Raw genomic sequence first — 45,617 nt, 5'->3', positions numbered from 1 at the left:
ATATCAGGTGTCTACCAAACAGGGGTCAGGTCCCATCCCCGTCCCTGCCAGACCGCTACCTTGCGTGATGAGCAAATCCAGACCGCGTTCCTCGCCGCGCTAAACCAGCTGGCTGAACAATATCGCGGACAAAGCCACCTACCACAGGTCATCGACGCCATGTTTAATACAGACCAGCTCGAAGCGGAGTCCAAGCGCCTAGACGAGAAAATCCGCGCTCTTGCCAGCGAGATTGAATCATTGGTTGCAGAAAATCAGCGGGTAGCGCAAGACCAGGACCAATACCTCGCCCGCTACACCCAGCTAGAAGCGCGATACCAGAAAACCCTGGGCCGCAAACAAGCCATCGAGGCCGAGATTGCTGCCAAGAGTGCCAAGGCCACTGCGATCAAAACCGCCTACACCCAGTTGGCCGACAAGCCCATCCAGCATTTTCAACCATCCCAGTGGACAGCGCTTATCGACCATGCCGTTATCGGAGCCAACGAGATCCAGTTCGTCTTCAGAATCGGCACTGAAATCACCGTGCCTATTGCTAGCAGGCTGCCAGTTTCTTCCACTTCCTGATTTTGGTGCGAAACGTCGTAAATGGCGCGACGGTGTTGATATGCACCCATTTCCACACCGGCCACGCCGACGGGGTGGAAGAAGCCCACGCACGCTGACCCGAACTAAACAATTCTGATTCGGTTAGACCGCCCACCATTTTGACTATCTCACCAAGCAGGATCTTGAACCTGTCGATCAAATCCTCAGTAGATACCTGCTCCCAGCGTTGGTAGAACGATTCATACAATCCGCCCAGTTGATTCCACTTAAAACCAGGTGCCGGAGTCACCACGTCAAGACCGGCTTGTTCGTCACGTTCCCAGCCGAGCAGTAATTCCATCCAGCCAAGCTGGTAGGCGATCATCTGCCGGGGCGTGCGGTCAACACCGTCAACCAGCCGGTCCCAACCATCGCCAGGAACGCCTACGAACTCGCCGATAAAAAGTTCGCCACGCTTAGTAATCTCTGCGGCTAGTTCATCGCCGGACGCATACGATCTCACCACACACCTCCTCGTGAAACGGCCTTAGGTTTAACGCTTCGTTAGCGCGTTAAACCCTGAATACGCATTTTACTAGGGCAAACAAGATACCCGCTAACGCAAAACCCAAACCCGCTAACGCAAGCGATTTTTCACACCCCCTAAGCGATACTCGCTAACGCAAAAGGGTACTTATCAAATCCGACGTCTAAGTGGAGCCGCCTGCGAGAATCGAACTCGCGACCTTCTCATTACGAGTGAGATGCTCTACCGACTGAGCTAAGGCGGCACGATGCAGTGTGTATATGCACCGCCTGAGAGTTTAGCCTAGGCCTGGGCTGATAAAGAAATCGGGCTATCACCTGTAGTGTGCACGCAGCACACGTGCTGGTTAGCGCGCGCCACAGGCCAGGCGCAGGCGGCCCACCATGCCGTCGAAAGCCACCTGCGGGGTGACGTTCTGCGGCAGCTGCTCGCGGCAGGTACGGATGGCGGACTGAGCGGCAAGCAGCCCATCCTCGCTCACGCGTTGGGCAAGTTCGCCCGCCAGGCCGGCGAAGTCCGGGTGGGTCATGTCCACCTCAGCGCCAACTTTGAGCATGAGCGCATCGCGGTAGATACCGGCAAGATCCACAAGGACAATATCGAGGCCGTCGGCGATGCGGCGTTTAGCGCGCTTCTTATGGAGCTCCTCCAGTTCTTTCAGGGCACTGCGGGCGTCGCGCTGCGCCTTGCTTGCTCCCTTACCCTTGGCGCCGATGCCGAAGGACTGCTCAATTTTGGAGCGCTCCGCTTCTTCGGATTCAGCGTGAGAATCCTTGGCGTCCTTCTCAATGAACTTCAGCAGAGCGGTAACGGATTGGAAGGCCTGGGAGCCGTGGAAGACGTCTTCGGCCAGGTTGATGGCCATGGCGCGACGCTTTTGTGCGGCCGCATCCTGTACCAGGTGGCGGGCACGGCCCACGTGCTGCAGGCTCGTGACGGCGGCCAGGCGAGCATCGTGTTCGCTGGCGCCCTCGGCGACGAGCTGTTTGACCACGCCTTCCACGCTGGGCGAAGGAATATATAGGTGGCGGCACCGCGAGCGCAGGGTCTGGGAGAAATCTTGTGGGTCCTCGGAAGGAGCCACCATGACGATGACGGTGCGCTCCGGCGGCTCCTCCACTGTTTTCAGCAAAGCGTTGGCGGCCTCGTTGCGCAGGCGGTCGGCTTTGTTGAAGATAACCACGCGCCACGGCGCCACGCTGGGCAGGCTCGCCGCACGGCCGATGACATCGCGGGCCTCGCCGACAGTGATGAATTGTTCCTTAGGATCGACGAAAACTAGGTCGGTGTGTTTTTGTTGTTCCAATACCGCCCGGCAGGCCGCGCACTGCCCGCAACCGGGGTCCCCGTTTTCGTCTTTGCTCGTGCACATCAACGCCGCCGCAAAGCACAGCGCCGCCAAAGAGCGGCCCGCCCCGGGAGGACCCGTAAGCAGCCAAGAATGACTCATCGCCCGCAGATCCCCCTCACCTCGGGCGGCCCGAGCTGCGGCCAAGATGGTCTGGGCCACTGCTGGGGTATCTGCCAATCGTTGCGCAACGCTTCCGGTATTCACTCGCCCTAGCCTACTGGGATAACTAAAGTAATAAATCATGAACAGACTACTGCGTGGCGCCCGCTGGCTCATGGGCACCCAATGGCCTATGTACGCCACGCTCGTTCTGGGATCCAACATCTTAGGCGCCGTGGCGATCATGACCTTCGTGGTCTTCTTCCTGCCGATGCCGGAGATCAAGGACTTTACTTCCGACGTCCCGCACTTAGCGTTAATCGGCGTCCTCTATGTTTCCTTCGCCGTGCTCATCGGCATTTCGGTAACCCTGTTACTCTTCCGGCCGGTGCTGGACTGGCAGCGCAATCCCGAAGCCCACGATCCAAACATGGTGCGCAACCTGGTGCTGCGCATCCCCATCTACCAAGCCGCAGTGGCCGGCCTGGTGTGGATCATTGGCATCGTCTTGGCCATCATCATCGCCACCCAATCCTCCGGCAGTCTGGGCCTAGTCGTGGGAGTTTCCACGACCTTGGCCGGCCTGTTGGTGGTGTTGCTTACCTACTTGCAGGCAGAACGCCTCGTGCGCCCCGTGGCGGCGCAGGCAGTGGCCCGCCGCTTCGAGGACTCCACTCTGGAGCCGCCGATTAAGTACCGCCTCATCTATACCTGGGTAATGACCTCCGGCATTCCGCTCGTCGGAATCGCACTGGTGCTCGTGGGCCAGCGCACCGGCATGTTCACGGATAACGCCAACGACATCATGCCCGCGGTCATCGCCCTAGCGCTGACCGCCCTGGGAACGGGTTTTACTGGCACCGTCTTCGCGATGATGAGCGTCGTTGACCCCATCGTCGAGCTACAGGATGCAATCAACCGCGTGCGCCGCGGCGAAAATGATGTGCAGGTCGATATTTATGACGGTTCCGAGTTGGGCGTGTTGCAGGCAGGCTTTAATGAAATGATGCGCGGCCTGCGCGAGCGTCAACGCGTGCGCGATATCTTCGGCCGCTACGTCGGCATCGAGGTCGCCCAGCGCGCACTGGAGGAACGCCCCGAGTTGGGCGGCGAGGACCGCAAGGTAGCCGTTCTTTTCATCGACGTCATCGGCTCCACCACCTTCGCGGTCAACCACACCCCAGAGGAGGTCGTCGAAGAGCTCAACAAGTTCTTCGAGCACGTAGTCGAAGTGGTGCACCGCAACAAGGGCATCATCAACAAGTTCCAGGGCGATGCCGCGCTGGCCGTATTCGGCGCTCCGCTTAACGTCTACGACGCTAACTCCATGGCGCTGCAGGCGGCGCGCGAGCTGCGTCAGGAGCTACGTGGCTTGGAGCTGCAGGCAGGCATCGGCGTCGCGGCGGGTCACGTGGTGGCCGGCCACATCGGCGGCGCGGACCGCTTTGAGTACACCGTCATTGGTGATGCAGTAAACGAGGCGGCCCGCCTGACCGAGCTGGCCAAGGACACTCCGGGCCAGGTCCTGACCAACTCCGCCACGCTGCGCGGTGCCAACGAGGCAGAGCAAGCCCGCTGGACCATGATGAAGTCCATTGAGCTGCGCGGACGACGCCGCATGACACGCCTGGCACGCCCTATCCGCTCCACGCTTGCTGAACGCGCGGAACAATAGCGGAGCAATAGCGGCGCAGTAACCGAGAATTTATTTCATAAAATCTGTAACATGCGCCCCATGACTTCCGCAGTGTCTCAGTCTCGACCTCGCATGATCGTGCCCGACGTAGCTCGTGGTATGGCTCTTCTCGGCATCGCCCTAGCCAACGTCTGCACTGGGTGGATTACCACCTCCCATCCAGACGGCCAGTACTTCGGCGGCATCGATTCCGGCAACGCGTGGGATAAAGCAACCGTGCTCTTTACCGCGATGTTCGCGCATAACCGCGGCTTGCCGATGTTCTCCACGCTCCTGGGCTTCGGTATTGGGCTTATCACCCTGAGCCTTTGGCGCCGCGGCTTCCCGCTCGGCCAAGCGCGCATGGTCATCATCAAGCGCTACGGCTTCCTGGCCCTTTTCGGCATTATCCACCTGGTGTTTATCTTCTATGGCGACATCATGTTTTTCTACGGCTGCTGTGCTTTGGTCATCAGCATGTTTATTTCCCTGCACGATAAAACTCTCAAGAAGATCGCTTATACCCTGCTGACCATCATTACGGTCCTTGGAATCGGTGCGTTTGTGCTTACGCTTTTGGTTCCGGAATTAGGCATGAATTACGTCAACTTTTCCGAGCTTCCCCAATCCTATGGAAAGTTGGTGCTGGATGGATTATTGATGCTGTTGGGGCAGGCTGTTAGCGCCGGGCCGTTCATGCTCATGTACGGACCCATCATGTTGGTGGGCTTTACGTGGGCGCGCCAGGGCACGCTTGCCGACGTCGCGTCTCACCGCGCCGAGCTGCGCATCTGGGCGGGCATTACAGCAGTGATCATCTTGGGCGTGGGCCTGCCGTGGGGTCTTGCTACTATCGGCGTGCTCCCCGCGGAAGCCGAGGGGGCCTTCTTTCAGCTCAACACCTTCGTCGGCGTGATTACCGGCCCGGGCATCCTGGCGATGCTCGCGCTGGTGCTAGAGAAGGTGCAAACACTGCCCTGGTGGCTGTGGCCATTTAGTGCGCTGGGTAAGCGCTCGATGAGCGGCTACATCATGCAGTCGATCATCTTCTTCGCGGTGATTTTCCCGTTCACCTTGAACATCGGCTCCCAGTTCTATGCCTCCGGCTTGGCCTTGTTGGCGGTGGGCAACTGGCTGCTCACTCTGCTGCTGGCCTGCCTTCTCGAATACTTTGGCAAGCCGGGCCCGTTCGAGTGGCTGCATCGCCGAATTTCTTATGGCAAGACGATGCGGCCAGAACTAAAAAGGCAGCCGCCTAGCGGCATTGAATCACCCGTCAGTGGCGCTCCAGTGCATCAACCAGAAGGAAATGTCCAAGCACGCGGCTAGCGGCCTCGGCGGCGCCCAGCAGGCGGCTATCGCGCAGCGGGTTGACGGGCAGGGTGCGTGCAAGGGTAAGCCCCTCTGAAAAGAGGATGAGGTTGGCGCCGTGGCTCGCGCCCTTCGTGGCGTCTGCGCGCAAGGCTGGATCCCCTGCGAGCGCCGAAGTGGCGGCAACAGCCGCACCAGCCACTGCGGTGGCCGCGCGGTAGCGGCCCTTAGATACGGCAAGACCGCCAGCCCACGCGCCGATGCGCAGGCCCCAGCCCAGCTTGTCGTTGCGCTGCGCACGCAAAAGATACAGATAAGCCCCGTGATGCAAGGCAATGGCGGCAATGCCTAGAGCATTCGGTTCGCCGCGCTTGCAGTACTGGCCCACCGACCCCGCGGCAAGACCACCGCGCAGCACCGGGTTCGCCGTTTGGGTGCATAGAGTAGCTATTACCGCGGCGTCGAGAAGCCGAGGCTCAAACCCGAAGATGCGCGCCCAAGCGCTGGCCTCCCCGGCGGCTAAAAGCCCTAGGCGCGCGGGGTGGCCGGCGGGATCGGTAATTGCGGGATAAACCGCCCGCCACAGCGCGGCGGCGCCCTGTTCAGTGCGTTGCAGGAAGTCCATCGCTACTTGCGGCTGCCTGCCTTGACCACGTTCTTAGTGCCTGGCGAAGGCTTCTTCGCCGTCGACTTCTTCGTGGATTTCTTGGTTGCCTTCTTCGTGGATTTCTTAGTCGATTTTTTGGTCGACTTCTTACCAGCCTTCTTGGTGGTCTTCTTCTTACCACCATCCGCGGCTTCCTTGGCACGGCGTTCGGACAACAGCTCGTTGGCACGGGCGTCGGTAAGCGTTGCGGGATCGTCGCCGCGGCGCAACGAAGCATTCGTGGTGCCGTCGGTGACGTACGGGCCAAAGCGGCCATCCTTGACGGACATCGGCTTGCCGGAGACGTCATTGTCACCCAGCTGCTTCAGCGGCGGCTGCGCGGCGGCGCGGCCACGGCGCTTCGGCTCCGCGTAGATGCGGCGCGCCTCGTCCAAGGTGATGGAGAAGATCTGCTCTTCGTTAGCCAGCGAGCGGGAATCGCTGCCCTTCTTCAGGTACGGGCCATAGCGGCCATTCTGTGCGGTGATGACCTCGTTATCGGAAGGATCCACGCCCACCTCACGCGGCAGGGAAAGCAGCTGCAGGGCCTGCTCCAGGGTGACCGAAGAAGGCTCCATGGAGCTAAACAGCGAAGCGGTGCCAGGCTTGAGCTTTTCGTCGATGTACTCGGCGATGCGCTTTTCCTTCTGCTTTTCCGCAGTCTTGGTCTCCCAGTTCTTGGCGCGCTTGCCTTCCTCGGCGCGCTGCTTATCCTCAGCCTCGCGCTCCTGCTTGACCACCTCGAGGGCCTCGGCCTCAGCCTTCTCGCGCTCATCCTCGCGCACCTGCTCGGTGACATACGGGCCGAAGCGGCCTTCCTTGGCCACGATCATGCGGCCATTGGCGGGGTTCTCACCCAGCTCGCGGCCGCCCTGCGGGGTGGCAAAGAGCTTCTCAGCGAGCTCTTCACCCAGCTCATCCGGGGTGGTGGTCTCAGAAAGGTTGGCGCGCTGATACTCCGGTGTGCCGTCCTCGGCCGTGCCCACCACGCGCTCGATGTACGGGCCATAGCGGCCGACGCGCACGAAGACGTCGCGGCCTTCCGAGTCGGTGTAGAGCAGCAAGGAGTTGACCTTGCGAGCGTCGATGGCCTCAAGGTTGATATCGATAAGGGACTTCAAGCCGCCGTGGCGCGCGATGGAATCCGCCTTCTGCTCCTTGGCCTCAGCATTGCCGAAGTAGAAGCCCTTGAGCCATTCGGTACCGTTCTCGTTACCAGCGGCAATCGCGTCGAGCTCGTCTTCCATCGAGGAAGTAAAGTCATAATCCACCAGCTCGGTGAAGTTGTCTTCCATCAGGCCGATGACCGCGAAGGCAACCCAAGATGGCACAAGCGCGTTGCCGCGCGAGAGCACGTAGCCGCGGTCCTGGATGGTCTTGATGATGGAGGCATAGGTGGAAGGACGGCCAATGCCCAAATCTTCCATCTTCTTAACCAGGCTGGCCTCGGTATAGCGCGCCGGCGGGTTGGTGGAGTGACCGTCAGCGGAAACTTCCTGGGAGGCCAGCGCGTCGCCCTCGTCGAGGTGCGGCAGGCGGGACTCACCGTCGGAATTCTTGTTAGCCACGTCCTCGTAGGCCTTCAGGAAGCCCGGGAAGGTAATGGTGCGGCCGGTGGCAGAAAACTCAACGTCCTGCGCGCCCTCGGCGGTCTTCGCATTCGCAGCCACCGTGACCTTCATGGAGGTTCCCTTGGCATCTGCCATCTGGGAGGCCACGGTGCGCTTCCAAATCAACTCGTAGAGCTTGAACTCTTCGGCATCGAGGCGGCTCGACAGCTCGCCCGGGGTGGCAAACTTTTCGCCCGCCGGGCGGATCGCCTCGTGGGCCTCCTGAGAGTTTTTCACCTTGCGGTCATAGATACGCGGGGAATCAGCGACATACTCCGCGCCAAAGATGGAGCTAGCCGCGCCACGCGCCGCGTTCAGGCCCTGCTTAGACAGCGAGGTCGAGTCGGTACGCATGTAGGTGATGTGACCGTTTTCGTAAAGACGCTGCGCAATGCGCATAGTGCGCTCGGAGGTGTAGTGCAGGCGGCGGCCCGCCTCTTGCTGCAGGGTCGAGGTCATAAACGGCGCATAAGGCTTGCGGGTATATGGCTTGTGCTCGACGCTTGTGACGGAGAAAGCGGCGCCTTTCAGGGCGTCGGCAAGCGCCTGTGCGTGCGCCTGCTTGACGACGACCACCTCGTCGCTCTTGAGCTTGCCCGAATCATCGAAGTCACGGCCTAGGGCAACACGCTTGCCGTCGATGGCGGTCAGACGAGCATCGAAAACTTCCTTCGCCTCAGCCTTCTCGCTGTGCAGGCGAGCGGTAAGATCCCAGTACTCGGCGGAGATGAACGCCATGCGCTCACGCTCACGCTCGACGATGACGCGGGTGGCAACGGACTGCACGCGGCCGGCAGAAAGGCGCGGCATGACCTTCTTCCACAGCACCGGCGAAACCTCGTAGCCATAAAGGCGGTCCAGGATGCGGCGGGTTTCCTGCGCATCGATCAGGTTCTCGTCGAGCTCACGGGTGTTTTCTGCCGCCTCCAAGATGGCGGACTTGGTGATCTCGTTGAAGACCATGCGGCGCACCGGCACCTTTGGCTTAAGCACCTCAAGCAGGTGCCACGCAATCGCCTCACCCTCGCGGTCGGGGTCTGTTGCGAGATAGAGCTGATCGCACTGCTTCAGCTTGGCTTTAAGGTCAGCGACCTTCTTCTTTTTGTCCTGGCTAATGACATAGAGCGGGGTGAAGTCATCCTCGGGGTTGACGCCGAGGCGCGCCCAGGATTCTTTCTTGTACTTCGCCGGGACGTCGGCGGCGCCACGTGGGAGATCACGAATGTGTCCCACGGAGGCCTCAACAATGTAATTGTCGCCTAGGTAGGGCTGGATCTTCTTAGCCTTCGTCGCCGACTCGACGATGACCAGGGTTTTCCCGGCTACTTCTGCCACTCGACTTCATCCCTTTCGATGATGCGATCACTTGTCGCTCACACGTTGCTTTCTACAACGGTTATACAACGCCCTTTGTTCACGCTACGTTAAACGAGCACGATCAAAAGGCAATTGAGCAATAGCGTACAGAAGTTCTTTTACTCTGTACTTATTAGGGCAGCTGCGCTGCCTTACCTGCTGCCTTTAGACATGCACGGTTATACTGGACGCTTTGTCACAGTAACTGGGCACAGTAACAGGCACAGTAACACGAATCGCGTACCCGATGGGGAGGAATGATGGTTGCATCCGTCACCGCATGGATCGAAGTAGTCATGCTAACCCAATGGGTATACCCGCTGGTAGGAACATTGATTTTCCTCGATTGTTTCTTCCCGGTGCTGCCTTCAGAGATCCCGCTCAACATGGTTGGAGCATGGTCAGCCTCGCAGGGCTACCCGCACATCCCCATGATGTTCTTCGTGGCAATTCTGGCCGCCATCGTGGGCGATAACCTGTGCTTCCTGCTCGGCACCCGCCTGATGACGCTGGTCAATCGCGTCCAGAAGGGCACCAAGGCCTACGAGGGCCTGGCTTGGGTCAAGCGCAACATGCGCCGCGGCGGTGGCGCGGCGATTATCATCGCACGCTTTATCCCTTCGGCCCGCCTTTTCATGACCATCCTGTTGGGCTCGATGCGCTATCCTTGGCCGCTGTTTTTCTTCTTCGACATCATCGGCGTCAGCATCTGGGCCGCGCAGGCGCTGGCCATTGGCTTCGTGGGTGGCAAGGCCTTCTCGGATTCTCCTGCCGTGGCGATGATTGTCAGCATCATCGCCGCCGTCATCATCGGCTTTGGCCTACAAAAGGCCCAGAATGCGGTGCTCGAGTGGTGGGATACCCGCCGCGGATATGCAGAAACCCCTTAAGCCTTTAAAGGCTTAAAGGGGCCGTGTGTGAGCTTTTAAACGCCGCGTTTTAAAGGGCGGTGACGTTCTGGGCCTGCAGCCCCTTTTGACCTTCGGCGACCTCGAAGGAAACCTTCTGGTTTTCCTCCAGGGTGCGGAAGCCGCTGCCCTGAATCTCGGAGTAGTGAACGAAGATGTCGCCGGAGCCATCTTCCATCTCGATAAAGCCGTAGCCCTTTTCTGCGTTGAAGAACTTGACGGTGCCTTGTGCCATGGTGTTTAACCTTCTATGTAAGTGTCTACTAGTAGTGGACAAAATGGATTGTGGAAAACAAATCTTCGCCAGCACTAACCAAAAGAAAAACACTGAGCCAAGAATTTATCGGCCTAGCACCCAGTGTGGCACGTTTGGTTAGCTGGCGATAGCTCGCCACGTAAATCTTTTTAGAAAGGGGGTAGCGTGCCCAACCCCCTCGGCCAAGAATTAGTCGAGCTGCTGCAACGCCGCTTCGATGAAACAACGTTTACTTCCGTCACCACTTTAGAGGCAAAACCTGCCCAGTTCGGGCCGTGGCCAGAGTGGGTTTTGCCGGGACTTAAAACCTATTTGCAGGGCCATGACGTGGCAAAGCTTTATTCGCACCAGGTTAAAGTGGCCGAAGAAGCATGGCGGGGCAACGACGTCGTGGTTGCCACCGGCACTTCCTCCGGCAAATCTTTGGGTTATCTCCTTCCCGTCCTGACTAGGCTGGCGGAAGAGCCCACCGCGTGCGCTTTGTATATCACCCCCACTAAGGCGTTGGGCTCGGATCAGCTGCACGCGGTTTTGCAGATATGCCGCGAAGTTGAGCAGTTGCGCGGTGTGGTCGCGGCGCCTTACGACGGCGATTCGCCCACCGAATCCAGACCCGGCATCCGGGACGATGCGCGCTTTATCTTTTCGAATCCAGACATGATCCACATGTCGATGCTGGCCTCGCATCAGCGCTGGGCGCGTTTCCTGCGGCACTTGCGCTTCATCGTCGTAGATGAGTGCCACTCCTATCGGGGAGTATTTGGCGCGAATGTGGCGTTGGTTTTGCGCCGCTTGCTGCGCTTATGCGAACACTATGGCGCGCATCCGGTGGTGATTTCTGCCTCGGCCACGATGAAGGACCCCGCACTGCATGCGCAGCGCCTTACCGGGCGTGACACGGTTGCGGTCACAGAAGACGGCGCTCCCACGGGTGCGCGGACGGTGGCACTTTGCGAGCCCGGGTTCATCGATGGTGCGGAGGGCGAAAATGGCGCTCCCGTGCGCTATGCCGCAACCACCGAGTCTGCCGGGATGATGGCGACTTTGGTGGCAGAAGGCGCCCGCACTCTTACCTTTGTGCGTTCCCGGCGCGCCGCGGAGACGGTGGCCTTGCGCACCGCGGAGGAGCTATCTGGTTCCCTCGGACGGCCCGATTTCGCCCGTCGCATCGCGGCTTATCGGGCGGGTTACTTAGCTGAGGACCGGCGCAAGTTAGAGCACGCGCTTGACGACGGCACGCTGCTCGGCGTCGCCACCACCTCCGCGCTGGAGCTAGGCATTGACGTCGGCGGCCTTGATGCCGTGGTCATTGCGGGCTTTCCAGGAACGGTGGCTAGCTTCTGGCAGCAGGCGGGCCGCGCGGGAAGACGCGGGCAAGGCTCCGTGGTGGTCTTGGTCGCGCGCGACGAGCCGATGGATACCTACTTGGTGAATCATCCGGAGGCCCTGCTGGGAAGGCCGGTGGAGGCCAGCGTGTTTAACCCGGCAAATCCCTATATCTTGTTCGGCCATGTCTATTGCGCGGCGGTGGAAAAGCCACTGCAAGATGCGGAGATCGCCCAGCTGGGTGCGCAGGAGGTTGTCCATTCCTTGGCGGAGCGCGGGCTGTTGCGACGCCGCGACCGTGGCTGGTTTGCAGCGCCCATCCCGGCGGGCGAAGAGCTCACCCCAGAGACCGCACACTCGGCGGTATCGTTGCGCGGCGGCGCAGGCGAGGAAGTGATGATCGTGGATTCTTCCGACGGCCGCCTGCTTGGCACCATCGACGCTGGACGCGCCGCCAGCCAGGTCCACCCCGGCGCGGTGTATCTGCATCAGGGCGAAAGCTTCGTGATTGAGCAGCTGCACTTCGCGGACTACCTGGCGCTGGCAATGCCGGAGACGCCGGAATATACAACGACCCCGCGCTCGACTACGGATATCCGCATCGTGCGCGAGGCCGATGAGCTCATCAACTATGCGCCGGGTCTGTGGGTGGCCAACGTAGAAGTGGAAGTAGTCGACCAAGTAACCGGCTACCAGGTGCGCCTGCCCGACGGCACGGTTGGCGATGACATTCCGCTGGACATGCCGCAGCAGCGCCTGCACACCCGTGCGGTGGCCTACACCATTGATCCGCTGGCGCTTGCAGCAATGGGTGTGAGCGCCGCCGATACTCCGGGCACTCTGCACGCGGCGGAGCACGCCGCGATTGGCCTGCTACCGCTGATTGCTACCTGCGATAGGTGGGATATCGGCGGCGTGTCCACGGCGCAGCATGCGGATACTGGTCTTCCTACGGTCTTTGTTTACGATGGTCACCCGGGCGGCGCCGGCTTTGCCGATGAAGGCTTCCGCCGCTTCCCGGAGTGGATAGCCACCACGTATGAAACGGTGGTTTCTTGCCCGTGCGAGGCAGGCTGCCCCTCGTGCGTGCAGTCACCAAAGTGCGGCAACGGCAACAACCCGCTGGATAAGGCCGGTGCCATTAAGTTGCTTGGTGCACTGGTGACGATGACGCAGTCAGGGCCCATGCCCACCGAGACCTAGACCGGACCAGCCCGAGCCACCGCCTCCACGCGCCTCACGGCGACAGTGACGATGACATCGCGCTCGATCACGCGGCACTGCCTAACACTGGAGTTGTTGTGCTGCGCGGTCTCCCGCGCCGCGGCACACCCGTCTTGGCCTTTTGCGTGTTCCCACGCGGCCGCCACCGCCGACATGTCGGCGGCAACCTGCGCCTCATGGCGCGCTGCCACGCGGCTGGCCACGGTGACAACAACCAAGAGGAGGGAGACGATGGCAACGATGATCCCCGCATTAACCACGGTGGCATAGCCAGCCTCAGCGTCTTTGCGGCACATCACTGCCCGCCTCCCGCCGAACCCGCTATCTCGGCCGGAAACACTGCCTGCGCTTTCATCTCCCCCAACGGCGAGCGCACGGTGGCTTGTGCGGTGACGAGGCCACCCCTTTCAGCGATGTCGACGCTTACTTTCTCCTGGGAGTAGTCCTCGCCTATCGCATAGGCACGCGCAGCGGCACCGGCGGCGTCGACAGCCGCCAGGTGGGCCGCCATCGTCGCGACACCCGCAACGGCACCGGCTGCAACGATGACCAAAGAGCTCAAGCCGAGGGCTGCCTCAATGGTGACCGAACCAGTGTCGCCGCTAAGGCGCCGAACGATGTGAAGATAACAGCGCCGCATTGTTTAACCCGGAGTGTTAGACAAAGCGTCAGTGATGATGGATTCGATAGCGTCTGGCACCTGGCCGCCGTTGATGACGGCATAGAGCACAGCCGCAAGGGCCGCAGCGGCCAGCGAACCCATGGCGTATTCGATGGTGGACATACCGTCGTCATTCTTGAAAGCGGTATTAATCTGAGCAGCAATCTTGTGCATGTTCTCTTCCTTTCCTTGTGGGTGAATTGAGGTGAAAAATGTGTGGTTTACGGTTACAACAATTGGGAGCCGAGGCTTAAAATCACCGGCACCAATCCCAGGACTATGAAGGCTGGGAGGAAGCACACTGCCAGCGGCAGCGCGATGAATACCCCGGCGCGCTCTGCCCGAGCGGTTGCATGAGCTGTGGCTTCCGCCCGCAAGGTTTCGACTAGGCGATGACAGCCCGCGGCAATCGCCGCACCCGATTCCCCGGAAAGCTCCAGTAATCCGGCGAGATCTTCGAGTTGCGGCTGTGCACGCAGCACGTCCACGGCAGCGGCCAGCGGAGCGCCCACGCCCAGCAGCGTCGCCGCTTCCTTCCAGGCAGCGCACGCGCTTGTCGACGCCACGCCTGCCAAGGCCTCACGTACCGACAGCCCTGCCTCCACGCAGGCGGCGAAGAGCTCTAGGTCGGCGGCCACATCGAGCGGTGCCGGCTGCTTTCCGGGGCCATCCCGCGGAGTCTTGGGCCGCACGATCCGACGCAGCGGCGCGCTCGTGGGAATGCACAGTGCAAGAGCCAGGCAAAGATAAGTCAGCATGCCGTCGCGCTCCTTAAGATGTAGCGCGACCACGCAAACCCGCCGCAGGCCAGGCCAACCCCTATGACGAGAAGAAGGCCACCAAGTCCGCCTCCTAAAAGCAGCCCCAGCGAATCCGCGCCCATCGCGCCTCCCATGGCGATGCCGGCCAACGGCAGACATGCCAGGATAAGCGCGGTGGCCTGCGGACCTTGCAGAGAAGACTCCGTGGATTGCGCATGCCGGCGGGCCGCATCCAACTGGGATTGGGCTTGCTCCACCAGCCCCGCCAGCGCCACGCCGTGCAAAGAAGAGAGCCGAATGACGTGGCCTAGCCGCACCACCGCCGGTTCCGTGGCCGCAACGAGCGGACCGTGGATGGCCCCACCGTGGGCGGCCATGCCTGCCGCAGTGCGCAGCGGCACGAGCACGGCGGCGGGGCAATCCGCAGGTAGCGCTTCCACGCCACGCTTTAGGGCACCGGCCGTCGTAGCACCGGCCCGCAGATCCGCAGAGACCGTGCCCAGGAACGTGGCGAGTTCTTTGCGGGCGCGCCGGGATCTCCGCGCGGAGTTGATATCCCGCAGGTACCACACCGCGCAGGCAACGACGCAGAGCACTGCGAGGGCGACGCTTAAGCGGCCAAAGACGTAAAAGCACAGCCCACCACAAAAGACGATTGGCCCAATCAAAAGCGTCGGGACACGCTTGCGCCCTTCCGTTTGATGCAAGCGCCGCGCGGCGGATGGTTGCGCTAAAAGCGCAGCTAAAGCCAGAAGTATAAAAGTCATTGCGCCACCCCTAAGCGCTCAACAAACTCACTAAAGCCTTCCCCCGGCCCGGTGTCGGCGCTCCAGATAAGCTGCGGCCGTACCGGATTGCCTTCCAGCACCCCAATGTGTGCCAGGCGCCTTCCCTCAGGCCCTCTTTCCATCGCCAGGACCACATGCACTGCGGCGGCCAGTTGGGAGTGCAACGCCGCCCTGTCCAACCCACCCAGTGCGGCGAGTGCCTCCATGCGAGCTGGCACCTCCCACACGGAGTTGGCATGCAACGTTCCTGCTCCGCCATCGTGACCAGTGTTTAATGCGGCGAGCAGGTCCACGACCTCCGCACCACGAATCTCACCGACCACGATGCGGTCGGGGCGCATACGCAAAGACTGCTGCAGCAACTTAGCCATCGTTATTTCACCGCGGCCTTCTGCATTAGCGCGCCGGGATACTAAAGTCACCACATGCGGATGCAGCGGCGCCAACTCCGCGGTGTCTTCGATGACAAGGATGCGCTCATTCTTAGGCACCGTGCCCAGCAGCGCCGACAATAAAGTGGTCTTTCCCGCACCGGTGCCGCCAATGACGAGAAAGGAAGCATGTTTTTCCACGATGGCCCGCAGCAGCGGCTCCACCTCTTTCGCGATACTCCCGCTGGCAACAAGCTGCTCCAGGCTCGTCTGCGCCTGGCGTAGCACGCGCAAGCTGATGCACGTCCCGCCAGCCGAAGGCGGTGCCAACAAAGCATGCAGGCGCAACGCAGTGCCATCCCCACGGGCAAGCCGACCATCGGCAAAAGGCTGCGCATCATCGAGGCGCACGCCTGCTACTGCGGCCAGGCGCGTGGCCAGCTGGCGGACTTCGGCATCATCGACAAAAGAAACTGGCGTGGGTTCTAGCCCATTGCCTCGGTCGATAAAGCAACTGCGCGGGCCGTTAACCACGACGTCGCTAAGCCCGGGCTGCGCCAGGATCGGCTCGAGGACTCCCAGGCCCAGGGAATCATGCCGCAGGCGACGCAGCAGATCCAGCACGTCTGCATCGCTGATAACGCCTGCCTCCTGACGAATCCGGCGCGCGAGCGCCGTAGTGTCAGCCACCAACTCAGGCGACGCGGCCACAATCGTGCGCAACCTATCCAAGAGATTTATCTCGCTCATCCCTGCACCGCCGCTCATGCCAGGACCTCGCCGACAACGTTTTCGGCAGCCACCCGCAGCCCGCGTGGCAGCCGCCGTAGGCCACCCGTATCGGCAGCTTTGGTAAGACCCCGGAGCGTGGGAATTTCGGCAATCGGATCGCGATGAACAATTTTGGCGATGTCTTCCTTCGAAAGGCCTGACCACTGCCTGTAGCGCACCACTACACTGCATTTTTGTTGTTTGGCCTCCAGCTCCGCCACGAGCTTGGCGCATGCGGCAGTCGGGCGCACCTCTGCAGCCGTTAGGATTACGACATGCTCGCAGGCCTGTGGGATTTCAAGGGGCGAGCAATCGAAAACTGCCCCGGCTGGGTGCATCGCGGCAGCCTGAAAAATAGCCTCCCGGCGCGCCGGCTTAATACTCGGCTGGCCTGCATGGCCACTCCGCGCAGCAGCCAAAATTCCCAGTTCGCCTACTCGCGGCAACGCGCGATGTAGATCCACTGCGTTTACGCTTCCGCTACCTGCCGCAAGGTCCGGCCAACGCGCTCCCGGCTCCTCCTCGATTCCTGCCAGTAGGTCAAGCCCACCGGAGTAAGAGGTGGCGTCGATAAGCAGTCCGGCCCCTGCCACGCTCGCCACGGCATAAGCAAAAGTCGAAGTTCCTACTCCCCCTGCCGCGCCAACTATGGCCAACGCGAAGTTATTGCCGCTTGTCTGCTGCGGCCGGACTCGATCCGCCAAAGCGCTCAAAAGCTGTTTCGATTCCGCCGGAATGATAAAGGCCTCGGCGCTGCGGCACTTCATGGCGGCCTCATAATCAATGGGTCCTGGATCTGCTGCGACGAAAAGCACTGGTGCCCTACTGTGGCTGGCGACTAATTCCGCGGTGAGCTTATCCGCAACGATGACCGTGGCTTTCGGCAGGTACCGCGCGAAGTCACGCGGGTCCTCAACCGCAGTAACCTGCGCGCTCGTCGCCGCTGCCGCGGCGATTACTTCCACCCGCAGCGCGGAATCTCCCACTGCGATAGCGATGCTGGCGTCGTATGAACTCATGCCTCCAGCATTGGTGAAGCGATATCCCCAGCACTAGAGGCAATTTTGCGGCTGTGGATAACTCGCCGGTTTTAAAGCACCTACCGCGACTCAAGGTGACGTATCAGCTAAAAACTGTGGAAATAGTGCGGTTGGTACTTTCCTGAACGCGTGGTTTCTAGGGCATCCCGCCTGTAAATAGATGATGACCCGCGCCTCGGGGGGGTGTGCGCGGGTCATCGGTAACCCGGCATCGGGGGGGTGAGCCGGGGCAGGCCGCACTGTATATCGGGGCCTTGCAAGGCTCATTATGACATGTAAGAGACAGGTTGACAACAGCAGCAATCCAGCTTGTTTCCTGCATTTGTTGGATTGCACCGATCCTCTTGCCGCAGCCACGCAACACCTTTAACATTGGCCACAACATGAATGATGCATCCAGCCACCACCGCAGCGGCGAGGCTCCCGTAGAGCAGGCCGCCGATTACGCACGCGTGGCTGCGTTCTTCGATCTAGACAAGACCATCATCGCCACATCTTCCGCTTTCGCCTTTGGCAAAGAGTTCATGCACAACGGGCTCATTACCCCAGCGGAGGCGCTGCAGATGTCGATTGCAAAAGCAAGCTACATGTTCGCGGGGCACTCCAGCCAGCAGATGGACGCCACTCGCGATCAACTAGCCGCGATGATCGCCGGTTGGTCCGTCGCGGAGGTACACAGCATCGCCAAAGAGACCATGCACAACGTGGTCACGCCCGCCATCTACGCAGAGGCCCGGGAACTCATCGATTTCCATCAAGCAGCCGGCCACGAGGTAATCATCATCTCGGCTTCGGCTGCCACGCTCGTGCGCCCCATCGCTGAAGAGCTAGGCATCGAGCGCGTAGTCGCTACCGAGCTAGAAGAGGTGGACGGCAAGTTCACCGGAAAGATTCTGTACTACTGCAAGGGCGCAGCAAAAGCTCAGGCCATTGCGGACTTCGCTGCGGAATTAGATATCGACCTGGATGTCTCTTTTGCCTATTCTGATTCCGCCACCGATATCCCGATGCTAGCTCTGGTTGGCCACCCAGTGGCGGTCAATCCCGATCGCCACATGAAAAAGCATGCCCTGGAACATGGCTGGGATATCCGCACCTTCAAGGATCCGGTTCCGCTATTTACGATGCCGGGCGCAAAAGAAGTAGGCATTGGATCTGCCGTCGTCGCTGGCATCGCAGCGGTTGTGGCCGCAGGGCTCTGGCTCAACCAGCACCCGGATTTTCTGCGTGCCCCAAAGTCCAGCGCCTAGTGCCAGCTTCTAGGCCGAGCGCGCGATTCCATCCGCCTCCACGCCGCCGGCAGCCCAGGCTGCAAGCAAAAACTCCAATGCGGGCCCGGGATTTTCCGAATATTCTCCTATGACCTGCCAATACTGCGCGCTATGGCGGTTGTAATAGGTCTCCGGTACGGCGAAGCCACGCGGATCGAATCCGCTATGGATGGCTGCCAGGCGTGCGGCAACCATTCCAATCAAGTTACTGCGTGGGCCAAATACCTCATAAGCCGCAATTTCCGCGTGCACCACGACGGGCAGCAGGCGGTCGAAGGCAACGCCGCTTCCTCCACTTACAAGACGAGAAAGGGCTTGTACGCGTGCTGCTTGTGCGCTGTTTGGCATTCCCGTGCCGCCGGCCGCGACGTCGAGACGCGCAAGCACCTGCAACGGGGCACGGGCAAAGGTACGCACCGTGGTTGCCTGAACCTCCGGGGCCAAGAGACTATAGGCGCTAATGGAATTGGCCAGCGGCCCTTCCATTGCGTCTTCAGCAGTTAGATCGGGGGATAGATCGGGCGCAACATTGGGCGAAATTTTGAGCCCATCTACAAAGACCGCAGCACGTGCACCCCGCATCGCCGATTCCGCAGAAATGACATCAAATTTCCGCAATCCAGCAGGACGGCGGTGCGCGCGAGAAATTTTCTCGACCGCACGCGCGGCTGAATTTTCCACACCGGGTAACGCAAAGAGCGGGGCCAACGGGTCTTTTTCTGCCATATCCTCTAGGATAGACCTGTGCGGCCACTGCGATTCCTCACACACGCAGCTGTCAGGCTTCATTACTATGGCCAATACAGATTTAGACAAACGCTAGGAGTATTTAACCGTGAGCAACGACGGACTATTCACTGACGGTGCGAACCAGTTCGCCCCAAAGGTCAACGCTATCCCGCTTAGCGACGCCGATAGCTCGAAGCGCGGCGAGGCCTCCGTTGGCCAACTGGTCTCCAACGCTACCGAGCAGATGTCTCAGCTCGTCCGCTCCGAGGTCGAGCTCGCCAAGACCGAGCTGGCTCAGTCCGCTAAGAAGGGCGGCATCGGTGCTGGCATGTTCGGCGTTGCCGGAACCGTTGCGCTTTATAGCTCTTTCTTCTTTTTCCTCTTCCTCGCCGAGCTGCTTGACAAGTGGCTCGACCGTTGGGCCGCATTCCTGATCGTCTTCCTCATCATGCTGGTGATCGCAGCCGTCGTTGGCTTCATCGGCTTTAAGAACATCAAGAAGGTCAAGGCACCCGAGAAGACCATCGAGTCCACCAAGGAACTAAAGAAGCTGGTTCCAGGCAAGGCTTCCAAGTCCGTCGAGCGCGGTTTGTACACCTAAAGCTTCTACCTTGAGATTTTTCTTCGCTTAGTCCGCCCGAGCTTGCTTTTGCTCGGGCGGGTTTAGCATTTAATAGGCGAGTTTGCTTTTCGCCGCCCCCGTCTCTCCCACCCCTTCTTGCTGCAAGCTGCCTCATCTGGTGAAAGGAACCACATCTCATGGCCCAGACTCCAGCACCCTTGTCGCCCTCGGTGGTTGAGCTAGACGGACCATTCAAACACGAGTACATCCATACCCGCGGCATTCGCCTCCACGTTGCAACCGCAGGTTCTCCAAGCGATCCGCTCGTACTTTTCCTACACGGCTCTTTCGGCGGCTGGTTCGATTTCAAAGACGCCATCGCCCCTTTGGCCGCACAAGGCTTTCACGTTGCTTCCCTCGACATGCGCGGCTTTGGCCTTTCCGATAAACCGCCAGTCGAAGCAGGCCAAGATATGCGCGCAGTGGTTGGCGACGTCACCGGCGTAATCCAAGCCTTGGGCCACGATGCAGCCTTCTTGGTTGGCGCAGATGCCGGTGGCGCAATTGCCTGGGCGGTAGCTAGCGAGCGCCCAGAACGCACGCTTGGCTTAGTTTCCATCTCTTCTTCCCACCCGGTCGATCTGCGCCGCGCGATGGCGGCACGTCCCTGGGACTTCGGCTGGCTCCTTTTGCGCGCCGCCCTTTGCCGCTTGGGCGGACCACTCAGCCGCCGCAACCCTCTCCTTTATGCCTCAAGCTATGAAAAAGAGCTGGCCCTCAACACCGACTCGAGCTTTTCGCACGACGCACGCAACCAGATTGCGCAGCTGCGCATTACCGCCTCACAAATCGGCAATGTACGCCGCGGCATCTTGTGGAACCACCGCATGCGCACTGCTGTTCCGCCATTAAGTTGGATCGACTCCTCGGTGGAAGCACCCATTCTTTATTTTCATCCCGCTCAGCAACTATGGCGCCCGCTTATTCGCCGCGCGAAAAACCGCTGCCTTGGTACCTTCGAAGAAAAGACCATTCCGCAGACTAAGAATCTGCCACACATCGAGGCCCCGGGCGTTTTCGTCGAGACCCTTCAGCAATGGCTTGCACCCTTAAGGGAACAAATTGCGAAATAAGTAACAATTAATACTTTCAGAGCGCCACCCCACAAAGGGGTGGCGTTTTCTTTATGTATTCGCACAAAAGTCCTGTACAGATAATACTATCTGCCGACTTATAGTTTTCATCACACGCTTATAATTTTCAAATCCTTGAATGTGCGCGCAGCCACAGTGTAACTTCAGTTCCAACCTTTCAAGGTTCATCAATGTTCACTCAAGGCTCGACCTAATTCGGAGGTCTCTCCCCGTTATGACGATCAAAAAGACGTTCGCTGTAGTTTCTGCAGCCTCCCTAACCCTGGCCCTCGCGGCATGCGGTAGCGATAACGGCTCCGCGAACGGCTCCGGCGGCAACTACATCACCGCATGGGGCAGCGAACCCCAGAACCCGCTGATCCCGGCAAACACCAACGAAACCGGCGGCGGCCGCATCGTTGACAGCATCTACTCGGGCCTCGTGTACTACGACGCGGATGGCAAGGCGCAGAACGAGATCGCAGAATCCATCGAGCCGAACAAGGACAACACCAAGTTCACCATCAAGCTCAAGAAGACCAACTTCTCCGATGGTTCCCCGGTTACCGCAAAGAACTTCGTTGACGCGTGGAACTACGCAGTGGCAAACGATCAGCTCAACGCTTCCTTCTTCAGCAACATCAAGGGCTTCAAGGAGGGCGTAAAGGAGCTCGAGGGCCTGAAGATAGAAGACGATTACACCTTCACCGTCGAGCTCAACAACCCTGAACAAGACTTCCCAGCACAGCTGGGTTACTCCGCGTTCTACCCGCTCCACGAGTCCGCCTTCGATGACCTGGAGGCCTTTGGCCAGAGCCCAATCGGCAATGGCCCGTACAAGCTCGCCGAGTGGAACCACAACCAGGACGCTACCGTCGTTCCGAACGAGGAGTACAAGGGTGGCCAGAAGGCTGCTAACGACGGCGTTAAGTTCGTCTTCTACACTTCTAACGACGCCGCCTACGCCGATCTGCTCTCCGGCAACCTGGATCTTCTCGACGCCGTCCCAGATGCCGCCTTCGACGTCTACGAGTCCGACCTGGGTGAGCGCGCATCCAACCAGCCTTACGCAGGCTTCCAGTCCTTCACCATCGGCGAGAACCTTGAGCATTTCTCCGGCGAAGAGGGCAAGTTACGCCGCCAGGCAATCTCTTACGCAATCAACCGTGACGAGATCACCGAGACCATCTTCAAGGGCACCCGCACCCCAGCCAAGGACTTCACCTCCCCTGTTCTGCCGGGCTACTCCGAGGACATCGAGGGCAATGAGGTCTTGAAGTATGACCCAGAAAAGGCCAAGGAGCTGTGGGCCAAGGCCGACAAGATGAACAAGTGGTCCTCGCCTTCCTTCGAGATCGCCTACAACTCTGACGGCGGCCACAAGAGCTGGGTTGACGCAGTCTCCAACTCCATCAAGAACACCTTGGGCATCGAGGCAGTTGGCGCGCCTTACCCGGACTTCAAGTCCCTGCGTGATGAAGTCACCAACCGCACCATCAAGACCGGCTTCCGCACCGGCTGGCAGGCAGACTACCCATCCATGGGTAACTTCTTGGCACCGCTGTACCAGACCGGTGGCTCTTCTAACGACGGCGACTACTCCAACGAAGAGTTCGACAAGCTCCTGGTAGAGGCAGCAAAGTCCAGCTCCCAAGAAGAGGCTAATGCCAAGTACAAGGAGGCCCAGGCAATCCTGTTCGAGGACCTGCCGGCCATCCCACTGTGGTACCCGAACGCCACCGGCGGCTTCTCCGAGGCCGTAAGCGACGCTAAGTTCAGCTGGAAGGGCGTACCGGTCTACTACGAAATCACCAAGGAGTAACCCTCCTTCCGCTCATGGCACCTGCTCCGCCTCGGCGCGTTCGAGGCGGAGCAATGCCATGCCCGCCCCTTTCTCGGTTTGCACATCCCACAGTTTCTGTTACGGACTAGGCCCGTTATTGACAAGGCCCCCGCGCACTACCCCTCTAATAATTCGATAACGCCTGCATATTGCACATTGAGATAGGTCACAAACTACGATTTCCTATAGCCAGACAGGCGACAGATTTTAATAAACGCGTAAGCAGCCTCTGCCACAGCGTAAATACGCACGGACCCGCCAGGTTCCACGCGGCGTCGGCAAGCGAATGTACACAACTAGTAAAGGACGACACTATGTTGCGCTATATCGGGCGACGAGTGCTCCAGATGATCCCGGTGTTCTTCGGAGCCACCCTGCTCATCTACGCACTGGTTTTCTTGATGCCCGGTGACCCGGTCGAAGCCCTCGGCGGCGACCGCGGCCTCACCGAGGCAGCTCGCGCCAGGATCGAGGCGGAATACAACCTCGACAAGCCATTCATTGTCCAGTACCTGCTCTACATCAAGGGCATCTTCATGCTGGACTTCGGCACGACCTTCTCCGGCGTCCCGGTCACTCAGGTCATGGCTAATGCCTTCCCCGTCACGGTGAAGCTGACGCTCATGGCCATTGTCTTCGAGACGGTCTTCGGCATTCTCTTCGGCGTCATCGCCGGCATGCGCCGCGGCGGTTTCTTTGATTCCACCGTCTTGGTCGTGTCCCTCTTGGTTATCGCCGTTCCTTCCTTCGTCATTGGCTTCGTCTTCCAGTACCTCATCGGTATTAAATGGCAGCTGCTGCCCGTAACCGTCGGCGCTAAGGCTTCCTTCGAAGCCCTGCTCATGCCGGCCATCGTCCTGGGTGCGCTGTCCCTGGCATACGTCATCCGCCTGACACGTCAGTCTGTGGCCGAGAACCTACGCGCTGACTACGTACGCACCGCGCGCGCAAAAGGTCTTTCCAGCGGGGCTGTTACCCGCCGACACGTGCTGCGCAACTCGCTTATCCCCGTTGCCACCTTCATCGGCGCCGACATCGGTGCGCTGATGACCGGCGCCATCGTCACCGAAGGAATCTTCGGCATCAACGGCGTCGGCGGCACCATGTACCAAGCCATCCTGCGCGGCGAGCCGACCACAATCGTCTCCTTCACCACCGTGCTGGTGATCATCTACATCATCGCCAACCTGCTGGTTGACCTCCTCTACGCAGTACTCGACCCGAGGATCCGCTATGCCTAAACTCGACAAGACCACCCAGTACCCAGGCCAGGAGCACTTCATCTCCGACGTCGACGAGACCGGCCTCGGCGCCGTCGACGCTGTCAAGGATGAATCCGCCCCTTCCTCCCAGTGGGGCGAAGCATGGCGTTACCTGCGCCGCCGCCCATTGTTCTGGGTCGCCGCCGTGATGATCACCTTGGCGATTCTCCTCGCGCTCTTCCCCGGCCTTTTCACCAATACTGACCCGCGTATGTGCGAGCTCTCCAAGTCGCTCGACCCAGCAGAGGCAGGCCACCCATTCGGCTTTAACCGCCAGGGCTGCGATATCTACGCCCGCGTTATCTACGGCGCACGCGCATCCGTGATCGTCGGTGTTTTGACCACCCTCCTCGTGGTCATCATCGGTGCCCTAGTGGGCGCCATAGCCGGCTTCTTCGGCGGTTGGATTGACGCTGTTCTCTCCCGCATCACCGATATCTTCTTCGCCATCCCGCTGGTGTTGGCGGCCATCGTTGTCATGCAGATGTTCAAGGAGCACCGCACCATCATCACTGTGGTTCTCGTACTTGGCTTGTTCGGCTGGGTATCCATCGCCCGCATCACCCGCGGTGCCGTTGTATCCATCAAGAACGAGGAATTCGTCCAATCCGCGCGTTCCATCGGTGCTTCCAACGCCCGCATCCTGTTTAGCCACGTCCTGCCGAACGCTGCGGCTCCGATCATTTCTTATGCCACCGTCGCGCTGGGCACCTACATCGTTGCCGAGGCCACGCTGTCCTTCCTCGGCATCGGCCTGCCCTCCACGTTCGTCTCGTGGGGCGGCGACATCTCTGATGCACAGGCCTCCCTGCGCATGAATCCAGCCGTTTTGTTCTACCCGGCAGGCGCTCTGGGCCTGACCGTTCTGAGCTTCATCATGATGGGCGACGTCGTCCGCGACGCCCTCGACCCGAAGGCAAGGAATCGCTAATGAATAAGCCACTTCTTGAAATGAAGGACGTCCACATCTCCTTCGAGTCCTCCACCGGCACCGTCGAGGCAGTACGTGGCGTCAACATGACCATCTACCCAGGCCAGTCCGTGGCAATCGTGGGCGAGTCCGGTTCCGGTAAGTCCACAACCGCGATGTCCATCCTGGGACTTCTGCCGGGCACCGGCAAGGTGACGAAGGGACAAATCCTCTTCGAGGGTGAGGACATCACCCACTACAACGACAAGCAGTTCGAGGCCCTGCGCGGAAACAAGATCGGCTTGGTTCCGCAGGATCCAATGTCCAACTTGAACCCGGTCTGGCGTATCGGCACCCAGGTCGAAGAGTCGCTGAAGGCTAACAACGTGCTGGAGGGCTCCGAGCGCGAAAAGTGCGTCGTGGAGATCCTGGAGGAAGCAGGGCTTCCCGACGCCGCGCGTCGCGCCAAGCAGTATCCACACGAGTTTTCTGGCGGCATGCGCCAGCGCGCACTCATCGGCATCGGCCTGGCTGCGCGCCCAAAGCTGCTGATTGCCGACGAGCCCACCTCGGCGCTGGACGTGACCGTGCAGAAGACCATCCTGGACCACCTGGGTCACCTCGCTGAAGAGCTGGGCAACGCCGTGCTATTTATTACCCACGACTTGGGCTTGGCGGCAGAACGCGCCGAGCACCTCATCGTGATGCACCGCGGCCGCATCGTGGAGTCTGGTCCTTCGCGCGAGATTCTGCGCGATCCGGAGCACCCATATACCCAGCGTCTGGTTACCGCAGCGCCTTCCTTGGCTTCCTCGCGCATCCGCGCTGCCCAAGAGGCAGGCGTGGAAAGCACAGAGCTCAAGGCCGCGGCTTCGCACAGCGCCAACATCGAAGATGAAGCTGTCATCTCCGTGCGCAACCTGAACAAGGAATTCGATATCCGCGGTCAGCGCGGCGAGAAGAAACTGCTCAAGGCAGTCGACGACGTCTCTTTTGATATCCGTCGCGGCACCACCATGGCACTCGTGGGCGAGTCTGGTTCGGGCAAGTCCACCGTGGCAAACATGGTGCTGGGCCTGCTCTCCCCGACCTCCGGCACCATCGAGTTCGAGGGCAAGGACACCTCGAAGCTGTCCAAGAAGGAGCTTTTCCAGCTGCGCCGCAAGATGCAGGTGGTCTTCCAGAACCCATATGGTTCCTTGGATCCGATGTATTCCATCTACAAGTGCATCGAGGAACCACTCGCGCTGCACAAGGTGGGTAACCGCAAAGAGCGCGAGGCCCGCGTTGCAGAGTTGCTCGACATGGTGGCAATGCCGCGTTCTGCGATGCGCCGCTACCCGAACGAGCTTTCCGGTGGTCAGCGTCAGCGTATCGCGATCGCTCGTGCCTTGGCCCTGCACCCAGAGGTCATTGTTCTCGACGAGGCGGTCTCCGCACTCGACGTGCTGGTCCAAGACCAGATCATCAAGCTCTTGGCGCAGCTGCAGTCCGAGCTCAAGCTGTCTTACCTGTTCATCACCCACGACCTAGCCGTGGTGCGTCAGACTGCCGACGACGTCGTGGTTATGCGCAAAGGCAAGGTCATGGAGGCTGGCACCTCCGAGGCCATCTTCAACAACCCGCAAGAGGAATACACCCGCAACCTCATCAACTCGGTTCCAGGCATGCACTTGGAGATTGGCACGGGCAGCAACTTGGGGCTGACCAAAAGCTAGCTAGCAACGCAGCTGCCGGTGTCTGCCGGGCTCCGCAGCTGCGTGATATCGCCGATGTGGTTTTTTACCTCGTCGGCGGTAAGAGCGTAGCCGGTCTCCGCATCATCCACGGAAGCGCCGAAGACCACGCCCAACACCTGGCCCATGTCATTGACTATCGGGCCACCTGAATTTCCCTGGCGAATGGTGCCGCGCACCGTATAAGCATCACGCTCGACGCGGCCCTTGGAATAGATATCCGGCCCAGCAATGGTGATGCGCTCGCGCACCCGCGCCATGCCGGCGTCGAACGGCCCGGAGTGCGGGAAGCCCATGACCATTACGTCATCGCCGGTATCTGCCGGTTGTTCAGCCCACTCAAGCGGAGCAATTCCCAGGTTCTTGCTGTGCAGCACAGCAATATCGACGTCCGGGTTGTAATAAACCACCTGCGCTTCGCGCAGCCCCAACACGGTATCGAGGTGCACCTTCTCAGTGCCGGCTACCACGTGGGCGTTAGTGATCACGTAATCATCGGCCGCGACGAAGCCGGAACCCATCAAGCGGCGGGAGCAAACCTCTGCGTCGCCAAGCACGTGAATAATTGATGGACGCAGCTGCTCTACCAGCGCAGGATCGTTCACGTCCTGTGGCGGCGCGGCCACCTCGACGGCTGAGTCGGAAGTCTGCCACGGCGAGACCAGCGGCGGCAGGCCGGATTCATTCAGCATCGCCGCGACACCATTCGGCAACGCAGCCAGCTGCGTAGGCGCCACCCCATTAAGCGCCGTCAGAATGCGTGATTCGCGCAAGGCCTTGCCTGGGGTACCGCCCACATTGGAGGCCAAGGGCAGCGAAACCAACCAAATCACAAAGATCGCAGCCACTGCCTGGAAGCCGGCACCGATGAAAGAATCCACGCGCTGCTTTTGCCGGGTCCGCATTCTATCGCGCAAGCGCGCACCGATGCTTGCGCCGATGAGCTGGCCGACGCCCACGAGCAGAATAAGCACGCCGATGGCCAGCAGGAAGCGCAAAGCCGCTTGGTCCGTAAGCTGCATGGCAACGGGGGCCAGCACCGTGCCCAACACAACGCCTGCCACGATGCCCACGAAGGAAAGCACGGCAGAGATAGCTCCTTGGCGCCAGCCCGCCACCAAGGCGAGCAATACGGCGACCATGATCAGGAGGTCTAGGGCGAGGGTCAGGGTCACGGGAGGAAAATCTTTCTTTTTCTATTGTCTAAGAAGAGCCGTAAGTAGCCTGCGAAAGCTAAAACATCTTCTCATTATTCCGGGAGCGGCTTAGTGCGCCGTGCAGATCATGCACGGAATTGTTATCCCATGTGCGCTCCCACCCAGCGTGCTCCAATATTGTTGCCAGAATTCCGGCAGTAAACCCCCACACGAGGTAGTCATTCGTATAAAAGGCCGGGCCATGCCACGGACCGAAGCCCACCAACAAACGATTCTTCGGCTCCGCGAGCTCACGCAATGGATACCAAAACACGTCATCGGTCTCTTCCGGGCTGGCAGCCCAGACCTCGCCCGGGGAGTGCCAGTAGGCCAAGACCGGGCTTACAGGGTTACCCGTTGCACGAATATGCAACTGCTCCCACACTTCCAGGGCAGTCACACTCGCGCGCTCCAGCCCGGTTTCTTCCCAGGCCTCGCGTAGTGCAACGTCGACAAGCGTGGCGTCTTCTGGGTCCCGCCGTCCGCCAGGGAAAGCAATTTGGCCTGAATGAGAGCGCATGGTGGGCGAACGGTGTGTGAGCAGCACTTCCCCATCCTTAAAACTAGAGCCTTTGAACAGGACCAAAACGGCAGACTCACGCCGCACCGGTGGTGTGGTTTGGGTAAAGCGATCCGCATCCCGGTTGCCGATTCGCTCCTGCACCGCCCGCGCATCCACGCCTAAGGCAGGACGCAGCCACCCCGGCGCTCGTTCTGGAAAGACCGTGCGTTCCCGCGTGCTCATCGCAGGGCCTCCTCCACGGCCTTCTCCAGCTCTTCCTCCGACTTAAAAGGCTTGACGTACTGCTTTTTCACCTCGCCCTTATAGGCCACGACGGTGACCGGGATGACGCCGGGAAGACCCAGGGTGCCGGCGAAGGAATTATCGGAGTCTTGGTAGCTTGCGAGATTCACGCCGAGGTCTTCCAAAAAGGCCGCGCCATTTGCTGCATTCTTATCCGCATGCACTCCCACGACGGACCATTCGGGATGCTCATCCGCAATCTGGCGCACATACGGCAGCTCAGCTCGGCAAGGCTCGCACCACCAGGCCCAGACGTTGATGACCTGCACATCCTTTGCCTTCCCCTTGGCCTGCGCGCCCAAGCACTCAAGTTCTACTCCGGCGACCGGCCCTTCCGGACACGCCGGGCGCTTGGCGACGTCCGCGTTCGCGCCAACACCCGCAGTAGCGCTCTGGTCCGCGCCTTGGGCCGCATTCTGGGCCGCATTCTGGGAACTGTTTGAGGCACTGTTTGCGGAATCCTGGCCTGCGCCCAAAAGGCTGCGTGCTCCAACAAAGGCCACCAAGGCAACAAGCACTGCTGCGATGAGCGAACCGATGACATAAACGTTGGGCCTGTTCATGCGCAATACCTTACTGCCCCTACCGGACATCAGGAGGTGCGGCGCCCGTAGGACACAAATGACGCACTACACAGGCACCGCATTGCGGGGAACGCGCATGGCAAACACGGCGGCCATGGAAGATGATGCGATGCGAAAACATCGTCCATTCTTCCTCCGGCAGCAGCTGGGCTATGTCCTTTTCAATCTGCAGCGGCGTCTTGGATTCGCTCAAAGCCATGCGCTGCATGAGCCTTCCGAAGTGGGTATCCACAGTAATCCCCGGCAGCCCAAAGGCATTGCCACGTACCACCAGCGCAGTCTTGCGGCCCACGCCGGGCAAAGAGGTCAGCTCCTTAATCCCGGTAGGGACTTGCCCATCGAAATCGGCCATGATTTTCTCGCCGATGCCCAGCAAGTGCCCCGCCTTCGCGCGCTGAAAGCCCAGCGGGCGCAAAACAGCCTCCAGGTCGGCCCTTCGGGCCGCGGCATAATGCGCGGCAGAGGGATACTCTTCAAAAAGCTCCGGGGTAACCTGGTTGACCCTGGCATCGGTGCATTGTGCCGAGAGCACCGTGGCTACGAGCAGCTCTAGGGGATTGCGAAAATCTAGTTCGCATTCGGCGTCGGGGTACTCCGTTGCTAGCAGGTCATTGATGCGCGATGCACGGCTAGCGGGCGATGACTCAGACATCTTTCCTACCTTAGTAGAATGGCGGGCATGGTCTCACTGGTTATCATCGTGCCCGTCGCCCTCGCACTGTTTGCAATCCTCATGGAAAAGCTTGAGGCGAAGGTCCTCGGAAACTAAGAAATTTCTTCGCATACGCCCCTGACCTCCTCTAAGCTGTGACAATTTTTCACGAGGTTAGATAAAGTGACAAATTACACTGTAGGATGAGATGAGTTACATAGGGGCGCGCGCCTGTATCGCTAGAACACATCTAGGTTTTCGTTACACACGCGTCAAATGCTTGGAAGAGTTCTGAGCATTTCAACACCACTACCCCCCATTGACTTCAAGGAGTAAATCGTGGAAGGCGTACAGGACATTCTTTCTCGCGCTGGCATTTTCCAGGGCGTTGATCCCGTCGCGGTACAGAACCTCATTGAGCAGATGGAAACCGTCCGATTCCCGCGCGGAACCACCATTTTTGATGAAGGCGAGCCCGGTGACCGTCTCTACATCATCACCTCGGGCAAGATTAAGCTGGCCCGCCACGCTCCGGATGGCCGCGAGAACCTGCTGACCGTCATGGGCCCTTCCGATATGTTCGGCGAGCTCTCCATCTTCGATCCAGGCCCACGCACCTCCTCCGCAGTCTGCGTCACCGAGGTGCAGGCAGCCACCATGAACTCCGAGATGCTCAAGCAGTGGGTCGCTGATCACCCTGCCATCGCCCAGCAGTTGCTGCGCGTTCTGGCTCGCCGCCTGCGCCGCACCAACGCGAACCTCGCGGACCTCATCTTCACCGACGTTCCGGGCCGCGTTGCTAAGACCCTGCTGCAGCTGGCTAACCGCTTCGGCGTGCAGGAAGGTGGCGCACTGCGCGTCAACCACGACCTCACCCAGGAAGAGATCGCCCAGCTGGTCGGCGCTTCCCGCGAGACCGTCAACAAGGCTCTAGCTACCTTCGCGCACCGCGGTTGGATCCGCCTCGAAGGCAAGTCCGTCCTCATCGTGGATACCGAGCACCTGGCAAAGCGCGCTCGCTAATAGCCTTAAAACTAAAAGTAATCTCCCAGCTTCCCTATTCAGGAGGCCGGGAGATTATTTTTAGTTTTAGCGGTTTTGTTCAGGCAGTTTATTTGCCCCGCCTACTTGCGCGCAGCTAAGTACTTCAAAGTAGTACGAGTGGACTGCTCAGCTGCATGCCGCAGAACTGGGTCAACGTCGTCATACATCTCATCGACCAAAGTCTTGAGATCAATGTCCTCGCCCAAGCGGCCGTGGATTTCCTTGATCTGCTCAAGACGGTGGTAGCGACGGTCAATGTACTTGCGCGCAACCTGGGAAACATCATCCAAATCTGGGCCGTGGCCAGGCAGCAGCGGGATATCCTTGCCGCGCTCTTCCAGCATGTCCAAGGTCTTCAAGTATTCGCCCAAGTCACCGTCGGTCTCAGACAGCAAGACGGTGTGGCGGCCGGCAATGGTGTCGCCGGTCATGATTCCCTCGAGCTGAGAATCCTTGGCAACTCCAGACCACACAAAGAAAGAGGTGGAATCCGCAGTGTGCCCTGGGGTGTGGACCACCTCTAGCTGCGGGGTGATTCCGTCGACGGTGATAATTTCGCCGTCGACAAGCGCCTCTGCTCCATTGCAGTAGTTCGGGTCGAAAGCGCGGATCGGCGCACCGGTGAGCTGGCGAAGACGCTGCGCACCCGATGCGTGATCATCGTGACGGTGGGTAACCAAAATCAGCGCCACCTCGCCAGCGTTAGCGCTGACAACGTTGAGGTGACCTTCATCTTCTGGGCCCGGATCAACAACGATGGCCCTGGAATCTTCGTTAGCGCGAATGATCCACGTGTTGGTTCCCTCAAGTGCCGTGTAGCTTGGGTTGTCACAAAGAACAACGCCCACGGATTGAGTCACGGGACGCAATTGGCTGTATGCAGGATGCTCCATGGTTACTAAGCCTATCCGATCACTTAGAAATTTCTATGATAACTTCAACCTCGACGGGCGAGTTTTTCGGCAAAACGGCCACGCCCACAGCCGAGCGAGCGTGAGTGCCAGCCTCTCCGAATAGCTCTCCGATGAAGTCAGAAGCACCGTTGATAACAGCAGCCTGCTCCACAAAGTCAGGTGCCGAAGCCACGAAACCTACAACCTTGACCACGCGCGAGACGTTGTCTAAGCCAACAACAGAATCGATAGCTGCGAGAGCATTCAGCGCTGCCACCCGGGCGTATTCTTGCGCATCTTCAACAGATACCTCTGCGCCGACCTTGCCGGTGGCAGGCAGATTGCCGTCAATTACAGGCAACTGACCGGAGGTCCACACCTGATCTCCTACGCGAACTGCAGGCACGTAGGAAGCAAGCGGCTTTGCCACCTCAGGCAGTGAATATCCAAGATCGGCTAGGCGCGTGAGATAGCTCATTACTGCTCCACCTCACGCTTGAAGTAAGCCACGACATTTTCCGGATTCATGCCGGGAGTGATGGTAACCAGCTCCCAACCATCTTCACCCCAGGAATCGAGGATCTGCTTGGTCGCGTGAGTCAGTACTGGCGCGGTAGCGTATTCCCATTTAGTCATAGGCCATATTCTACCGGCCTAAGGGCAAAAATGGCGCGTTAACCAACCCTGCGATTTGGTTAAATACCGATGAGTTCGCCGCCCTCAGCTAGGTAGTGTGCCCAGCTGGTGATGTGCGGGTTCTTGCGCAGCAGCGCACGGCGCTGGCGCTCAGTCAGGCCACCCCATACGCCAAATTCCACGCGGTTATCGAGGGCATCGGCACGGCATTCATTGAGCACCGGGCAGTGGCGGCAAATTACAGCAGCCTTACGCTGCTCGGCTCCACGGACAAACAATGCGTCTGGGTCACCGTTACGGCACTTTGCTTGAGTTACCCATTCACCGCGCTCGGTCGCACTTGCAGACTTAGACGCTCCCGTTACCTTCAGGCTTACGGTCATGACTGGGTAGCTCCTTCCTCTACTACCTATTCCGCGGCTTTGGGAATAATTTTTATGAAACCCCATGCAAGCAGCGCAGCCGCTTGTAAGATGTTTCAGATTGCGGAATATTATGTAACAACGGTAAGTGTATTCACACGCGTAAGCACTTGTCTAACACGTCACACTTTAGGGGGGAGTTCATTCTTCCCCGCTCACAGTTTCACCACGTAGGGTGTTTCTCGTGACTGTCATCAAATCCCTGGGAAAAATTGCCCTCTCCACGGTTCTAGTGGGGGCGCTCATCGCCGTAGTAATTGCCCCCTTTGCGGGTCTTTCTGGTGTGGCAATTGCCCGTACCAACGACACCATGCAGTCCGATCTGCAAGATCTCACTGCTGGCGACGCCCCGGGCGTATCCACGATTTTGGACGCCAAAGGCAACAGCCTGGCCTATATATATGAGCAGCGTCGCCACCCTGTTAGCGCCGAGAAGATTTCCAAGCCGATGAAGCAGGCAATCGTCGCAATCGAGGACCGCCGGTTCTACGAGCACGAGGGCGTTGACTTCCAAGGCAATTTCCGTGCCCTTTGGAGCAACTTGGCTTCCGGCGGCGTCTCCCAGGGCGCTTCAACTTTGAACCAGCAATATGTAAAGAACTACCTGCTGCTGGTCAATGCCAAAACGGAGGAAGAACGCGCCGCCGCCATCGAGCAATCGGTACCGCGCAAGCTGCGTGAGATGCGCATGGCAACGGACCTCGATAAGAAGCTGGACAAGGAAGAAATCCTCAGCAATTACCTGAACCTCGTCCCCTTCGGCAATCACGCCTACGGCGTCGAGGCCGCTGCGCGCACCTATTTTGGCACCCATGCTTCTGAACTCACTGTGCCACAGGCAGCGATGCTGGCCGGCATGGTCCAATCCTCTGAGTACCTCAACCCCTTTACCAATAAGGACGAGGTGCTCTCGCGCCGCAACCTCGTGCTGCAGTCCATGGCAGATAGCGGTTCCATCACCCAGGCAGAGGCCGATAAGTACGCCCAGCAAGATCTCGGCGTACTCGATAAGCCTTCCCTGCTTCCTAACGGTTGCATCAGCGCCAAGGATCGTGGCTTCTTCTGCGATTACGTCATCGAATACCTAGAAGAAAAGGGCATCTCCCGCGAGCAGCTCGCCCGCGGCGGCTACACCATCCGCACCACGCTGAACCCGGACGTACAAGACCAAGCACTCAATGCGGTGCGCTCTCAGACAGACCCCAATACACCCGGTGTCGCCGAGGTAATGAACGTGGTCGAGCCCAGCAAGTCCAACCGCCCAGTGCTCGCCATGGTCTCCTCCCGCACCTATGGTCTGGACCTCGACAAGAACGAAACCATGCTCCCGCAGCCGCACTCCCTAGTGGGCAACGGCGCCGGCTCGGTCTTCAAGGTCTTTACCGCCGCTGCCGCTCTGGAGTCTGGTTATGGCATCAAAAATCAGCTCGATGTCCCAACTCGCTACGAAGCAGAGGGCTTGGGCTCCGGCGGTGCCGCGGGCTGCCCACCTAACCGCTATTGCGTGGAAAACGCCGGCAACTACGCCGCGACCATGACGATGCAGGATGCCTTGGCGTTCTCGCCGAATACGACCTTCATCAAGCTCATCGAGCAGGTCGGTGTGGAGCACGTAGTAGATATGTCCGTAAAACTGGGCCTGCGTTCCTATGGCGAAAAAGGCAGCTACGACAAGGACACCTCGATCGCCCAACACATCAAGGAATCCAACCTGGGTTCTTACACGCTTGGACCGACTGCCGTAGATCCGCTGGAGCTGGCTAACGTCGGCGCCACCTTGGCCTCGGAGGGCATGTGGTGTGAGCCTAACCCGATCAGCAAGATCACGGACAAGGACGGCAACGAGGTCTACCTCAAGGTTCCGAATTGCGAGCGCGCCGTCAACAAGGACATCGCCAATACGCTGACCAACAACATGACGGCCGATACCGAAAAGGGCACTGCCTCTGCCTCCGCACAGATGATGGGCTTTAACGGCAAGGCTGCGGCAAAGACTGGTACTACAGAGTCCAATCAGTCCTCCGCATTCCTGGGCTTTAACTCCGCTATATCTGCCGCTCCTTATATCTACAACGACGGTACCAACACCTCCTCACTGTGTACCAGCCCGGTGCGCCAGTGTGGTTACGGCGATCTCTTCGGCGGCCTTGAGCCCGCGCGTTCCTTCTACTCAATGGCCTCTAGCATTCCGGCCGCAGCACAGGGCACGGTTCCGAATTACAACAAGGCTTATGACGAGGGCAAGGTCAATTCGCTCTTCGACAGCCTCCGCGGCAAGTCCGAAAGCGAGGCTCGCTCCAAGCTAGAGGCCGAGGGCTATGAGGTAAAGATCTCGCAAGTACAGGGCAACGGCGTGCCTTATGGCCGCGTGGTCCGCGCGATTACTGGGCCAAGGGGCCTCAAGAAGGGTGCGGAGGTCACTTTGCAGCTTTCCGACGGCACTTCTGCCGCACCTCCACCTTCCTCCAACGGTAGCGGCCAAGGCGCCGAAGCAGCACGGACCGGCACCGGCGGTGCCAACTCGGCCCCTTCCGGCGATCAGCAACAGCAGCAACCCGCGCCGGAGCCGCTCATCCGTCAGGAAGACATCGACGCCGTCGCTAACGACATCCGCAGCTTCTTCGGCCTCTAGCTTCTAGAGAAGCTAGAAGGGCATAAAAAATACCGCTCTATGTATTTAAGGCACTCCGATCGCGGAGATTGAACGCCTTATTTGCATAGAGCGGTACGCGTTTTTAGGGCTTAAGACAGCTTTGCCTTTACAGCCGCGGAAAGGCGCTTGCCATCAGCGCGGCCAGCGGCCTTCGCGGTGGCAACCTTCATCACATTACCCATCTGCTTGATGGTTACGGTCTCACCGGTTTCTGCTTCTACCTCAGCGATGGCCTCGCCGACGAGGGTGTCCAGCTCGGCGTCGTCAAGCTGCTCTGGCTGGTAGGCCTCGAAGTAAGGGACGTCGGCAAGCTCGGCGTCGGCCAGCTCCTGGCGGCCATTTTCTGCGTATACCTCAGCGGACTCGCGGCGCTTCTTGATTTCGCGTGCGATGACCTTGAGTACGTCTTCATCGGTTAGTTCATGGCGTGCGCCATTGGTTTCTTCTGCCTGAATTGCAGCGAGCAGGGCGCGGATAGCGCTGGTGCGTTCCTTCTCGCGGGCCTTCATTGCGGTCTTCAGATCTCCACGAATGGTTTCTTTAAGCTGGCTCATGTACTTCAATCTACGCCAGGTAGGCTTGATTAGGTGAAGATTCTCCCGATTATGGGCGGCATTGCCGCCGCTGGCCTTGGCACCCTGGCGTGGGGTTACACCGAACTGACCAAGTTTGAGCTGAAAGAGTACACGCTGCCGCTGCTGCCTGCGGGCACTTTGCGCGGTGAGGAAGAGTTCCGCATCCTCCATATCTCGGATCTGCACATGATTCCGGGGCAAGAAGCAAAAATTGAGTGGGTTGCGGCGCTGGATAAGCTGAATCCCGATTTGGTGGTCAACACCGGCGACAACCTGTCGGACCAGGGCGGCGTGCCCGATACGCTGCGCGCCCTCGGCCCGCTGCTGAACCGACCAGGCCTGTTCGTCTTCGGCACCAACGACTATTGGGCGCCGCGTCCGGTCAACCCATTCAAGTACCTGTTGGGCCGCAAGCGTGAGCCTTCCTACGTTGACCTGCCATGGAAGGGCATGCGTGCGGCATTCATTGAGCGTGGCTGGCACGACGCCAACCAGGCTCGCGTGGAATTCAAGGTGGGCGACGTCAAGCTCGCCGTCGCTGGCGTGGATGATCCGCACCACGACCTTGATGACTATTCAGAGATCGCCGGCGCCCCCAACCCGGATGCGGACCTGGCATTGGCACTGCTCCACGCCCCTGAGCCGCGCGTACTTGAGCAATTCGCTGCCGACGGCTACCAGCTTTCCCTATCCGGCCACACCCATGGCGGCCAGATCTGTCTGCCGGGCTCCCGCGCACTGGTCACTAACTGCGGAATCGACCGCGCTCGTGTCCAGGGTCTGCATGACTTCGGCCCGATGAAGATGCACGTTTCCAACGGCCTCGGCACCTCGAAGTTTGCCCCTGTGCGCATCTTCTGCCGCCCTTCCGCGACGCTGCTGCGCATCACCGAAGTTGCCTAGCGCCGCATCTGCCCTCACATGCTAGAGTCCCCGCTCAGCTGGCGTTTTGTTGTTCACCCTCAGGCTGCGTTAAAGTATTCGGGTACCGCGTAAGACGGTTTCCGGGATATGGCGCAGCTTGGTAGCGCGCTTCGTTCGGGACGAAGAGGTCGCAGGTTCAAATCCTGTTATCCCGACCAATATAATCGACGGTTTTGCGAATCTAGCTTAAATCATTTGCGAAACTGCTCCGCATAGCTAAACCCACCGCTTCACCGCGGTGGGTTTAGTCGTTTTCGCTCTGTTCCAGTCGTTGACTAATAAGGAACACAACATGGTTCGTCCCCTCTAAAACGACTTCTAGCCCGGAACCCCATATCGGTTTTCCGAGCTAGATGGATAAAAGTATTCAGTTGGTCTTAAGCGGCCTCGCGCGCAGGCGGCGCGTTCGGGCTTGCCTTCTCGCGCGCCGGATCGCGCGGCGGTACAGGTTTACCAGAGTCAGGAGGCGGAGTCTTTTCATCCCGATCCACCCGGCCAAGAAAACGCCGAATCATAGATACATTGGCCGCGACCACACCAAGAGCTGTATAGAAGAAGGCCGCAGCAAAACCGCGTACAGGTCTTCTCGTATGGTCACCAATAGCAGCACCACCACGATTGTTCTTTACATAGTCGTTGCGGGTTTCAATCACATTGCGCCACGTGCCATACACCTTCTTCCATTCCGGTGTCTTAAAAGCAGGGCCAGTTTGGCGGTAGCGCATTCCCTCCTTATTCGGGATGGTTACCGAGACCTTATTGGTACAGCACTTTCCTTTTGCCTTGCGCGCGGTAGATAGATTTGGCCCGGAGATGGAGGGTAGTCCTCTGTCTCTCGCGTCCTGGCGCTGACTCTTTTCCACCAAGGGACATGCCAGTGTCTTTCCTTTACCTCGTCCCGGACACATAAACATCTGGCTCTCACCGGAGAGCTTCTTGCCTTTTCTCCGCATGGCAAAGGCGCGGCGCTCGTTGATCCGCTGGTTGTAGGTGGCCTCATCAATACGTCCGGCATAGAAGTCTTCGGTGGCTTCCACCAGAGGTTTCGGCATGGCAGGACAATACCAGTGGCCTTCAACTAACCCCATGGTTTCATAGGATCCGCGCTTTCCCAGCTGATTGGTTCTGTAGTCTCCCACCAGGGTATAGCCGAGTTTGCGCAGTGGTTCATGGAAGTCTTTGGTCTTAGCCACCGCGAAGTAAGCACGATCGCCCACCACTGTGCCCTTAGGTGTCTCAGGATCATCCGTTAAATGCCGCATGGCTTCCAACCCACGGATCGCAGGGTTGTGGCTGGGCCGGTCGAAGGCCATGCCCATAATCAGGTGTGGCTGTGCATATGGGCCTTGGTCGCGGATGACTCCGGCAACAAGTGTGGCCTCCCAACCCCACACATGCTTGGCGTTTCGCTTTCGGTTTGATTCGCCATGTGTTTCTTGTCGCTCGTCACGGGAGTACCAGCCTGCCTCCGGCTCGGAGGACATGAGATCGTCCGGTCGGTTCGTCCATCGGTTGTTGCCACGGCGCACGCCTGGAATAAGTGTTCCGTCTAGGGTGAGGTCTCCCTGCCAGTTGGCTCGGTATTCTTCGGGCATGTCCTCGGTACTTGCCATAACTAGCTCATTGAACACGTAGGTGGCGCGCTGCCATTTTTCCTCGCGGCGCTCAGGGTCTTGTTCGTCCATCAGCCGGTTGAATTCAGCACGGGTAAGCCTGGCGCGGTGCGGGATGTTGTCGAATGGGTCAACGACATCAAGGAAGCTGTGCAGCGCACGCCACAGGCGGTAGTACCAGTTGCTGTGCTGGGTTGCGTAAAAGTCACCTACCCGTCGTGCCTTATCGCGGCTGGGCAGGTTAAGGAGTTCTAAAGCCTTGTCTGTCGTATCAGGCGAGGCCAGGAGCGTCGTCATGGTGGTCAAATGCATGGGTTGACCAGAACGCGCCAGAATCAGGTAGAGCGCAAGGATGGTGCGGTCGTTAACGGATTTAGGCCTGCCTCCTTTGGCGGGGTCGTAGCCGTCTACTCGCCTCCAGGTGTCAAGATGGTGGCAGATGTCGGTGCGGTCGATGATGGTCAATGCCCAGGAAACGCTGGCTCCATCCAGGCGAAGCAGCGGGGTGGGTGTGGTGTTGAAGTGGGCCACCTAGACTTCGCCTCCTGCTCTCGGTTCGACGACTCGAAGCGGCGGGTAGTCTGGTTCGTCCCTGTTGCCGCTGATCCACTCACGGTATTCGGTCTCGGTGAGCGCGCCAGATTCAACGATCATGTGGTGAAACGTGTCCTGGAAGGGCTGGATGCTTCCGGTGGCATAGACCAGATGGTTAAAGTCCACGCGCTCGGCGGCATGAGTAGCGATCCAGGTATAGCGCAGCCTGGGCAGTGTCGGGGCAAGGCCGGTACTCGATGGGTTCTGGCTGGTCTTGTGGATGAAGTCAGCAATCAGGTGTGGGCCTGTGGCATCGTTGCGGCGGCGCGCCGAGTTGGGTTTTACCAGTGGTTCGTCTCTACGGTCGTCGCCCACGCCATGCAGCACTTGGCGCATGAGGTCGTCGAAAGGTGCAGTCAGCGGAACGGTACGCGGCTTTAGCCCACGACCACCGCGTGCATGAACCGCCAGCACTGTGCCAAAGTCGGTGAAGTCGCCATAACGGCAGTGATAGATTTCCTCGGTGGACATGCCAGCACCTAAAGCCAGTGACACGATGATGCAGGCCACGCGCCGCGACTCGCGGCGGGGGCGGGAGTGAACCCAGTCGTCGATTCGGATAAGTTCGCTGGCGTTGTAGGCGCGGCGCGGAGCCGTAGCTGCCGGGTAAAAGACCTCCGGTAATTCTTCTGCCCACTCCAGCGCGCCTTCTTGGCCAATGACATGGCTTGCGCAGCGGTTGAGGATGCGGCGGGTGGCATTGAGGCTGGATTTGGATAAATCCGCTGTACGGGCTTGTAAGTAGGTGCGGATCTTTCCGCCATCGCGCAGCAGGTAGATACAGCCATCCACGGAGATGTCGTCGTACCAGCGGTCGCGCATGTAGCAAAAGTACGTGGCGAGCACGCGCTTGCGGTTGCGCTCAACGGTAGGAGTTGTAGGTGGCAGTAATCCGCGTGTCGTCAGTGTGTCGATCACAGCGTAGACCTCATTGTATTTAGACTTAGGTGGTTCGTCTTTTTCTTCTTGTTCAAAGGAAGTGGTCTCGTGGCTTCCGACCTTCCCGCCGAGGCTCCGGTCAGGCGTTACGCCAACTGGCCTAATGCCCATATCGAGGCCCACGATCCGGTCATGCGGAAATTGCAGGACTTTGCCCGCAACGTCCAGAAACTCACCCTGGACGGGAGCTACCCCAGTGCCAAAGACTTGGCCGAGGCCTGCGGTATCCCCACCTCCACCATCACCCGAATCATCCGCGGCGAGATGATCCCGACGGGACGTGTCATTGCCAATATCGAGGTCACCACAGGCAAGCCCTTGTGGCCGCGCCATCGCAGCAACCGATACGGCAGTCAGTGACCCGAGGGTTGGAAACTGCATGTTTCCGACACTGGTAAGGCGGGTGTGAGTTACATGGGTGTCGTTCATGGCTCACGAGGTGAGCACACCTACACCACGAAATAGGTGGCGGTGCCTTCTTACCTCAGACCATGAGTAAACCCGCAGGTCACAGGGTGGTTCGTCCCTGGTGCGGTCTGTGCGCCATGAGACGAGTTTTGCGTATCCGCAATCCAACTTTGCAGATGTGCAATCGCTAGGGATAGCTCAGGAAGTCTCCGTGAGCCGAGCTACAGCACGTACAGGCCTCCACCTGGGGTGCCATGAGTCGATCCTCCGGCCAAAAGAATCCGGTAGGCATGGCGGCGGTTAGCTCCGGCCTCGACCACGTAGTCCTCAAACTGGTGCAAGGACTTCAGTCCTGCCGCAGCACACAGCACATCAGCGGGAACTCCGGCTGCAATGCGGTCGATAATCCACGTATTGCGCAGCCTGCGGGTATCCGGCACCATATCCGGCGATGTACTAGGTGTTACCCGGCGGAGATACGCCGAGAGCTGGCTGACGTTCTCGTTGTCGCGGCCTGGCCTGAACAGGTAGTCCTCCGGGCCGGTAGCCATAATGACCGGCTGAAGTACCTCGATATGAGACTTGAGCAGTGGCACCTCGCGCGGGCCAGCCCCGCGGTAGCCGTGCGGAAACAGCAGCACCCCGTCGCCGTCAACACGCACGTCTTTGCCGCGCAGCGTGCAGATTTCTCCTGCGCGCAAGCCCGCACCAAGCGTGAGTGCTAGCACCGTAGTGAAGTTGCGGCGGCGGGCAGCTGTGGGTTGCGACTCGGCCCAATCCCACATCCTGTCACAGGCATAAGAGTCGTAGGGTTCAAGGGTTGGCTCGTAGCTAATCGGGTGCTGGTAGTCAGGGTTCCAGTCGTCGTTGATCACCTCCGCCACACGACACAGCAGCGAGCGCTGGGTTCCTGCGGTGGACGGGCTGAGCTTTGCACCACCTCCGGCAAGGAAGTAGTTTCCGATGATGTCGGGGTGGAAGACGGTCTCGACAGTCACCACGCCGTAGCTCACCCAGACCCAGGCGGCGAGCTTGGACACGCAGTTGAGCGTGTTGCGCAGTGCGTCGCGGCTGGTGTTATCCGGGGTGATGTTAAGTGCGCGCACGCACTCGCGGGTGAAGTCGGCAACGTGGCTCCACGGCTCAGAGCGCACGGCGTGTGGTGTGTAGTTGGCGATGATCGCCTCATAGTCGGCGGTGGTGTAGTTACTGGACATGGGCCTTTCCTTCGTCGGCACGATCGCAGTGGAATGGGGCGGTGTAGTGGATGCTACGTAGCTAGGCCACGCAGTGCACTCCGCTACACATAGTCTTGTTTGCCGATCTGCAATCTGGCAAGCAGGTGGCCTCACACCGCCAACTTCGCAGGAATTTCTTATATGGCCTGCATGTTTGCGGTTCCGCAAACATCTACCAGACGAACCACCACATCATGTTGTGGAGATCAAAAAAGGGACATGCCATATTTAGTACCCCCGCGCGAGCCTCGGACACGGCCTTAATCCTACCCACCAAGTCCTTCAAGGCCCCGCTTTGTGGCCCACAGCTATGTCCACCACAACATGTAGATCCGCTGCCCCCGGTTGTGGCTAACCGATACGTGCGCGACCTGCGCGGAGCCTCAACCACACCCCGCACCGACTAGCGTGACCACCGTCGAGCGCGATTGCGTATCCGCAATTTTGTCTTAACTCACGCGGCTTGTTGCCATACCTCGCACATCGGCAACCCACCGCGCGGACAGTTTGCGTATCCGCAAATTTCTACCTGTTACCGTGCCCGACACTTGACATTTCCACTGCTCACACCCTCAAAGGAAAGGGACGAACCATGTCCACACTCGACATGAGCACACCACTGTACTGCCAGTACTTCACCGCCGAGCTTGAGGTAGACGACCTCGCCCAAGTCACCGAAACCCTGAAACAGGGAAAACAGGTGGCCGACACCATCTTGTCCATGTCCACCGCCGCGCTCTACAACCACGTCATTAGCTTCACAGGCCCGCAGGGGCTTATCACCGAGCGCGAAATCAACGTCCTCACCGCGTTTAACTCCATGTCGGTGGCCACTGCCCCGGTGCGCGTCACGTTTGTCACCCTGGCCGACACTTACGGAAACCGTGCGGGACTCACCCGCATCCAAGGCGGTGAGTCCGCCCGCGGCCTAATCCCGCTTACCCGGTCTGTAAACGAGGCCACGGTTGCAGACATGTCTGCCACCACACCAGGACTCACCATCAATCTGCCCAATAGTGTCCACGACGACCTGATCATTCGCTGCACGACTTTTGACCCGGACGGGTGCGTTCCCGAAGCAAAGGACGAGTTTCCCGGCGTGGACTACTGCCCTAGCCTGTACCACCTTTTGCGGGACGAACCATCTCCAGGCATCGACATCACCCACGACATTATCCGCGCACTACTTCCCTACCGCGGGATCCACATGGAGGTAGAGCCGAGGATTCTCGATGGCGATGTAGACATCGAGCGGCTGTAGCTGCTGGCTACGCTGTAAGCCATGAAGGAACCCAGCTGTGGTGTGTGCTGCGGCTGGGTTTCTTCTTGGGGAGGGTGAAGAGGGGACGTGATGGGACACCGGCCACGTCTTAAGTCGGGCAGCGTCTCCGCCAGACCCGGCAGAACTTGCACACCGCCGACTGTAAGCATATACTTACACCTGACATCGTTCGATTACGATATGGAGGGATGATGGACGCAGCACGGCTCGCTCAGATGCTCAGTGCTCTCGGAAGTGAGCCTCGGTTGCGAATTATCGCCTCCCTAGAGACGGAGTCGACCCATGTCAGTGAGCTGGCCCGCCGACTTGGAATGTCTCGGCCACTGCTCTACCAGCACCTCAACCGCTTGGAAGCTGCTGGACTCATCGAGAGTGGCCTGGAACAGCTCGGAGAGAGCCGAGTGAGGAAGCACTACTGGGTCGCTCCGTTTCAGCTTGAAGTAACTCCAGACCACATTAGGCACCTGATTAATCAAGAACAGAAAAGGGAATCTTCGTGACACTTACCGCTACCGTATTTCTTGTCATCCTCGCCGCCGCATTACCACTCGCGATCTTCGTTGCTCTTACCGTCTGGGTGGTACGCACCGTCACCAGCGCACGACGCGAAACGGCGACGGCGATCGATGGTTCCAACCAACTCATCGTGGAGCATCTACGCAACATCACCGAGCGGTTGGATCGGATTGAGGCCCAACTCAGCGAGATCCCCGAGTAATCAGGCTCTTCCTTAAACAAGGGGCGCGGTGGTTTTGGCTCCGCGCTATGGGCTGTCACAGCGTATGCGCTAAGCACGTCGCGTAGACCTCCAGCAACATAAACTTGCTTGTGACTTTGGCGGCGGGGTGTGTCTCCGGTCGTGGCGTTATCCTGTCCCTCTCGCGGATAGGGGCTAGGACTGGGGACGAACCACGTGGTGTGCCCCCACCTCCGACACCGCCCCGGCCCACCTGCCGACGGAACCGGGAACGGAAACCGACGGAAACCATAGCTGTGGTTCGGGTCGTTGCAGGTGGGTGGGTAGTTTCGCAAAAGACTCTAATCAGCACAAGCTGACACAAATGGTCGCTGCTTCACACAGAGCAGCGACCTTTTTCTTTTTCCGCCGCCGCCCGCCGGTCGGCTTCCCCGCCATGAAGCGCGTAGCGAAAGCTGGCTACCAGCAAGATTGACTTAAACCAGCTCGCTTAATTCAGCGGTCAGCATTGCTTGGTCGATCGCAATTGCGGTGGCAGCTCCGGCTCCCATAGCTTGTGGGACTTGGTCTGGTGAACTGGTTACATTGCCTGCAGCCCACAGATTTTGTTGGGAAGTACGTCCGTTGGATTGCTGAACCCATCCGTCCTCGTCGTACTGACAGCCTGCTTCAATCAAAAGCTGGTGGTTCGGGTGGAAAGCCGGCCCCACAAAACAAGACTCAAACCGGATCTTTTCCCCATCCACGCTGAGGATAAGCCCCTCAGAGAAATCAGGATCGGCGGCAACCTGCTGCACAGGCTTGTTATTTACCTCGATGCCACGCGCGGCGAATTGCTTGAGGTCTGTTTCGCCAAGAGAAAGACCATTCGGGAAGAAAGTAATGTTCGGGCTCCACTTTCGCAGCAAGTGCACCATCCGCACAGTAAATCCCGGATTGAGGCCGCCGATAACCGCGATTCGACGATTACGCACTTCATATCCATGGCAATACGGGCAATGGAAAATTCGTTGGCCCCACAACTCCTCTACACCGGGAACATCTGGCAATTCATCCGTAATACCCGTGCTGACCAAGACATGTTTGGCGCGGATTTCATCGCCTTCAGCAGTAATAGCTCGCCAGCCCAGTGCGCCGCCCTCGGCAGGCTCAAGCTTGGCAACAGTGCCTTTTATATAATTACCGCCGAAAGCACGAAACTCGCTTTGCCCCTTTTCCAAATACTCCACCGGGTTCACACCGTCGAGCCCCATAATTCCGTGCGCATGCGAGCTAAACCGATTGCGAGGTTTGCCGCTATCGACGACAGCAACGCTTCGCTGTGAAGTGCCCCAGGTTTTGTTCCGTTTGAGTAGATGGGAAAATCTGGAACATGCCAAGGAAATTTGACCAGGATGCGAAGGACCGCGTGGTCCGTCTCGTTGAGGACCGCATCTTGGCGGAAAATATGTCGATGCAAGCCGCGTGCCAGGCAGTAGCCCCAAAGCTGGGGGTTTCATGGCACACAGCTCGTCAATGGACCCAGCAGGCCCGCCGTTCGGGAAACACTCCAGAACCTGTGCCTGAAGATTTGGCCGCCGAAAACGCGAGACTACGCCGTGAGAATCAAGAGCTACGCGATACTAATGAGCTGCTGAAGGCTGCCTCAGCTTTTTCGCGTCGGAACTCGACCCCAAACGTCGGAAATGATCCGATTCATCGATGAACACCGGAATCGTTTCTCTATCGAGTTCATTTGTAAGACGTTGAAGAATAACCGGGCTGGTGGGTTTATCACCTCGCGTGGT

Annotated in this window: 45 protein-coding genes, 2 tRNA genes and 1 pseudogene; 21 read left to right on the top strand and 27 right to left on the bottom strand. The window is 59.3% G+C overall.

Annotated elements, in window-relative coordinates; genetic code table 11:
- The coding region (locus tag HMPREF3169_RS12750; RefSeq protein ID WP_083286099.1) for a DNA recombinase at nt 1–567 on the top strand (567 nt) is incomplete at its 5' end.
- Here HMPREF3169_RS12750 and HMPREF3169_RS07750 read toward each other — a convergent pair.
- The 3 genes from HMPREF3169_RS07750 to HMPREF3169_RS07740 form a co-directional block, all read right to left on the bottom strand.
- Nucleotides 536–1,054, bottom strand: coding sequence for a ClbS/DfsB family four-helix bundle protein (locus HMPREF3169_RS07750; protein WP_011273047.1), 519 nt, complete (start codon nt 1,052–1,054; stop codon nt 536–538). The two genes, HMPREF3169_RS12750 and HMPREF3169_RS07750, sit on opposite strands and share 32 nt — an antisense overlap.
- Before the next feature lie 189 nt (nt 1,055–1,243).
- Nucleotides 1,244–1,319, bottom strand: a tRNA-Thr gene (locus HMPREF3169_RS07745).
- A gap of 102 nt (nt 1,320–1,421) precedes the next feature.
- The gene (locus HMPREF3169_RS07740) at nt 1,422–2,669 is read right to left on the bottom strand and encodes a DNA polymerase III subunit delta' (RefSeq protein ID WP_080986266.1); all 1,248 of its coding nucleotides are present in this window, start codon (nt 2,667–2,669) and stop codon (nt 1,422–1,424) included.
- Between HMPREF3169_RS07740 and HMPREF3169_RS07735 the strand changes: the two genes are divergently transcribed.
- Both HMPREF3169_RS07735 and HMPREF3169_RS07730 read left to right on the top strand, forming a co-directional pair.
- Nucleotides 2,668–4,200, top strand: coding sequence for an adenylate/guanylate cyclase domain-containing protein (locus HMPREF3169_RS07735; RefSeq protein ID WP_049147246.1), 1,533 nt, complete (start codon nt 2,668–2,670; stop codon nt 4,198–4,200). The genes HMPREF3169_RS07740 and HMPREF3169_RS07735 overlap by 2 nt on opposite strands.
- A gap of 51 nt (nt 4,201–4,251) precedes the next feature.
- Entirely contained in the window at nt 4,252–5,529 is a 1,278-nt protein-coding gene (locus HMPREF3169_RS07730; protein ID WP_246815614.1) for a DUF418 domain-containing protein, read from the top strand.
- Here the strand turns inward: HMPREF3169_RS07730 and HMPREF3169_RS07725 are convergent.
- Both HMPREF3169_RS07725 and topA read right to left on the bottom strand, forming a co-directional pair.
- On the bottom strand, nt 5,477–6,136 hold the full coding sequence (locus HMPREF3169_RS07725; protein WP_070432338.1) for a hypothetical protein: 660 nt from the start codon (nt 6,134–6,136) through the stop codon (nt 5,477–5,479). The two genes, HMPREF3169_RS07730 and HMPREF3169_RS07725, sit on opposite strands and share 53 nt — an antisense overlap.
- 2 nt (nt 6,137–6,138) lie before the next feature.
- A complete protein-coding gene (gene topA / locus HMPREF3169_RS07720; protein WP_070432339.1) occupies nt 6,139–9,102 on the bottom strand; it encodes a type I DNA topoisomerase in 2,964 nt (987 codons plus the stop codon).
- A gap of 281 nt (nt 9,103–9,383) precedes the next feature.
- Here topA and HMPREF3169_RS07715 point away from each other — a divergent pair, with 281 nt between their 5' ends.
- Entirely contained in the window at nt 9,384–10,013 is a 630-nt protein-coding gene (locus HMPREF3169_RS07715) for a DedA family protein (RefSeq protein WP_062044397.1), read from the top strand.
- Nucleotides 10,014–10,062: 49 nt separating this feature from the next.
- On the opposite strand, the gene HMPREF3169_RS07710 is transcribed toward HMPREF3169_RS07715, so the two are convergent.
- Nucleotides 10,063–10,266 carry a cold-shock protein gene (locus HMPREF3169_RS07710; RefSeq protein ID WP_061920226.1) on the bottom strand — a complete coding sequence of 68 codons (204 nt, stop codon included), beginning with the start codon at nt 10,264–10,266 and terminating at the stop codon, nt 10,063–10,065.
- Between the two features lie 186 nt (nt 10,267–10,452).
- On the opposite strand from HMPREF3169_RS07710, the gene HMPREF3169_RS07705 reads away from it, so the two are divergent.
- Complete coding sequence (locus HMPREF3169_RS07705) at nt 10,453–12,816, top strand: DEAD/DEAH box helicase (RefSeq protein ID WP_070456056.1); 2,364 nt, start codon at nt 10,453–10,455, stop codon at nt 12,814–12,816.
- On the opposite strand, the gene HMPREF3169_RS07700 is transcribed toward HMPREF3169_RS07705, so the two are convergent.
- From HMPREF3169_RS07700 to ssd, 7 genes are read right to left on the bottom strand one after another with little or no spacing between them, the layout of a single operon-like run.
- Nucleotides 12,813–13,133, bottom strand: a complete 321-nt coding sequence (locus HMPREF3169_RS07700; protein WP_062036140.1) for an Rv3654c family TadE-like protein — start codon at nt 13,131–13,133, stop codon at nt 12,813–12,815. The genes HMPREF3169_RS07705 and HMPREF3169_RS07700 overlap by 4 nt on opposite strands.
- On the bottom strand, nt 13,133–13,477 hold the full coding sequence (locus tag HMPREF3169_RS07695) for a hypothetical protein (protein ID WP_061920220.1): 345 nt from the start codon (nt 13,475–13,477) through the stop codon (nt 13,133–13,135). The genes HMPREF3169_RS07700 and HMPREF3169_RS07695 overlap by 1 nt, the downstream gene beginning before the upstream one ends.
- A gap of 3 nt (nt 13,478–13,480) precedes the next feature.
- Nucleotides 13,481–13,672, bottom strand: coding sequence for a DUF4244 domain-containing protein (locus HMPREF3169_RS07690; RefSeq protein WP_061920217.1), 192 nt, complete (start codon nt 13,670–13,672; stop codon nt 13,481–13,483).
- A 53-nt stretch (nt 13,673–13,725) separates the two neighbouring features.
- Entirely contained in the window at nt 13,726–14,256 is a 531-nt protein-coding gene (locus HMPREF3169_RS07685) for a type II secretion system F family protein (protein WP_061920215.1), read from the bottom strand.
- Nucleotides 14,250–15,026, bottom strand: a complete 777-nt coding sequence (locus tag HMPREF3169_RS07680) for a lipase chaperone (RefSeq protein ID WP_061920213.1) — start codon at nt 15,024–15,026, stop codon at nt 14,250–14,252. The genes HMPREF3169_RS07685 and HMPREF3169_RS07680 overlap by 7 nt, the downstream gene beginning before the upstream one ends.
- Complete coding sequence (locus HMPREF3169_RS07675; RefSeq protein ID WP_061920211.1) at nt 15,023–16,168, bottom strand: TadA family conjugal transfer-associated ATPase; 1,146 nt, start codon at nt 16,166–16,168, stop codon at nt 15,023–15,025. The genes HMPREF3169_RS07680 and HMPREF3169_RS07675 overlap by 4 nt, the downstream gene beginning before the upstream one ends.
- 14 nt (nt 16,169–16,182) lie before the next feature.
- Nucleotides 16,183–17,208 carry a septum site-determining protein Ssd gene (ssd, locus tag HMPREF3169_RS07670; RefSeq protein WP_061920209.1) on the bottom strand — a complete coding sequence of 342 codons (1,026 nt, stop codon included), beginning with the start codon at nt 17,206–17,208 and terminating at the stop codon, nt 16,183–16,185.
- A gap of 404 nt (nt 17,209–17,612) precedes the next feature.
- On the opposite strand from ssd, the gene HMPREF3169_RS07665 reads away from it, so the two are divergent.
- On the top strand, nt 17,613–18,479 hold the full coding sequence (locus HMPREF3169_RS07665; protein ID WP_082778534.1) for an HAD family hydrolase: 867 nt from the start codon (nt 17,613–17,615) through the stop codon (nt 18,477–18,479).
- Between the two features lie 9 nt (nt 18,480–18,488).
- On the opposite strand, the gene HMPREF3169_RS07660 is transcribed toward HMPREF3169_RS07665, so the two are convergent.
- Nucleotides 18,489–19,226 carry a hypothetical protein gene (locus HMPREF3169_RS07660; protein WP_061920207.1) on the bottom strand — a complete coding sequence of 246 codons (738 nt, stop codon included), beginning with the start codon at nt 19,224–19,226 and terminating at the stop codon, nt 18,489–18,491.
- Between the two features lie 109 nt (nt 19,227–19,335).
- Here HMPREF3169_RS07660 and HMPREF3169_RS07655 point away from each other — a divergent pair, with 109 nt between their 5' ends.
- The 6 genes from HMPREF3169_RS07655 (at nt 19,336) to HMPREF3169_RS07630 (ending at nt 26,657) form a co-directional block, all read left to right on the top strand.
- The gene (locus HMPREF3169_RS07655; protein WP_061920205.1) at nt 19,336–19,830 is read left to right on the top strand and encodes a phage holin family protein; all 495 of its coding nucleotides are present in this window, start codon (nt 19,336–19,338) and stop codon (nt 19,828–19,830) included.
- 158 nt (nt 19,831–19,988) lie between these two features.
- Entirely contained in the window at nt 19,989–20,924 is a 936-nt protein-coding gene (locus HMPREF3169_RS07650; RefSeq protein ID WP_062036150.1) for an alpha/beta fold hydrolase, read from the top strand.
- A gap of 235 nt (nt 20,925–21,159) precedes the next feature.
- A complete protein-coding gene (locus HMPREF3169_RS07645; RefSeq protein ID WP_062036152.1) occupies nt 21,160–22,746 on the top strand; it encodes a peptide ABC transporter substrate-binding protein in 1,587 nt (528 codons plus the stop codon).
- A 335-nt stretch (nt 22,747–23,081) separates the two neighbouring features.
- Complete coding sequence (locus HMPREF3169_RS07640; protein ID WP_061920199.1) at nt 23,082–24,008, top strand: ABC transporter permease; 927 nt, start codon at nt 23,082–23,084, stop codon at nt 24,006–24,008.
- The gene (locus tag HMPREF3169_RS07635; protein WP_061920197.1) at nt 24,001–24,960 is read left to right on the top strand and encodes an ABC transporter permease; all 960 of its coding nucleotides are present in this window, start codon (nt 24,001–24,003) and stop codon (nt 24,958–24,960) included. Before HMPREF3169_RS07640 ends, HMPREF3169_RS07635 begins: the two co-directional genes overlap by 8 nt.
- Nucleotides 24,960–26,657, top strand: coding sequence for a dipeptide ABC transporter ATP-binding protein (locus HMPREF3169_RS07630; protein ID WP_062036154.1), 1,698 nt, complete (start codon nt 24,960–24,962; stop codon nt 26,655–26,657). Before HMPREF3169_RS07635 ends, HMPREF3169_RS07630 begins: the two co-directional genes overlap by 1 nt.
- On the opposite strand, the gene HMPREF3169_RS07625 is transcribed toward HMPREF3169_RS07630, so the two are convergent.
- The 4 genes from HMPREF3169_RS07625 to nth are packed head-to-tail and all read right to left on the bottom strand — an operon-like array spanning nt 26,654 to nt 29,912.
- Nucleotides 26,654–27,850 carry a MarP family serine protease gene (locus tag HMPREF3169_RS07625; RefSeq protein WP_201040623.1) on the bottom strand — a complete coding sequence of 399 codons (1,197 nt, stop codon included), beginning with the start codon at nt 27,848–27,850 and terminating at the stop codon, nt 26,654–26,656. The two genes, HMPREF3169_RS07630 and HMPREF3169_RS07625, sit on opposite strands and share 4 nt — an antisense overlap.
- 58 nt (nt 27,851–27,908) lie before the next feature.
- Nucleotides 27,909–28,616 carry an NUDIX hydrolase gene (locus HMPREF3169_RS07620; protein WP_061920192.1) on the bottom strand — a complete coding sequence of 236 codons (708 nt, stop codon included), beginning with the start codon at nt 28,614–28,616 and terminating at the stop codon, nt 27,909–27,911.
- A complete protein-coding gene (locus HMPREF3169_RS07615) occupies nt 28,613–29,239 on the bottom strand; it encodes a TlpA family protein disulfide reductase (RefSeq protein WP_061920190.1) in 627 nt (208 codons plus the stop codon). The genes HMPREF3169_RS07620 and HMPREF3169_RS07615 overlap by 4 nt, the downstream gene beginning before the upstream one ends.
- A 19-nt stretch (nt 29,240–29,258) precedes the next feature.
- Nucleotides 29,259–29,912, bottom strand: coding sequence for an endonuclease III (nth, locus tag HMPREF3169_RS07610; protein WP_061920188.1), 654 nt, complete (start codon nt 29,910–29,912; stop codon nt 29,259–29,261).
- 339 nt (nt 29,913–30,251) lie between these two features.
- Here nth and glxR point away from each other — a divergent pair, with 339 nt between their 5' ends.
- The gene (gene glxR / locus HMPREF3169_RS07605) at nt 30,252–30,935 is read left to right on the top strand and encodes a CRP-like cAMP-activated global transcriptional regulator GlxR (protein ID WP_061920186.1); all 684 of its coding nucleotides are present in this window, start codon (nt 30,252–30,254) and stop codon (nt 30,933–30,935) included.
- 101 nt (nt 30,936–31,036) lie between these two features.
- Here glxR and HMPREF3169_RS07600 read toward each other — a convergent pair whose 3' ends face one another.
- The 4 genes from HMPREF3169_RS07600 to HMPREF3169_RS07590 are packed head-to-tail and all read right to left on the bottom strand — an operon-like array spanning nt 31,037 to nt 32,868.
- Nucleotides 31,037–31,849 (bottom strand): MBL fold metallo-hydrolase, encoded by an 813-nt coding sequence (locus tag HMPREF3169_RS07600; RefSeq protein ID WP_061920184.1) that lies wholly within the window; start codon nt 31,847–31,849, stop codon nt 31,037–31,039.
- A 19-nt stretch (nt 31,850–31,868) separates the two neighbouring features.
- Entirely contained in the window at nt 31,869–32,327 is a 459-nt protein-coding gene (locus tag HMPREF3169_RS07595) for a RidA family protein (protein ID WP_070432342.1), read from the bottom strand.
- Nucleotides 32,327–32,485 (bottom strand): Sp36 family protein, encoded by a 159-nt coding sequence (locus HMPREF3169_RS12975; protein WP_086892235.1) that lies wholly within the window; start codon nt 32,483–32,485, stop codon nt 32,327–32,329. The genes HMPREF3169_RS07595 and HMPREF3169_RS12975 overlap by 1 nt, the downstream gene beginning before the upstream one ends.
- A 59-nt stretch (nt 32,486–32,544) precedes the next feature.
- Nucleotides 32,545–32,868, bottom strand: coding sequence for a WhiB family transcriptional regulator (locus HMPREF3169_RS07590; protein ID WP_061920180.1), 324 nt, complete (start codon nt 32,866–32,868; stop codon nt 32,545–32,547).
- Between the two features lie 223 nt (nt 32,869–33,091).
- Here HMPREF3169_RS07590 and HMPREF3169_RS07585 point away from each other — a divergent pair, with 223 nt between their 5' ends.
- Entirely contained in the window at nt 33,092–35,539 is a 2,448-nt protein-coding gene (locus HMPREF3169_RS07585) for a transglycosylase domain-containing protein (protein ID WP_070432343.1), read from the top strand.
- Between the two features lie 110 nt (nt 35,540–35,649).
- Here the strand turns inward: HMPREF3169_RS07585 and HMPREF3169_RS07580 are convergent, their stop codons facing one another.
- A complete protein-coding gene (locus HMPREF3169_RS07580; RefSeq protein WP_061920175.1) occupies nt 35,650–36,114 on the bottom strand; it encodes a GatB/YqeY domain-containing protein in 465 nt (154 codons plus the stop codon).
- Nucleotides 36,115–36,165: 51 nt separating this feature from the next.
- Between HMPREF3169_RS07580 and HMPREF3169_RS07575 the strand changes: the two genes are divergently transcribed.
- Together HMPREF3169_RS07575 and HMPREF3169_RS07570 are read left to right on the top strand one after the other, a co-directional pair.
- Entirely contained in the window at nt 36,166–37,038 is an 873-nt protein-coding gene (locus tag HMPREF3169_RS07575; protein ID WP_275437124.1) for a metallophosphoesterase, read from the top strand.
- A gap of 102 nt (nt 37,039–37,140) precedes the next feature.
- Nucleotides 37,141–37,217 (top strand) — tRNA-Pro (locus tag HMPREF3169_RS07570).
- A 219-nt stretch (nt 37,218–37,436) separates the two neighbouring features.
- Here the strand turns inward: HMPREF3169_RS07570 and HMPREF3169_RS07565 are convergent.
- Together HMPREF3169_RS07565 and HMPREF3169_RS12745 are read right to left on the bottom strand one after the other, a co-directional pair.
- Nucleotides 37,437–39,203: a hypothetical protein gene (locus HMPREF3169_RS07565; protein ID WP_070456055.1), complete on the bottom strand. Its 1,767-nt coding sequence runs from the start codon at nt 39,201–39,203 to the stop codon at nt 37,437–37,439.
- Nucleotides 39,204–40,184, bottom strand: coding sequence for a hypothetical protein (locus tag HMPREF3169_RS12745; RefSeq protein ID WP_083299200.1), 981 nt, complete (start codon nt 40,182–40,184; stop codon nt 39,204–39,206).
- Nucleotides 40,185–40,337: 153 nt separating this feature from the next.
- On the opposite strand from HMPREF3169_RS12745, the gene HMPREF3169_RS13605 reads away from it, so the two are divergent.
- Complete coding sequence (locus tag HMPREF3169_RS13605) at nt 40,338–40,565, top strand: helix-turn-helix domain-containing protein (protein ID WP_144676499.1); 228 nt, start codon at nt 40,338–40,340, stop codon at nt 40,563–40,565.
- A gap of 269 nt (nt 40,566–40,834) precedes the next feature.
- On the opposite strand, the gene HMPREF3169_RS07555 is transcribed toward HMPREF3169_RS13605, so the two are convergent.
- Nucleotides 40,835–41,830: a tyrosine-type recombinase/integrase gene (locus HMPREF3169_RS07555; RefSeq protein WP_070456053.1), complete on the bottom strand. Its 996-nt coding sequence runs from the start codon at nt 41,828–41,830 to the stop codon at nt 40,835–40,837.
- 613 nt (nt 41,831–42,443) lie between these two features.
- On the opposite strand from HMPREF3169_RS07555, the gene HMPREF3169_RS07550 reads away from it, so the two are divergent.
- From HMPREF3169_RS07550 to HMPREF3169_RS07540, 3 genes are all read left to right on the top strand, one after another.
- A complete protein-coding gene (locus tag HMPREF3169_RS07550; protein ID WP_005323141.1) occupies nt 42,444–43,112 on the top strand; it encodes a hypothetical protein in 669 nt (222 codons plus the stop codon).
- 209 nt (nt 43,113–43,321) lie between these two features.
- Entirely contained in the window at nt 43,322–43,633 is a 312-nt protein-coding gene (locus tag HMPREF3169_RS07545; RefSeq protein ID WP_371325923.1) for an ArsR/SmtB family transcription factor, read from the top strand.
- On the top strand, nt 43,630–43,851 hold the full coding sequence (locus tag HMPREF3169_RS07540) for a hypothetical protein (RefSeq protein WP_005323143.1): 222 nt from the start codon (nt 43,630–43,632) through the stop codon (nt 43,849–43,851). Before HMPREF3169_RS07545 ends, HMPREF3169_RS07540 begins: the two co-directional genes overlap by 4 nt.
- Nucleotides 43,852–44,306: 455 nt before the next feature.
- Here the strand turns inward: HMPREF3169_RS07540 and HMPREF3169_RS07535 are convergent, their stop codons facing one another.
- Nucleotides 44,307–45,068 (bottom strand): NAD(P)/FAD-dependent oxidoreductase, encoded by a 762-nt coding sequence (locus HMPREF3169_RS07535; RefSeq protein ID WP_246815613.1) that lies wholly within the window; start codon nt 45,066–45,068, stop codon nt 44,307–44,309.
- Nucleotides 45,069–45,156: 88 nt separating this feature from the next.
- Between HMPREF3169_RS07535 and HMPREF3169_RS13420 the strand changes: the two are divergent.
- Nucleotides 45,157–45,535: pseudogene (locus tag HMPREF3169_RS13420) on the top strand (transposase).
- Nucleotides 45,536–45,617 lie beyond the last annotated feature (82 nt).

The sequence above is a fragment of the Corynebacterium sp. HMSC08C04 genome, from assembly GCF_001807495.1.
GTDB lineage: Bacteria > Actinomycetota > Actinomycetes > Mycobacteriales > Mycobacteriaceae > Corynebacterium > Corynebacterium simulans.
Note: the sequence above shows the minus strand (reverse complement) of the source record. Positions and strands in the feature narration are given on the sequence as shown.

Coding starts and splice junctions, on each gene's coding strand:
- HMPREF3169_RS07600 (WP_061920184.1), bottom strand. CDS start 31,849: ATGGAGCATCCTGCATACAGCCAATTGCGTCCCGTGACTCAATCCGTG.
- HMPREF3169_RS07710 (WP_061920226.1), bottom strand. CDS start 10,266: ATGGCACAAGGCACCGTCAAGTTCTTCAACGCAGAAAAGGGCTACGGC.
- HMPREF3169_RS07620 (WP_061920192.1), bottom strand. CDS start 28,616: ATGAGCACGCGGGAACGCACGGTCTTTCCAGAACGAGCGCCGGGGTGG.
- HMPREF3169_RS07615 (WP_061920190.1), bottom strand. CDS start 29,239: ATGAACAGGCCCAACGTTTATGTCATCGGTTCGCTCATCGCAGCAGTG.
- HMPREF3169_RS07640 (WP_061920199.1), top strand. CDS start 23,082: ATGTTGCGCTATATCGGGCGACGAGTGCTCCAGATGATCCCGGTGTTC.
- HMPREF3169_RS07690 (WP_061920217.1), bottom strand. CDS start 13,672: ATGCACAAGATTGCTGCTCAGATTAATACCGCTTTCAAGAATGACGAC.
- HMPREF3169_RS07660 (WP_061920207.1), bottom strand. CDS start 19,226: ATGGCAGAAAAAGACCCGTTGGCCCCGCTCTTTGCGTTACCCGGTGTG.
- ssd (WP_061920209.1), bottom strand. CDS start 17,208: ATGAGTTCATACGACGCCAGCATCGCTATCGCAGTGGGAGATTCCGCG.
- HMPREF3169_RS07630 (WP_062036154.1), top strand. CDS start 24,960: ATGAATAAGCCACTTCTTGAAATGAAGGACGTCCACATCTCCTTCGAG.
- HMPREF3169_RS07715 (WP_062044397.1), top strand. CDS start 9,384: ATGGTTGCATCCGTCACCGCATGGATCGAAGTAGTCATGCTAACCCAA.
- HMPREF3169_RS07735 (WP_049147246.1), top strand. CDS start 2,668: ATGAACAGACTACTGCGTGGCGCCCGCTGGCTCATGGGCACCCAATGG.
- HMPREF3169_RS07555 (WP_070456053.1), bottom strand. CDS start 41,830: ATGTCCAGTAACTACACCACCGCCGACTATGAGGCGATCATCGCCAAC.
- HMPREF3169_RS07650 (WP_062036150.1), top strand. CDS start 19,989: ATGGCCCAGACTCCAGCACCCTTGTCGCCCTCGGTGGTTGAGCTAGAC.
- HMPREF3169_RS07695 (WP_061920220.1), bottom strand. CDS start 13,477: ATGCGGCGCTGTTATCTTCACATCGTTCGGCGCCTTAGCGGCGACACT.
- HMPREF3169_RS07700 (WP_062036140.1), bottom strand. CDS start 13,133: ATGTGCCGCAAAGACGCTGAGGCTGGCTATGCCACCGTGGTTAATGCG.
- HMPREF3169_RS07635 (WP_061920197.1), top strand. CDS start 24,001: ATGCCTAAACTCGACAAGACCACCCAGTACCCAGGCCAGGAGCACTTC.
- HMPREF3169_RS07730 (WP_246815614.1), top strand. CDS start 4,252: ATGCGCCCCATGACTTCCGCAGTGTCTCAGTCTCGACCTCGCATGATC.
- HMPREF3169_RS07680 (WP_061920213.1), bottom strand. CDS start 15,026: ATGACTTTTATACTTCTGGCTTTAGCTGCGCTTTTAGCGCAACCATCC.
- HMPREF3169_RS07545 (WP_371325923.1), top strand. CDS start 43,322: ATGATGGACGCAGCACGGCTCGCTCAGATGCTCAGTGCTCTCGGAAGT.
- HMPREF3169_RS07595 (WP_070432342.1), bottom strand. CDS start 32,327: ATGAGCTATCTCACGCGCCTAGCCGATCTTGGATATTCACTGCCTGAG.
- HMPREF3169_RS12975 (WP_086892235.1), bottom strand. CDS start 32,485: ATGACTAAATGGGAATACGCTACCGCGCCAGTACTGACTCACGCGACC.
- HMPREF3169_RS07580 (WP_061920175.1), bottom strand. CDS start 36,114: ATGAGCCAGCTTAAAGAAACCATTCGTGGAGATCTGAAGACCGCAATG.
- HMPREF3169_RS07665 (WP_082778534.1), top strand. CDS start 17,613: ATGAATGATGCATCCAGCCACCACCGCAGCGGCGAGGCTCCCGTAGAG.
- HMPREF3169_RS07685 (WP_061920215.1), bottom strand. CDS start 14,256: ATGCTGACTTATCTTTGCCTGGCTCTTGCACTGTGCATTCCCACGAGC.
- HMPREF3169_RS07645 (WP_062036152.1), top strand. CDS start 21,160: ATGACGATCAAAAAGACGTTCGCTGTAGTTTCTGCAGCCTCCCTAACC.
- nth (WP_061920188.1), bottom strand. CDS start 29,912: ATGTCTGAGTCATCGCCCGCTAGCCGTGCATCGCGCATCAATGACCTG.
- HMPREF3169_RS07590 (WP_061920180.1), bottom strand. CDS start 32,868: ATGACCGTAAGCCTGAAGGTAACGGGAGCGTCTAAGTCTGCAAGTGCG.
- HMPREF3169_RS07550 (WP_005323141.1), top strand. CDS start 42,444: ATGTCCACACTCGACATGAGCACACCACTGTACTGCCAGTACTTCACC.
- HMPREF3169_RS13605 (WP_144676499.1), top strand. CDS start 40,338: ATGCGGAAATTGCAGGACTTTGCCCGCAACGTCCAGAAACTCACCCTG.
- HMPREF3169_RS07575 (WP_275437124.1), top strand. CDS start 36,166: ATGGGCGGCATTGCCGCCGCTGGCCTTGGCACCCTGGCGTGGGGTTAC.
- HMPREF3169_RS07740 (WP_080986266.1), bottom strand. CDS start 2,669: ATGATTTATTACTTTAGTTATCCCAGTAGGCTAGGGCGAGTGAATACC.
- HMPREF3169_RS07725 (WP_070432338.1), bottom strand. CDS start 6,136: ATGGACTTCCTGCAACGCACTGAACAGGGCGCCGCCGCGCTGTGGCGG.
- HMPREF3169_RS07675 (WP_061920211.1), bottom strand. CDS start 16,168: ATGAGCGAGATAAATCTCTTGGATAGGTTGCGCACGATTGTGGCCGCG.